Here is a 57,671-nt window from a genome sequence, read left to right on the forward strand (position 1 = left end):
CCCGACGGGCCAAACGACGCCAGTGTCACCCTGCTGGTAGGTGTCGCAAAGGGTCCGACACTGCTGCTGCTCGGAGACCTGGAACCGCCAGCCCAGCGCGCCCTGTTGCTGGCCCATCCGAAGCTGACTCCGGTTGATGTACTCAAAGTCGCCCACCACGGCTCGGCTCATCAACACGCCGGCCTGCTCAACGCGGCGCGACCACGGCTGGCGCTGATCTCCGTCGGCCGGGACAACACATACGGTCACCCCTCCTCGCGTACGGTCAGAGCCCTCCGGACAGGGGGAGCGCGGGTGCTGCGCACGGACAGGGACGGAGCGATCGCGGTGACCGGGGCGGGAGACGGCCTGCGTGCCCATGTCCGAGGGGCGTCACCCCCCGACCGGCATGGACGCGCCCAGCCCCGCATCCACGGGGAAGCATCATCCGACGCCCGACGCGACGGCCCTGCCCTGATGGGAGCGGTTGTCCGTACCCGTCGACCGGCACGCCGTCTTCCCCACCGACGCGCACGCCCGGCGCGCTGCGACGGGGCCCAGGGCCCTAGGACTATTGCTGCATGGTCCACCGGTGCGCCTCAGGTCACACTGGCGTCATGGATGGGTATCTTCAGCGAATCGGCGCCAACCGCCCCGCCCGTGCGGATGCTGCCGCTCTGCGCGACCTCCAGCTACGGCACTTACGTACGGTGCCCTTCGAGAACCTCTCGGTTCATCTCGGCGAAGAGATCGTGTTGGAGGAGAAGGCCCTCGTCGCCAAGATCGTCGATGGTCGGCGCGGTGGACTCTGCTACGAGGCAAACGGAGCGTTCGCCGTGCTCCTGCGTCATCTCGGATTCACCGTCAGCCTTCTGCCGGGGCGCGTCCATGGCTCGGATGGGCGGCTGGGAATCCCCTATGACCATCTGGCGCTGCTGGTGGAGCCGGTCGACGGCAGCGGGCGCTGGCTGGTCGATGTTGGCTTCGGTGAGCATGCCCACTATCCGCTCGCGTTCGACGAACGGGAGGAGCAACCCGACCCGGCTGGGTCGTTCAGGATCGTCGAGACCGGTGAACACGGCGATCTCGACGTCTACCAGGGCGGAAGGCCCCAGTTCCGTTTGGAGAATCGGCCCCACGAACTGGCGGACTTCCGTGCTGGTGCGTGGTGGCACAGCACATCGCCCGCCTCACACTTCACCAAATCCCTGGTCTGCACGCGGCTCACCACCCACGGTCGGATCACCCTCAGCGGTCGCAAGTTGGTCACCACGGAACACGGCGAGCGCCAGGAACGGCTGCTGTCCGATGACGCCTCGATCCTGGCGGCGTACCGCGACCACTTCGGGATTCGGCTGGACAGGGTGCCGCCCGATCCACGCGAGACCAAGGGGTGAGCGAGTACCGGACCGATCCATGGGACGCGGCCGGACCTCAGGCCAGCGACCCCAGCGCCTTGGCGGTCTAGGGGGCCTCCAGCCAGCCCTCGTACTCGGCGGCGAAGTCGTCGAGTGCCCTCGGGTCCAGGCGGGACGCCGGATCCTCCACGACAACCAGCCACTGAGCGTCCTCAGCATCGTCCTCGCCCGCCAGCGCATCCCGTATCAGCTGCGGTTCCTCACCCACGCCGAAGCGGTGCGCCAACTCCTGCGCCACCTCCTCAGCGGTGTCGCGGTCCGGCAGCACCAGTACGTGTCGTTCCTCGCTCACCTGGCCATTGTCCGTTACGGAACGGAGTGTCAGTGGCGCATGGGATGCTGGACGCGATGGCCACCAGGAAGAATTCGAACGACGATCCGCTCGCCCCCGTCACCATCGCCGTGGGCCAGGAGGATCTGCTCCTCGATCGCGCGGTACAGCAGGTGGTCGCGGCAGCGCGTGCCTCCGACGCCGATACGGATGTCCGCGACCTCACCGCCGACCAGGTTCAACCGGGCACCCTTGCCGAGCTGACCAGCCCCTCCCTCTTCGCCGAGCGCAAAGTGGTCATCGTGCGAAACGCACAGGACCTCTCCGCCGACACGATCAAGGATGTAAAGGCCTATCTCACGGCTCCGGTCGAAGAGATCACCCTGGTTCTGCTCCACCCCGGAGGAGCCAAGGGCAAGGGCCTGCTGGACGCGGCCCGTAAGGCGGGTGCGCGTGAGGTCGCCTGCCCCAAGACCACCAAGCCGGCAGAGCGGCTCACCTTCGTACGCTCCGAGTTCCGGGCAATCGGTAGATCGGCGACGCCGGAGGCATGCCAGGCACTCGTCGATTCCATCGGTAGCGATCTAAGGGAGCTGGCGAGTGCCGTCTCCCAGCTCGCAGCGGATGTCGAGGGCACGATCGACGAGGAGGTGGTCGGCCGCTACTACACGGGACGCGCCGAGGCCTCCAGCTTCAATGTCGCTGACCGTGCGGTGGAGGGACGGACCGCCGAGGCCTTGGAGGCTCTGCGCTGGTCGCTGTCGACCGGGGTCGCTCCCGTCCTGATCACCAGTGCGCTGGCGCAGGGGGTGCGGGCGATCGGAAAGCTGTCCTCCGCGCGCGGTGGCCGGCCCGCGGACCTTGCCCGTGAGCTCGGGATGCCGCCCTGGAAGATCGACCGGGTTCGCCAGCAGATGCGAGGCTGGACGCCGGATGGGGTGGCCGTGGCGCTGCGTGCCGTGGCGGAGGCGGATGCGGGTGTCAAGGGAGGCGGCGACGATCCGGAGTACGCGCTGGAGAAGGCAGTGGTGACGATCGCCCGGGTGGCTCGCTCCCGCCGCTAGGGGAGGGGTTCCCGCCGGGATACGACCAGTCCCCGTCCCCGCCTACGTGCCCGTTCTCAGACACACCCCCCGCCCCCACTCCGCTCTGTCCTGAGAGCCTCGCCGTGCGCCACCCTCTGCGGGGCTCCTGGCGGAGGCCCTGGCACCCTCTGCGGGGCTCCTGGTGGAGGCACCTGCTGGAGTGGGAGCGAGATGGGCAAGACGAAGGCCCCGGGCTCGTTCGTTCTGAAGAAGAACGAAACGAGCTCCGAGGCCTTCAAGGTCTTGCGGTTGGGTTCGCACCCGCGTGGCGAACGCAGGTCCAAGTGCGAACCCTGGGGTGCCGGTCGGGAGGGGATGAGAGGGCCCACTCACCCTTCCGGCGGTCAAATCAAGAGCACTCAGCCCTGAAGAGCGGCAACCTTGCTCGCCAGCGCCGACTTCTTGTTGGCGGCGGCGTTCTTGTGGATGACGCCCTTCGAGACAGCCTTGTCGAGCTTGCGGGCGGCCTCGCGAGCGGCCACGGTGGCCTTCTCGAAGTCGCCTGCGGCGGCGGCCTCACGGGCCTTGCGGACAGCGGTCTTGAGCGAGGACTTGACGGCCTTGTTACGCAGGCGCGCCTTCTCGTTCGTCTTGTTCCGCTTGATCTGGGACTTGATGTTCGCCACGAAAGAGCCTTCTCAGGTTCGATTGATCTTTGATGAGCGTCCCGCGCGGAATTCCGTATCGAAGCCCTGGGCGGAGCGGCCCGAAGCGGGCACGAGACACAGCTGACTACGCTACCAGTCGCAGGCCAGGCAGCCCAAACCGGTCGCAGTCCGCTACCCATGGGACCATAGAGGCTAGGTATCGATCCGCCATCGCCCGAGACGAGACGCCCAGCGTCTCAAGAATCAGGACCCTGCGTGCCCGCGACTCCTCCCAAAGCGCCCGAGCCGAGCCGTACTGACCCGGCGCTGATCCGCAATTTCTGCATCATCGCCCACATCGACCACGGCAAGTCCACGCTCGCCGACCGGATGCTTCAGCTGACCGGTGTGGTTGACCAGCGGCAGATGCGTGCCCAGTACCTCGACCGGATGGACATCGAGCGCGAGCGGGGCATCACGATCAAGTCCCAGGCGGTTCGACTGCCCTGGGCGCCGAGCGAGGGACCGGACCAAGGCACCACCCACATCCTCAACATGATCGACACCCCGGGGCACGTCGACTTCACCTATGAGGTGTCCCGCTCCCTGGCCGCCTGCGAGGGCACGGTCCTCCTGGTGGACGCGGCCCAGGGCATCGAGGCGCAGACCCTTGCGAACCTCTATCTGGCGATGGAGAACAACCTCACGATCGTTCCGGTTCTCAACAAGATCGACCTGCCGGCGGCCCAGCCGGAGAAGTTCTCCGAAGAGCTGGCCAATCTGGTCGGCTGCGACCCGGAGGATGTGCTCAAGGTCTCGGCCAAGACCGGTGTCGGTGTGGACGCCCTGCTGGACCGGGTGGTCCGCGAGGTACCCGCGCCGGTCGGTGTGGCCGACGCGCCCGCCCGCGCCATGATCTTCGATTCCGTCTATGACTCCTACCGCGGTGTCGTCACCTACGTACGAGTCATCGACGGCAAGCTCGGCAAGCGCGAGCGCATCCGGATGATGTCCACCGGAGCCACCCACGAGCTACTGGAGATCGGCACCAACTCGCCCGAGATGCTGTCGGCCGATGGCCTCAGCGTCGGCGAGGTGGGCTATCTGATCACCGGTGTGAAGGACGTCCGCCAGTCCAAGGTCGGCGACACCATCACCCAGCAGCACAAGGGCGCCACCGAAGCGCTCGGCGGCTACAAGGAACCCAAGCCGATGGTGTTCTCCGGCCTGTATCCGTTGGATGGCTCGGACTACCCCGAGCTGCGCGACGCCCTCGACAAGCTCCAGCTCAACGACGCTGCACTGGTCTACGAGCCGGAGACGTCGGCGGCCCTCGGCTTCGGCTTCCGGGTCGGCTTCCTCGGGCTGCTGCACCTGGATGTGATTCGCGAGCGGCTGGAGCGCGAGTTCGGCCTCGACCTGATCGCCACCGCGCCCAATGTGGTCTACCGCGTCCTCATGGAGGATGGCACCGAGCACACGGTCACCAACCCGAGTGAGTTCCCCGAAGGCAAGATCGACGAGGTCTACGAGCCGGTCGTACGGGCGACGATCCTCGGACCCAGCGAGTTCATCGGCGCCGTCATGGAACTCTGCCAGACCCGTCGCGGCACGCTGCTCGGCATGGACTACCTCTCCGAGGACCGGGTCGAGATCCGCTACACCCTCCCCCTGGCGGAGATCGTCTTCGACTTCTTCGACCAGCTGAAGTCCAAGACCCGCGGATACGCCTCGCTCGACTACGAGCCCACCGGCGAGCAGACGTCCAGCCTGGTCAAGGTGAACATCCTGCTGCACGGCGACAAGGTCGACGCCTTCTCCGCCATCACGCACAAGGACGCCGCCTACGCCTACGGAGTGCGGCTGGTCGCCAAGCTGCGTGAGCTGATCCCCCGGCAGGCCTTCGAGATTCCGATCCAGGCCGCGATCGGCTCCCGGGTCATCGCCCGCGAGACGATCCGCGCCATCCGCAAGGACGTTCTCGCCAAGTGCTACGGCGGTGACATCTCCCGTAAGCGGAAGCTGCTGGAGAAGCAGAAGGAAGGCAAGAAGCGGATGAAGATGGTCGGCAGCGTGGAGGTTCCGCAAGAGGCCTTCATCGCCGTGCTGTCCAGTGACGACAGCGGAGGCAAGGCGAAGAAGTAGTGGTGGGGAGCTCGGGCCGTCCGCACGGCCCGAGTTCCCACACCGGGCCACGTTCTGCGGCCACAGACCGTCTTCTGTGAGCAGAGCAGAGCAGAGCAGAGCAGAGCAGAGCAGAGCAGAGCAGAGCAGACCAGACCAGACCAGACCAGACCATGCGCAGACCGCAGACCGCAGACCGCAGACCGCAGACCAGAGGCGTGAATGCCGGTCGGCTCTGCGGAGTCGCAGCACTTCAGCTCACGGGCAGCGCGCCAGCCGCCTGACCAGGACCACTGATCCGATGGCGGACACCGTCGCCGAACAGAGGCCTGAGAGCCGGCCACACCCCCTGCGACTCGCCCACGTCGGCAACCCCCCTCTGAAGCGCGGAGAGCCACGCCGCGTAGAGCCACGCCACGTCACGTAGAGACACGTGGAAGCAGCGAGAGACACGTAGAGACAGCGAGAGACGCACAGAGAGAACCCGGGGCGGCCCCGGATGTGCCCGGGGCGAAGCCGCTGAGACCCATCGTCGGTCGCACCCGGTAGAAGCCTCTCGCGTGGTACGCCGTAGTGCCTGTCGGCGGTCGCTTCGCACCTGGTCGTTCAGCGTGGCGGGGGTTGCGCGTACCCCGGCTCATGGACCAGTGCTCTCCGTTTGCTTTCGACCGCACTCCGCGTCCGTCTTCGTTATGAAGCGGCAGCCCGCAGCCTCTTACGCACCGGCACAGTGCGTTCTACTCTGATCACGGCTCGATGGTTACTCGCCAGTTTAAAAACCAGCCAGTCGTGCAGTACTGCCGCAGGCCCGGAGGACGTCGTGAGCGACACAAAGACCCTGATCGAGAACCGGCCGCCCTCGGTGGCGAACCTCTTCGTCGAGCGCGTGAGTGCCACGCCGGACGCCGAGGCGTTCCGCTATCCGGTGCCTCCTGCCTCGGGGCAGGGTCCCGATGACTGGAAGTCGCTCAGTTGGGGTCGGACCGCCGAGCGGGTGTATCGCATCGCGGCTGGTCTGATCGGTCTCGGGGTGCAGTCGGAGGACCGCGTCGCACTGTTGTGTGCCACCCGGGTCGAGTGGATCCTCGCTGACCTCGGTGTGATGTGCGCCGGTGGTGCGACCACCACCGTCTATCCCTCCACCAACGCCGAGGAGTCGGCGTACATCCTCGCCGACTCCAGCAGCAAGGTGCTGATCGCCGAGGACGCCACCCAACTGGCCAAGGCCCGGGAGCGGCGGGCGCAGTTGCCCGCGTTGAGTCATGTCGTGGTCATCGACCCCACTGGGGTGGAGGAGGACGAGACCGACCCCGACGGCTGGGTCCTTTCGCTCGCGGACCTGGAGGAGCGCGGCGCCCGCTATCTGGAAGAGAACCCCGAAGCAGTCAAGGAACGTATCGACGCGATCGCGGCCGATCAGCTCGCGACACTGATCTACACCTCCGGGACCACCGGTCGACCCAAGGGCGTCCGTCTCCCGCATGACAACTGGTCGTACATGGCGAAGGCGATCGCCGCGACCGGCCTGGTGACCAAGGACGATGTGCAGTACCTCTGGCTGCCGCTCGCCCATGTGTTCGGCAAGGTGCTCACCTCCGGGCACATCGAGCTGGGCCATGTCACCGCGGTGGACGGTCGGGTAGACAAGATCATCGAGCATCTTCCCGTGGTCCAGCCGACCTATATGGCCGCCGTGCCACGCATCTTCGAGAAGGTCTACAACGGAGTGGCCGCGAAAGCCCGGGCGGGCGGTCCGGCAAAGTACAAGATCTTCCAGTGGGCGGCCGAAGTTGCTCGCGAGTACGCCAAGGCCACCCAGGACAACTTCCGGCGAACGGGCAAGGCGTCCGTGCCCTTCGCCCTCCGCGCCAAGCACAAGGCCGCTGACGCGCTCGTCTACTCCAAACTCCGTGAGGCCTTCGGCGGCAGGCTACGGGCCGCGGTCTCGGGGTCCGCGGCTCTCTCACCCGAGATCGGCTACTTCTTCTCCGGAGCCGGAATCCACATCCTGGAGGGATACGGACTCACCGAGTCCAGCGCTGCCTCCTTCGTCAACCCGGGCGAGGCCTACCGCACCGGCACGGTGGGCAAGCCACTGCCCGGCACCGAGGTCCGCATCGCGGATGACCGCGAGATCCTGCTGCGCGGCCCCGGAATCATGGAGGGCTACCACGGACTGCCGGAGAAGACCCGGGAGGTCCTGGAGCCCGACGGCTGGCTGCACACCGGCGACATCGGCGAACTCTCCGCCGACGGTTATCTGCGGATCACAGACCGTAAGAAGGACCTGATCAAAACCTCGGCCGGAAAGTACATCGCGCCGACCGAGGTCGAGATCCAGTTCAAGGCGATCTGCCCGTTCGTCTCGAACATCGTGGTCATCGGTGCCAACCGCAACTTCTGTACGGCGCTGATCGCCCTGGACGAGCCGACCCTCCTCGGCTGGGCCCAGGACCACGGTCTGGCCGGGAAGTCCTACGCGGAGACGGTCGCGGCTCCGGCGACGGTCGAACTGATCCAGGGGTATGTGAACCGGCTCAACGAGGGGCTTCAGCGCTGGCAGACGGTGAAGAAGTTCCGGCTGCTGCCGCGGGACCTCGACGTCGAGCACGGCGATCTCACCCCCAGCCTCAAACTGAAGCGCCCGGCGGTCGAGCGTGAGTTCACGCACTTGATCGAAGAGATGTACGCGGGAGCGCGCGAGTCCTAGTGGTCGGCTCCGGGCATTGACCGGAGGCTGAGCGGGCCGCCAGGGCGGCGGAGCATTCCTTCGTGGGTCGTCTGGCGTGTGCCGGTCGAGCCGGACCGGAAAGATCGTCCAGGTCGGGGTGGTGAACCCGCGCTGCAACGGCTGTGCCCCGCCCCGATGCCCCCTGCCCGGAGCCGCTGGCGCCCGAGACGGCGTGCATGCCCAGCCGTGACGGACAATGGGGGTATGCCTTCCGTACTGCCTGACGGCGAACCCATGCCCGAGGACGGGTCGCTCCCCGCGTCCGCCCTTGAGGGGGCTGCCGACCGGCCGCTCGCGTTCTATCTCCATGTTCCGTACTGCGCCACCCGCTGCGGCTACTGCGACTTCAACACCTACACCGCGACCGAGCTGCGTGGCTCGGGCGGTGTGCTGGCCTCCCGCGACAACTACGCGGCCACGCTCGCCGACGAGGTTCGCCTCGCCCGCAAGGTCCTCGGCGATGATCCCCGGCGGGTCAGCACGGTGTTCGTGGGAGGCGGTACGCCAACGCTGCTGGCCGCGTCCGACCTGGTGGGAATGGTTGACGCGGTACGGGAGGAGTTCGGCTTCGCGGACGGCGCTGAGATCACCACGGAGGCCAACCCGGAGTCCGTGAACCCGGAGTATCTGGCCGAACTGCGGGCCGGCGGTTTCAACCGCGTCTCCTTCGGTATGCAGAGCGCGCGCCAGCATGTGCTGAAGATCCTCGACCGTACGCACACGCCCGGCCGCCCCGAGGCCTGTGTCGCGGAGGCTCGGGCCGCCGGCTTCGACCATGTGAACCTGGATCTGATCTACGGCACCCCGGGAGAGAGCGATGACGACTGGCGCGCCTCGCTCGCTGCCGCTGTGGGCGCGGGGCCCGACCATGTCTCCGCGTACGCGCTGATCATTGAGGAAGGGACCCAGCTGGCCCGGCGTATCCGCCGCGGTGAGGTGCCGATGACCGACGACGATGTGCACGCCGATCGCTATCTGATCGCGGACTCGGTGCTCACAGCGGCCGGCTACTCCTGGTACGAGGTGTCCAACTGGGCCACATCCGATGCCGGGCGGTGCGCTCACAACGAGCTGTACTGGCGTGGCGCGGACTGGTGGGGCGCGGGACCCGGCGCGCACAGCCATGTGGGCGGAGTCCGCTGGTGGAACGTCAAACACCCCGGCGCCTACGCGGCGGCACTGGCCCAAGGGCGGTCGCCGGGAGCGGGGCGTGAGTTGCTGACGGCCGAGGACCGCCGGGTGGAGCGGATTCTGCTGGAGCTACGGCTACGGGAGGGTGTGCCGCTGTCGCTGCTGCGGCCGGCCGGGCTGGCGGCGGCGCGCGAGGCGCTGGCGAAGGGGCTGCTGGAGCGGGAGCCCTACGGGGCCGGGCAGGCGGTGCTGACCCAGCCGGGGCGGCTGCTGGCCGACGGTGTCGTCCGGGACCTGGTCGACTGACCTCGGCCGGCGTGCTCTCCGCGCGGCCGAGCGACCATCGCTCCCGCCGGGCCCCCTTCCGCCCACGACCGGTTGAGGGCGCGGCTGGGCAGCCCGCCGGTTCCCGCCACCCGGCATCCCTCCGAGCACGACCGGGGCGGGGGACAGTGAGGCAGGGCACGGCCAGGCGGCCCGCCGGTTACCGCGCGACCGCACCGCCGGTCCATGGACGCGGGCGTCGGAGCGCGGGCGTCCGGGCACAGCGCGCCGGGCGCCGCGACCGAGGCAGGGGGAGTCGATCGGTCAGCGCCCCGGCTCATTCGCCGGTCGCGGGTGGCACTGTCACAAAATCGATGAGCTCCTCCACCCGTCCCAGCAGCTCAGGCTCCAGATCCCGGTACGACCGCACCTTCGAGAGGATGTGCTGCCACACCGCACCGGTGTTCTCGGGCCAGCCCAGCGCCCGGCACACCCCCGTCTTCCAGTCCTGGCCGCGCGGTACCACGGGCCATGCCCGGATGCCGAGCGACGATGGCTTCACGGCCTCCCAGACATCGATGAAGGGATGCCCGGCCACCAGGACGTGCGGGTCCGTCACCGAAGCGGCGATTCTGGACTCCTTCGACCCCGGAACCAGATGGTCCACCAGCACTCCGAGCCGGGCGTCCGGACCGGGAGCGAACTCCGCGACCACCGCGGGGAGGTCGTCGACGCCTTCCAGGTACTCCACGACCACGCCCTCGATCCGTAGATCGTCACCCCAGACGCGTTCGACGAGCTCCGCGTCATGGCGACCCTCCACATAGATCCGGCCGGCCCGGGCGACCCGCGCCCGAGCGCCGGGGACGGCCAGTGATCCGGAGGCCGTCACGACCGGGCGGGCCGGTCTCCCCGTGCCCGGGCGGACCAGCGTCACCACCTCGCCGTCCAGCAGAAATCCCCGCGGCTCCAGTGGGAAGACCCGGTGCTTGCCGAAGCGGTCCTCCAGGGTCACCGTTCCGGCCTCATAGGCCACCACCGCACCGCAGAAGCCCGTACTGACCTCCTCCACCACCAGATCGGGATCGGAGGGGTCGGCCGCGACCTCCCTGGCCGGGGCGGATTTCTTCCAAGGGGGTGTCAGATCAGGGCTGTAGCTGCGCATTCGGCCGACGCTACGACAGCCCGAACCGCTCCGCCAGCGCATCCCGCTGGGCACGCACAAACGAAGCGTCGACGACCGCGCCGTGCCCCGGCACATACGACGCGTCCTCGCCGCCGAGCGACAGCAACCGGTCCAGCGCCGCGGGCCAGTGGGCCCCGATGGCGTCCGGACCCGCCTGCGGCTCGCCGGACTCCTCCACCAGATCGCCGCAGAACACCACCGTCGGGCTTCCCGGCACCAGCATCGCCAGATCATGGCCGGTGTGCCCCGGCCCCACGTTCACCAGGACCACCAGTCGGCCGCCGCCCAGGTCGAGGGTCCGCTCCGCCGAGACCGTGTGCCGAGGGGCCACCAGGAGATCCGCCGCCTCCGCGGCGTCCCGCACGGCCACTCCATGACGTACCGCATCAGAGCGCAGCGCTTCCCGTTCCCGAAGCAGCAGTGAGTCGATGCCCACCACGCCGAACACCTCGGCCCCAGCGAAGGCGGCGGTTCCCATCACATGGTCGAAATGCGGATGGCTCAGTGCGATGTGCGTCACCCGGCGACCGCCGAGCAGGGCCTGCGCCCCGGCGCGCAATTCGGCCCCCTCGCGCACGGTTGAACCCGTGTCGTAGAGCAGAACACCGTCCGCGCCGACGACCAGTCCACTGGTCGAGTCCCACCCTGGCAACCGGCGTCGCCCCACCCCGTCGGCCAATCGCTCCCAGCCGAAGTCTTCCCAACTGACGTCCATACCGCGACGCTACTGGCAGCGACCAGCACAAGCGCGCGGTAGCGTGGCCGGTCGCCCTTGCTACGGGCGTACCCCACGGCCGTACACTGGCACGGGGGAATCTTGGCACTCGGACCTGGTGAGTGCCAGGCAGTGACCGAAGGATCACCGTGGGACCACAGCTGGAGGTGTGCGCGATGCTCAGTGAACGCAGACTCGAAGTGCTGCGCGCCATCGTCCAGGACTATGTCGGCACCGAGGAGCCCGTTGGTTCCAAGGCGCTCACCGAGCGGCACAAGCTCGGTGTCTCGCCAGCGACGGTGCGCAATGACATGGCGGTTCTGGAGGACGAGGGCTTTATCGCCCAGCCGCATACCAGCGCCGGGCGTATCCCCACGGACAAGGGGTATCGCCTCTTTGTGGACAAGCTTGCCGGAGTGAAACCGCTGTCGTCCGCCGAGCGCCGCGCCATCCAGAGTTTCCTGGACGGAGCCGTTGACCTCGACGACGTCGTCGGCCGTACGGTACGGCTGCTGGCGCAGCTGACCCGGCAGGTCGCAGTCGTGCAGTACCCCTCGCTCACCCGCTCCACGGTTCGGCACGTGGAACTGCTCTCCCTCGCGCCCGCCCGGCTGATGCTCGTACTGATCACCGATACCGGCCGGGTCGAGCAGCGCATGGTTGACTGTCCTGCGCCTTTTGGGGACACTCCGCTCGCGGATCTCCGGGCCCGCCTCAACAGCAGGGTCGTCGGGCGTCGCTTCGCGGATGTGCCCCAACTGGTGCAGGATCTTCCGGACTCCTTCGACCTGGAGGACCGGGGGGCCGTCTCCACCGTGCTCTCCACGTTGTTGGAGACGCTGGTCGAGGAGACCGAGGAGCGATTGGTGATCGGCGGCACCGCCAATCTCACCCGCTTCGGACATGACTTTCCGTTGACGATCAGGCCCGTCCTGGAAGCCCTTGAGGAGCATGTGGTGCTTCTCAAGCTCCTGGGGGAGGCCAAAGAGTCCGGCGGTATGGGCATGACGGTACGCATCGGTCATGAGAACGCCCATGAGGGCCTCAACTCAACGTCCGTAGTCGCCGTCGGCTACGGTTCTGGCGACGAGGCAGTCGCCAAACTCGGCGTGGTCGGACCGACCCGCATGGACTACCCCGGAACGATGGGAGCGGTACGCGCAGTGGCACGTTACGTCGGACAGATCCTGGCGGAGTCGTAAGTGGCCACGGACTACTACGCCGTACTCGGCGTGCGCCGCGACGCATCGCAGGACGAGATCAAGAAGGCGTTCCGCCGGCTGGCGCGTGAGCTCCATCCGGATGTGAACCCCGATCCGAAGACCCAAGAGCGGTTCAAGGAGATCAACGCCGCTTACGAGGTGCTTTCGGACCCGCAGAAGAAACAGGTCTACGACCTCGGCGGCGACCCGCTGTCCCAGGCGGGTGGCGCCGGCGCGGCGGGCTTCGGAGCCGGCGGCTTCGGAAACTTCTCGGACATCATGGACGCCTTCTTCGGTACGGCGTCCCAGCGTGGGCCCAGATCGCGTACGCGGCGGGGCCAGGACGCGATGATCCGTCTGGAGATCGATCTGAACGAGGCCGCGTTCGGGACGACCAAGGACATCCAGGTCGACACCGCCGTGGTCTGTACGACGTGCTCCGGTGAGGGCGCGGCGCCGGGTACCTCGGCTCAGACCTGTGACATGTGCCGGGGCCGCGGTGAGGTCTCGCAGGTCACCCGCTCCTTCCTGGGGCAGGTCATGACCTCGCGGCCGTGTCCGCAGTGCCAGGGCTTCGGTACCGTCGTGCCCACCCCCTGCCCGGAGTGCGCCGGCGATGGCCGGGTCCGGTCTCGTCGCACGCTGACGGTGAAGATTCCGGCCGGTGTCGACAACGGCACCCGGATCCAACTCGCCGGTGAAGGCGAGGTCGGCCCCGGCGGTGGTCCTGCCGGTGATCTCTATGTCGAGATCCATGAACTGCCCCACGCGGTGTTCCAGCGCCGCGGTGACGATCTGCACTGCACGGTGACGATTCCCATGACGGCGGGCTCGCTCGGTACGAAGGTGCCGTTGGAGACGCTCGACGGGGTGGAAGAGATCGACATCCGGCCCGGCACGCAGTCCGGCCAGTCCATCCCGCTGCACGGTCGTGGTGTCACCCATCTACGAGGTGGGGGGCGCGGCGATCTGATCGTGCATGTTGAGGTGATGACCCCGACCAAGCTGGACCCGGAGCAGGAGAGATTGCTCCGGGAGTTGGCGAAGTTGCGCGGGGAGGAACGGCCGTTGGGCCAGTTCCAGCCCGGGCAGCAGGGACTGTTTTCACGATTGAAGGATGCTTTTAACGGGCGGTAGTCGGCTTGAGGGGCGGAAGCGGTTGCTGAAGGCAACCGCTCGTGGTGGCAGTCGAGTCAGATCCGACCGACTGCCGGATGAGATCGGACGCCCCGACTATCGGTTCGTGTGTCGCGTACAACAGGTGAGGGTCCCTCGGCCCGGGTGGAGGGTACGGGGGTGTGGAGCCCCCGGCCCGGGGCGGAGTGTTCGCGGCCTTGGCCCGGGTGGAGGGTACGGGGGCATGGTCTCCCCGGCCCGGACCCGGTCAGCCGGGACCGGTTCCTCGTTCTCCTGACCAGTCCGGGGTCACTAGTCCGGGGTCATCACTTGGCTTGAACTCACTGGTGCGAGAGCTGGCGCCATATCCGCCAGATGGACGATCCGCCGTCTGGACCCGCCTCACTCACCGCCCCATGACAGGGCCTCCGACCTGCGCAGAAGCACCGTAGAAAGCAGGGCCAGTCTCCTCGTGTGGAGAGGTCAGGCTCGATTCGGTGGGCCGTCAGTGGCATGACACGATGCACACATGTCCTCCGTACTGACCGATCTCTGTCGGTATCCGATCGTGCAGGCGCCCATGGCGGGCGGAGCGTCGTGCCCGCAGTTGGCCGCCGCCGTATCCGAGGCCGGCGGCCTCGGGTTCCTGGCCGCCGGGTACAAGACCGTGGACGGTATGTACCAAGAGGTCAAACAGATCCGTGGGCTCACCTCGCGGCCCTTCGGCGTCAATCTCTTCATGCCGCAACCCAGGACCGCGGACTCCGCCGCCATCGAGGTCTACCGCCAGCAACTCGCCGGTGAGGTGAGTTGGTACGAGACCCCGCTCGGTGACCCCGACTCCGGTCGTGATGATGGCTACGAGGCCAAGCTCGCCATCCTTCGGGACGACCCCGTCCCCGTGGTCTCCTTCACCTTCGGCTGCCCCAGCCGCGCGGTCCTGGAGTCCTTCGCCAAGGCGGGGACCGTCACCGTGGTCACCGTCACCACTCCGGAAGAGGCGCAGATCGCCCAGTCGGCGGGTGCCGATGTGCTGTGTGTGCAGGGCGTCGAAGCCGGCGGGCACCAGGGCACCTACCGCGATGACTTCGCCACCGACCAGAGCGGCATCGGACTGCTCACCCTCATCGCACTCGTCCGGGAGACCGTCGAGCTGCCCCTTGTCGCCACCGGTGGGCTGATGCGCGGCAGCCAGATCGCCGCCGCGCTCGCCGCCGGCGCGGACGCCACCCAGCTCGGGACCGCGTTTCTCGTCTGCCCCGAGTCGGGCGCACACCCTCTGCACAAGCGGGCCATGACCAATCCCCTCTTCGTCCGTACGGAACTGACCCGAGCCTTCACCGGACGACCCGCCCGCGGTCTGGTGAACCGCTTTATGCGGGAACACGGACCGTACGCGCCCGCTGCCTATCCCCAAGTGCACTATCTGACCACCGGACTGCGGAAGGCCGCCGCGAAGACAGGCGATGCGCAGGGCATGGCGCTCTGGGCGGGGCAGGGGCATCGATTGGCGCGTGAGTTGCCCGCCGCTCAACTCGTCGAGGTCCTCGCCGATGAACTGGACGCGGCGAGTGTGAACTACGCCCAGGAGGAGTCCCGTTGACCGCCCCCGTGTTCTTGCTGGACTCCCTGGGTGGCGCCGCTCCCGGCGCCCGGATCATCCTGGACGGCCCCGAGGGGCGACACGCCGTCTCCGTACGGCGATTGCAGCCGGGCGAGGAGATCGTGCTCACCGATGGCCTCGGCCGGGGGGCTGCCGGTGTCGTCGTAGCGGCGGAGGGCAGGGATCGGCTCACCGTGGAGGTGCTGAGCCTGCCCGAAGAGCCCGAGCCGCGCACCCGTATCACCGTCGTTCAGGCGCTCCCCAAGGGCGACCGTGGCGAACTCGCCGTCGAAACCATGACCGAGACCGGTGTGGACCGCATCGTGCCGTGGGCCGCTGCCCGCTGCATCACCCAGTGGAAGGGCGAACGCGGAGCCAAGGCCCTCGCCAAATGGCGGGCAACCGCCAGGGAGGCCGGGAAGCAGTCCCGCAGACTGCGCTTTCCCGAGGTCGCGGACGCAGCCACGACCAAACAGATCGCAGCCCTACTCGCTGACGCCGACTTCGCGGCGGTGCTCCATGAGGAGGGCGCAGAGCCGCTCGCTACCGTCGAACTGCCCGCCGAGGGGTCAATCGTGCTTGTCGTGGGGCCCGAAGGCGGTGTTTCCCCGCAGGAGTTGACCGCCTTCGCGGACGCGGGGGCGCGCCCCTACCGACTCGGACGCACGGTACTGCGGACCTCGACCGCGGGTACGGCAGCGGTGGCTCTGCTCCTTGGACGAACGGGCCGCTGGGCCTGACCATCGCCGGTACGAGGCCGGTGGGTCCGCTCGTAGGGCTGGTGTGAACCAAACCCCATGGCGCTGTGTTTGAACCAACCCCATGGCGCTGTGCGGGGATGGCGAGCGGGCGCCTGCCCGGTGCGTGGGACTGGTCGTCTTGGCGTCCATCCGGGGGTTTCTGTCCGCAACCAGTCTTTTCCTGCCCGCCCCGCAGTGCCACCCTGCCGTCCATGAAAGTCACCTCACCAAGACGCCGTCGGCGTGTTCTGGCCGTGCTTGCCGTCACCGGGGCGGCCATCGCGGGCTTGACGGCTTGTGAGCCCGCCTCCGCGGAGCTCAACTCCTCCGCTGTCGCCGTCACCACCGATCGGACCGCGACCAGGGCCATGGAGCGACTTGGCTACAAGGTCAGTTGGTTCAGCTGTACGGCGAGGCTGGGCGGTACGGGGGAGTCCGGTGCAACGGCGCCAGCCGGGTACGCCACCGTTGACTGCGAGGGCGAGACCAAGTCCGGCCAGCCCATCACGCTCAAGGGCCGGGTGACGGACGAACGTTCCGGTACCTGTATCCGCGGTGATCTCAGGACCCGCATCAATGACAAGCTCGCCTTCACGGCCACCTACCTCGGAGACTGTGACTCCCAGCCCAGTGGCACCCCTCGTCCCTCCGGTCCGGCCAACCGGCCGGGTGATGAGCCTCGTGCCACCGTGACGGTCACGGAGACGGTCACCGTCACCGCCGAACCAACCCGTCAGTGAATCGGGCGGCCCGGCTGTCGCGTCAGTGGGTGAACCGTTTCCAGCGACCGTCGTTCCGGGCCGGTGCCGGTGCCGGTGCCGGTGCCGGTGCCGGTGCCGTGCCGTGGAGATCCCGCGCCCCGGCCCAACCGGCCCCAGGAGACAGGTTCCGGGCCGTATGAGCGCAGCCAGGCGGCGCGCCGACGACGTGGCCGGCGGCGCGGGGCTCATGCGTTCGTCCCCGCGTCGACCGTGATGGCCGCGCCCGTGATGGCGCGTCCACCGGGGCCGGCCAGGTGCACGACCGTGGCCGCCACATCGTCGGGGTCGAGAAAGCGGTCCAGCGCGGAGAGCGCCCGCTGGTAGTCGGCGCTCTCACCGTCGGCCGGGTTCATCTCCGTGTCGGTGGAGCCGGGGTGGACCACATTGACCGTGATGCCGCGCGGCCCGAGCTCACGGGCGAGGCCCCGGGTGAGGCCGCCGAGCGCCGCCTTGCTCATCGCGTACAGCGCGATGCCCGGGAACGGGACCCGGTCGGCGAGATTGCTTCCGATGTTGATGATCCGTCCGCCGTCGGGCAGATGGTGCGAAGCCGCCTGGGCGGCGAGAAAGGCCGCCCGGGCGTGTATGGCCAGGGTGCGGTCCAGCTCCTCGACGGTGACGTCCTCGAACGGGCCCCAGGGATAGATCCCGGCGTTGTTCACCAGGATGTCCAGGCGGCCCCATGTCGCGGCGGCGCCGCGCACCGCGCCACTGACCTCATCGGCTCGGGCGGCATCAGCCTTGATCATGAGCGCCTGTCTACCGAGTGCCTCGACCTCCTCCACCACTCCTCGCGCCCGCTTCTCGCTCGCTGGACTGACATAGGTGAAGGCCACGTCCGCCCCCTCACCAGCCAGCCCTCTCACGATCGCCGCGCCGATCCCCCTACTGCCGCCCGTCACCAGTGCGGCCTTGCCCAGCAATGTGTCGCCCATGACGCCCCCCATTTCTGTGCCGATCACTATGGAAATGCTGTCACGCGCCCCGAGTACCGTCAAGGTGTATTTTTAGTGATCGACACAGAATTCAGCCGCCGGGACAGTACCGGTCGGGGACGAGCGGGTCGGACAGTGACAGGCGGCCGGGCACCACCGGGACCGCCCGCCGGACGAGTCCGGCGCGGAGACAGAGGAGGCGGGCCCATGGCGGCACGCGGACGCCCTCGGGGCTTTGATCGGGCCACCGCTCTGGAGCGGGCCATGCAGGCCTTCTGGACGCACGGGTACGAGACGACGTCGATGACCGAGCTGACATCCGCCATGGAGATCAGCTCCCCGAGCCTGTACGCCGCGTTCGGCTCCAAGGAGCAGTTGTTCCGTGAGGCGGTCGCCCTCTACAACGACACCGAGGGCGGCCCGGTGACCCGTGCGCTCACCGAGGAACCCACCGCGTACGCGGCCGTCGCGGCCGTGCTCCGGGAGAACGCCCGCGCGTACACCGGCGACGACCGGCCGGCCGGTTGCATGATCGTGCTCGCCGCGATGAACGTCTCCGACGCGGGCGCGGATGTCCGCGACCACCTCGCCCAGTGGCGCAGGTCGGGCGTGGAGATGATGGCCGCCCGGCTGGACCGGGGCGTGCGGGAGGGTGAGCTGCCTCCGGACGCGGACACCGCGACGATCGCCGCCTTCTACACCGCCGTGCTCCAGGGCATGTCCGTACAGGCCGTTGACGGTGCCCGGGCCGAGGATCTGGAGCGCGTCGCCGAGTGCGCCCTCGCGGCCTGGGGTGCCGTCACGGCGTCACACCGCACACAGGGCGAGCCCCCGCCCGCCGCGCTGCCCAGGACTCCGGAGCCGGCCGGAGGCTGAGACGACAGCGGTGCCCGGGGCGGCAGTTGCCGTCGGCTGCGGGGTGACTCTTCGTGCTGCCCACCCCCGGGACCGGCCGATGGCCTGGTCGACGGGTTCATCGGGTTCGGCGGCCGGGCCCCATTTCGCGAGCCCGGCGGTCCGCTGGTCGGTACACACGATGGTGAGTCGGCCGGATCCGGCCCAGTCGAGGTCTTCGTCGGCGTGGCCTGAGCCGTCAACGCGGTGGGCAGGTGCCCACCGCCTCCGCCTCCGCCGCCGGCGCACAGCTGAAACCGTTCGCCGACACTCCACCAGTCGTCCCACCCCTCGGGAGGTGGACCCGCTGGGACCCGGTCGGGAACTTGACGGCATTCGCAATGATCAACTACCGGTGATCCGGCCACCTGCCATCGCACCCCCCGGCGTCCGGTCCGGGGCAGCGGTTGGCTCCTCCCCATGACACGAGTAGGTGCCGGGTCAAGTACGGGCGGGCGCAACTGTCCTGGAAGCGCCCCCGGCCTCGCCGGCCCACCTGCCCGGGTTGCTCACAAAGTCGTGACCCCACCCTCCTGGCCTGCTTAGGGTGACCCTGTGACGCAGCCTGCTTACCTCCGGTATCCGCATATCCACGGCGAGTTGATCGCCTTTATCGCCGAGGACGACGTCTGGGTCGCCCCCCTCGACGGCGGTCGAGCCTGGCGGGTCAGCGCCGATGACATACCGGTGGACCATCCCCGCTTCTCACCCGATGGCCAGCACATCGCCTGGACCTCCCGACGGGACGGGGCGCCCGAGGTGCATACGGCACCCGTCGACGGTGGATCCACGACCCGGCTCACCTACTGGGGCGACTCCAAGACATCCGTCCGCGGCTGGACCCCCGAAGGGGACGTCCTCGCGATCAGCGCCCATGGCCAGGCATCCTCCCGCCGCACGTGGGCCCGGGCCGTTCCGCTCGATGGCGGTCCTGCGACAGCGTTGCCTTACGGGCCCGTGGGCGATGTGGCCCACGGCGACCCCGGCGTCCTGCTGCTCTCCGTCACCATGGGACGCGAGGCCGCGGCCTGGAAGCGGTATCGGGGCGGTACGGCGGGCAAGCTGTGGATCGACCGGGCCGGCGACGGCGAATTCGTCCGGCTGCTCGAAGAGTTGGACGGCAACATCGAGTACCCCCTGTGGTTGGGGGACGCCTCCTCCGCCGACGCGGCGGGGCGCATTGCCTTCCTCTCCGACCACGAAGGCACCGGAGCCATCTACTCCGCTCTGCCGGACGGTTCGGACCTGCGGCGGCACAGCCCCCTCGACGGCTTCTACGCCCGCCACGCCGCCACCGACGGAACCCGCGTCGTCTACAGCTCCGCCGGCGAACTCTGGCTCATCGACCAACTGTCCGGCTCCGGTACCGACTCCCCACCCGAGCCGCGACGGCTCGACATCAGGCTCGGTGGCCAACGCACCGATCTACGCCCACGCCTCATCGACGCCGAACACCACCTGGGCTCCGCGCGCCCCGACCACACCGCACGGGGTAGCGCGGTCGAGATCCGAGGCGGTATCCACTGGGTGACCCACCGCGAAGGCCCGGCGCGCGCCCTCTCGGTGACATCGGGCGTACGCGCCAGGCTGCCCCGAACCTTCCGGGTCGGCGGTGTGGAACACGTCGTCTGGGTCACCGACGCGGAGGGCGCGGATGCCCTGGAGTTCGCCCCTTCGACCGGCGCGCTCGCCGGGACGACACCGCGCAGACTCGGTGCTGGGCGACTCGGGCGGGTGCTGAACCTGGCCATGGCCCCCGACGGCAGCCGCGCCGCGGTCGCCTCCCACGACGGTCGGGTACTGCTCATCGAGCGCGAATCGGGAGACGTACGCGAAGTCGACCGCAGCGAGGACGGCGAGGCCACCGGGCTCACCTTCTCGCCCGACTCCCGCTGGCTGGCCTGGTCCCACGCCGGACCGTCACCGCTGCGGCAACTCAAACTCGCCGCCACCGCGGAGCTCACCGTCTCGGAGGCCACACCACTGCGCTTCCGTGACTTCCAACCCGCCTTCACCCTCGACGGCAAGCATCTGGCCTTTCTCTCCGAGCGGTCCTTCGACCCGGTCTATGACAGCCATGTCTTCGACCTCGCCTTCGTCGGCGGCTGCCGACCGCATCTGATCACCCTGGCGGCGACCACCCCTTCGCCGTTCGGGCCACAGCGCCACGGCCGGCCCTTCGAAGCCGACAAGGACACCGGCGGCGAGGGCCAGGAGGAGAGCGGCAACGGCACTCCCACCACGAAGATCGACCTCGAAGGGCTCGCCGACCGCATAGTCCCGTTCCCGGTCGAGGCAGCCCGCTACTCGACGCTACGGGCGGCCAAAGACGGACTGCTCTGGCTGCGCCACCCCCTGAGCGGAGTGCTGGGCGCGACCAAGGCGAACGCCAGCGACCCGGGGCCCACCACCTCGCTCGAACGCTATGACCTGGTCCACCAGCGCAGTGAGGAACTGGCGTCGGACGTGGGGAGTTATTCGGTCAGCGGTGATGGGAAGAGAGTGCTCCTCTACAGCGGCGGCACCCTGAAGGTGGTGCCCAGCGACCAACGCGCCTCGCATGACGAGGACAGCGACACCAACATCACCGTCGACCTCTCGCGCGTACGCCAGCCCCTCGACCCGGCCGCCGAGTGGCGGCAGATGTACGAGGAAGCCGGGCGGCTGATGCGCGACAACTTCTGGCGCGCCGACCTCGCAGGCGTCGACTGGGACGGTGTCCTGGATCGCTACCGACCGCTGCTCTCCCGGGTCGCCACCCACGACGACCTGGTGGATCTCCTCTGGGAGGTGCAGGGCGAACTGGGCACATCCCACGCCTATGTCACACCGGGCGGCTGGTACGGCGGGCGATCTGAGCGGCAGGGGCTGCTCGGCGCGGATGTGTCGCGCGGTGAGGACGGCGGCTGGCGTGTGGAGCGGGTCCTTCCGTCGGAGACCTCCGATCCGCAGGCGCACTCACCGCTGGCCGCGCCGGGGGTCGCGGTGCGCGCCGGAGACGCGATCATCGCGGTGGACGGACGTCCGGTGGACCCGCTCGCCGGCCCCGGGCCCCTTCTCATGGGCTCCGCGGGCAAACCGGTCGAGTTGACCATCGCCCCGGTGGGCGGTGGCGACCCCCGGTACGCGGTCGTGGTGCCGCTCGCCGATGAGGGACCGCTGCGCTACCACGCGTGGGTAGCGGACCGGCGGGCCTATGTCCATGAGAAGTCCCAGGGGCGGCTCGGCTACCTCCACGTTCCCGATATGCAGGCTCCGGGATGGGCGCAGATCCACCGCGATCTACGGATCGAGGTGGCGCGCGAGGGGCTTGTCGTGGACGTGCGGGAGAACCGCGGCGGGCACACCTCCCAACTGGTGATCGAGAAGCTGGCGCGCCGGATAGTCGGGTGGGACCTACCGCGCGATATGCGCCCTTCCAGCTATCCGGCGGATGCCCCGAGAGGGCCGGTGGTGGCCGTCGCCAACGAGTTCTCCGGGTCCGACGGCGATGTGGTCAACGCCGCGATCAAGGCACTGGGCATCGGCCCGGTGGTGGGGACGCGGACCTGGGGCGGGGTGGTCGGCATCGACAACAGATACAGCCTGGTGGACGGCACTTCGGTGACCCAGCCGAAGTACGCCCTGTGGCTGGAGGGTTACGCGTGGGGGGTGGAGAACCACGGGGTGGACCCGGATGTCGAGGTGGTGATGGCACCCCAAGACCATGTCGCCGGGCGGGACACCCAGCTGGATGAGGCGGTGCGGATGGCACTGGCGGCGCTGGCGGAGAACCCGGCGAAGTCACCGCCGGCCAGGGAGTAGGGAGACGGTACGCGGTCCACCGCGGAGTGGACCGCGTACCTCTTCCCGATGGTTGTCCGGGCCCCACCATCGGCCCGATCGAGGGGGTGCCGCGCGGGGCGACGGCCACCGCGTCTCCCTCCCGCGATCTCCCGTAGCGCGGGTCCGTGGAGCCGTGGGCAGTTGGGGGAGGGGCGGCGGCTGTTGCGATGGTTATCCACAGGCAGGCCGGCCGGTGGTGTGTGCTCGATACGATGTTCACGTACTGGACTCAAACGAGGAGGACACCGGCATGGCGGGAGAACCGCAGGCTGACTGCCTGTTCTGCAAGATCGTCGCGGGCGATGTGCCAGCGACGGTCGTGCGGGAGACCGAGACCGTTGTCGCCTTCCGCGACATCACTCCCCAGGCGCCCACGCATGTCCTGGTGATCCCCAAGGCCCACTACCCCGATGCGGCCTCCCTCGCCACGGCCGAGCCCGGCCTCGCCGCCGATGTGCTGCGTGTGGCCGGTGAGGTCGCCGAGCAGGAGAAGACCATCGATTCCGGATATCGCATCGTCTTCAACACCGGTTCCGGCGCCGGGCAGACCGTCTTCCACGCCCATGCCCATGTCCTCGGTGGCCGCGGCCTCGCCTGGCCTCCGGGATAGCGGCGGCCGATCTTGTCCGTACGCGAACTGGTCGTGCTCGGCACCGCCAGCCAGGTCCCCACCCGACACCGCAACCACAACGGCTACCTACTGCGCTGGGGCGCCGAAGGCATCCTCTTCGATCCGGGGGAGGGCACCCAGCGCCAGATGCTGCGCGCGGGGGTCGCCGCCCATGACATCAACCGGATCTGCGTCACCCACTTCCATGGTGACCACTCCCTGGGGCTCGCCGGTGTCATCCAGCGCATCAACCTCGATCGTGTTCCGCACGAGGTCTTCGCCCACTACCCCGCAAGCGGTCAGCACTACTTCGACCGTTTGCGGTACGCCACCGCCTACCGCGAGACCGTGCAACTGAGCCAGCACCCCGTCATCACCGATGGGATGCTGGCCGAGACCGCCGCCTACAGCCTCACCGCGCACCGGCTCTCGCACCCCGTGGAGTCCTTCGGCTACCAGCTCACCGAGCCGGACGGTAGGAGGATGCTCCCCCAAAAGCTCGCCGCCCATGGCATCCAGGGCCCCGATGTGGGCCGCCTCCAGCGTGCGGGAGAGCTCCGCGGGGTCACCTTGGAGCAGGTCAGCGAGAATCGCCCGGGCCAGCGGTTCGCCTTCGTCATGGACACCCGGCTCTGCGACGGTGTGTACGCCCTCGCCGAGGGCTGCGACATGCTCGTCATCGAATCCACCTTCCTGGACGAGGACGAGCAGCTCGCCGTGGACCACGGTCATCTAACGGCTGGCCAGGCCGCCCGGGTCGCCCGGGACGCGGGTGTCCGGCATCTGGTCCTCACCCACTTCTCCCAGCGCTACAGCGACCCCGGCGCGTTCGAACAGCAGGCACGCGCCGCCGGCTTCACCGCCGAGTTGACCATCGCGGCCGATCTGCTGCGCGTCCCCCTCCCCACCCGACGACCATGAACGAAGCTGGACCCGTGCCACTCCCCAAAGCTGAACTGCATCTGCACATCGAAGGCACGCTGGAGCCCGAGCTCGCCTTTGCTCTCGCTGCCCGCAACGGCGTGCGGCTTCCTTTCGAGGACACCGAAGAGCTGCGTCGCGCCTACCTCTTCGAGGACCTCCAGTCCTTCCTCCACCTCTACTACGCGCTGATGGCGGTCCTCCGCACCGAGGACGACTTCGCCGAGTTGACCGACGGCTATCTCGCCCGGGCCGCGGCCCAGGGTGTGCGCCATGCGGAGATCTTCTTCGATCCGCAGGCCCACACCGCCCGAGGGGTTCCCCTCGCCACCGTGGTCGAAGGCATCGCCCGAGCGCTCGACACAAGCGAGGAGCGGCACGGGATCTCGACCCGTCTGATCATGTGCTTTCTTCGTGATCAGTCCGCCGCGTCCGCCATGGAGACCCTCCAGGCGGCGAAGCCGCATCTGCACCGGATCACGGCGGTGGGCCTCGACTCCGCCGAGGCGGGGCATCCGCCGTCGAAGTTCCGTGAGGTGTACGAGGCGGCTGGTGCGCTCGGGTTGCGCAAGGTGGCTCATGCGGGCGAGGAAGGCCCCGCGGAGTACGTTCGGGAGGCCCTGGACATCCTTGGGGTGGAGCGCATCGACCATGGGCTGCGCTGTGTGGAAGACCACGAGCTCGTCGAACGGCTCGCCCGGGAGCGGGTGCCGTTGACGCTCTGCCCGCTGTCGAACGTCCGGCTCAAGGTCATCGATGTTCTGGAAGAACACCCGCTGGCCCGGATGATGGACGCCGGCCTGCTGTGCACGGTGAACTCGGATGACCCCGCGTACTTCGGCGGGTATGTGGGCGACACCTTCCACGCGGTACGGGAGGCGCTGGGTTTGACGGACGAGCGGCTTCGGGAGCTCGCGCGCAACTCGTTCGTCGCCGCCTTCTTGGAGGACGACGAGCCCAGACGAGCCCGGTTGATCGCCGAGGTCGAGGCGTATGACTTCACGATGGAGCGCCGCGAATAGGAGCGCACCGAGGAGTAGCACACCAAGGAGAGTCGCTCTGGGGCGGGCTGGTGGTGCGGGGCGATGCCCTGGCTGGCTCGGTCTCGCTTCGACGGGGCCGAAGTCCCGCCCGGGGTCAAACCGACCCTGTTCGGGGGCAGCGGCATCGCTCGGGGTGATCTGCTCAGCCCGCCCCTTCGGCGCGTCCTTGTCGGCGTCGGGGTGCGGTAGGGGGCGCGGTCGCGCCTGATCGGAGCGGGCCGGAACACGACACCCTCGTCTGAGTCTGAGTCTGCCGCCCTTATGCCGGTGGCCTGTCCGGTGGCCGGTGCCGGTGCCCGAGGCGGCTCTGAGCAGGGCCAGGCGTTGGCGCAGGGACGCCGTGGGTGCTGGGACAGGGCATCAGGCGATCAGCCCAGGGCTGTTGTGGTGGAACTCGGTCGAGAGGTATCTCGGGGTAGCCCCGCTCGCTTCGGTGCGGAGCGAGCAGGGAAGGGCAGGGGCCTAGCAAGCCCACTTTCAGTCGAATGTGTGTTTGATCCGAGTATGCCCGCCTTGGGCGGAGTGTGCGGAGCCGACCCGGGAAACTTCCCGTTCGTACCGCAACTGGCCCCGCCTCAGAGGCTCCATCAGGCACACTTGCCCACATCTGCACCACGCACAGAAGCGGCGGCACCGGTGAGCACGCGACATGGAAAGCACGGGCAACCACACGGACCACGACAGGCACAGCCCTCGGTCCTCAAGCCCCCCTGCCTCGACCCCCTTGCGGCGCTCCGCACCCCTGCCGATCCCGCCTGCGATGTGTACCTCACCGGGACCGTCTTCCTGGACATCATCTTCACCGGCCTTGGCTCCGCCCCCGTTCGCGGTACCGAGTCCTGGGCCCATGGGATGGGTTCCAGCCCCGGCGGTGTGGCGAACATGGCCACGGCGCTCGCCAGGCTCGGCCTGCGCACCTCGCTCGCCGCCGCCTTCGGCGACGATCACTACGGCGACTACTGCTGGGACGCGCTGGAGCAGGGCGAAGGCATCGACCTCTCGCTGTCACGCACGGTTTCTGGCTGGCACTCGCCCGTCACGGTCTCGATGGCCTACGAGGGCGAACGCACGATGGTCTCCCACGGCCATGAGGCCCCGCCCCCGGAGCCCGCCCCCGAGTGCCCGCCGCCCGCCAGGGCCGCCATCGCCTCTCTCACCCCCGGCCGCAGAGATGAGTGGATCGCCCAAGCAGCCCGCAAGGGAACCCGGGTCTTCGCCGATGTCGGCTGGGACGAGAGCGGCCGCTGGGACCCGGCTGACCTGGCGGATCTGGAGCACTGCGAGGCGTTCTTGCCGAATGCCGAGGAGGCCATGCGCTACACGCGCACGGAGTGCCCTCGGGCTGCGGCGCACGCGCTCACCGAGCGGGTGCCCGTGGCCGTCGTCACCCTCGGCGCGGAGGGGGCGTACGCCGTGGACCGCCGAAGTGGAGAGTCCGCCCAGGTCCCGGCCATCGCGGTGGAGGCGCTTGACCCGACGGGGGCCGGAGATGTCTTTGTGGCGGGATTTGTCACCGGCAGCCTCGCGGGATGGCCGCTTGCGGACCGGCTGGCCTTCGCGGGGCTGACGGCCGCGCTCTCCGTGCAGGAGTTCGGCGGATCGCTCTCCGCTCCCGGCTGGCTGGAGATCGCGGCTTGGTGGCAGCAGATCCAGGGCGTGGCCGACCAGGACCCCGCGGCGCTGCGCAGATATGCCTTCCTGGACGCACTGCTGCCCCCGCCGGCCAGGCCCTGGCCCCTGCGCAGGGCAGTACCCACCATTGGCTTCCGCAGCTCCGTGTGATCGTCGACTTCGGCAGCCCTGGCCCGGGGCATCCCCTCGGCACCGGTGCCGTCCGCCGCGCGCATCGGGGCCTTCTCCCCGTCCGGGAGGCTCCCACCGGTCGTGGGACTCGGCCACTCGGCCAGCCGCCCGGGAGGTCGACGTCCCGCACCAGTGACCGCCGGGCCCGGGGCGTTGGCCAGGGGATGGGAGTGTCGGGTCCGGGGCCTGGCCCGGCCTGGCCCTGAGACCCGTACGGGGTTCCGGCTGGGAAAACCCCTCGGCCCTTGTCACTGCGGCGTCGTACGCTGGAGTCTCAGAGGTTGTCGAGCAGCGAGAACCCTGCCACGGGAGGTATGTGCAGGCCACAGAGCCGGCCCATGACTCACACACCCACAGCCCAGTCCAGCCCCCGCCGTCCGGCAAGTCCAGCGGACGCGGGGAGCACCCCAGCACCACGGCAGGCGCGAGCCGAGTTCACCGTTCCCGCTAAGCACCCGATGGTGACACTCCTCGGTTCAGGCGACGCCCTACTGCGCGTGATCGAGAAGGCCTTCCCGGCGGCCGATATCCATGTCCGGGGAAATCAGGTCAGCGCCGTTGGCGACGCGGCGGAAGTCGCACTCATCCAGCGCCTGTTCGACGAGATGATGCTGGTGCTCCGCACCGGTCAGCCGATGACGGAGGACGCAGTGGAACGCTCGATCGCCATGCTCAGGGCGAGCGGGAACGGCGGTGGGGAAGGCATCTCAGAGACCCCCGCCGAGGTCCTCACCCAGAACATCCTCTCCAGCCGCGGTCGGACCATCCGCCCCAAGACGCTCAACCAGAAGCACTATGTCGACGCCATCGACAAGCACACGATCGTCTTCGGTATCGGCCCCGCGGGCACGGGCAAGACCTATCTCGCCATGGCCAAGGCGGTCCAGGCCCTCCAGTCCAAGCAGGTCACCCGGATCATCCTGACCAGGCCCGCCGTCGAGGCCGGCGAGCGGCTGGGCTTCCTACCCGGCACGCTCTACGAGAAGATCGACCCGTATCTCCGCCCGTTGTACGACGCCCTGCACGACATGCTCGATCCCGACTCGATTCCCCGGCTGATGGCCGCGGGCACCATCGAGGTCGCGCCGCTGGCGTATATGCGTGGGCGGACGCTCAATGACGCGTTCATCATCCTCGACGAGGCGCAGAACACGAGCGCCGAGCAGATGAAGATGTTCCTGACGAGGCTCGGCTTCGACTCGAAGATCGTCATCACCGGAGATGTCACCCAGGTCGACCTCCCCAGCGGCACCAAGAGCGGTCTGCGGCAGGTCCAGGACATCCTGGACGGTGTCGAGGACGTCCATTTCTCCCGGCTCACGTCGCACGATGTCGTCCGGCACAAGCTCGTCGGCCGTATCGTCGACGCGTACGAGAAGTACGACGGCCTGAACGGCGGCCGCAGCGCGAACGGGAAGTAGCTCGAACCACACCATGTCGATCGACGTCAACAATGAGTCCGGAACCGAGGTCGATGAGCATTCGATCCTCGACGTGGCTCGCTATGCGCTCGCCAGGATGAGGATCCATCCGCTCTCCGAGCTGTCGGTGATCGTGGTGGATGACGCGGCGATGGAGCAGCTGCACATCCAGTGGATGGACCTACCGGGTCCCACCGATGTCATGTCCTTCCCGATGGACGAACTGCGTCCCCCGGTCAAGGACGACGAGGAGCCCCCACAGGGCCTCCTCGGGGACATCGTGCTCTGCCCTGAGGTCGCCAAGGCGCAGGGTGAGCAGGCTCCGACGCAGCACTCCATGGACGAGGAGCTCCAGCTTCTGACCGTCCATGGAGTGCTGCACCTGCTGGGGTATGACCATGAGGAGCCGGACGAGAAGGCCGAGATGTTCGGCCTTCAGGCGGCGATCGTTGATGGCTGGCGAGCGGAGAAGGGCTTCACCGGCCCGTCCCCCGCACCGACCGTCTCATGAGCGGGCAACTGGTCTTCGGGGCCGTCCTGCTGGTTGTCGTGGCCTGGCTGGCGGCCTGTGCTGAGGCGGGCATCGCCCGGATCTCCAGCTTCCGGGCCGCCGAAGCGGTCCGCTCCGGGCGGCGTGGGGCGGCCAAGCTGGCCCAGGTCGCCGCGGACCCCACGCGCTATCTCAATGTGGCCCTGCTCGTGCGCGTGGCGTGTGAAATGGCCGCGGGCGTCCTGGTCACCTATGCCTGCCTCCAGGAATTCGCGGAAACATGGGAGGCACTGGCCGTCGCTATCGGTGTGATGGTGCTCGTCTCCTATGTCGCCGTGGGTGTGTCACCGCGGACCATCGGTCGTCAGCATCCGCTGAACACGGCGACGGCCGCGGCGTATGTGCTGCTGCCGCTCGCCAAGATCATGGGCCCCATCCCTCAACTGCTGATCCTGATCGGCAATGCGCTCACCCCCGGAAAGGGCTTCCGTAAAGGCCCCTTCGCGAGCGAGGCGGAGCTGCGGTCGATGGTGGACCTCGCCGAGCAGGAGTCCCTGATCGAGGACGAAGAGCGCCGTATGGTGCACTCCGTCTTTGAATTGGGCGACACGCTGGTACGGGAGGTGATGGTGCCGCGCACGGATCTGATCTGCATCGAGCGGTACAAGACCGTCCGCCAGGCCATCACCCTCGCGCTGCGTTCCGGCTTCTCGCGAGTCCCCGTCACCGGGGAGAACGAGGACGATGTCGTCGGCATCGTCTACCTCAAGGACCTGGCCCGCAAAACGCATGTCAACCGCGAGTCGGAGTCCGATCTGGTCACCACCGCCATGCGGCCCGCGGTCTTTGTGCCCGACACCAAGAACGCCGGGAATTTGCTGCGCGAGATGCAGCAGAAGCGCAACCATGTCGCGGTCGTCATCGATGAGTACGGCGGCACCGCCGGCATCGTGACGATCGAGGACATCCTGGAGGAGATCGTCGGCGAGATCACCGATGAGTACGACCGTGAACTGCCCCCGATCGAGGAGTTGGGCGATGGCCGCTTCCGGGTGACGGCACGGCTCGACATCGGCGATATGGGCGAGCTCTACGGTCTCGATGAGCTTGACGACGACGATGTCGAGACCGTCGGCGGACTGCTGGCCAAGGCGCTCGGCCGGGTGCCGATCGCCGGTGCGACCGCCCTGTTCGACCTGCCGGACGGGCGGGCGCTTCGGCTCACGGCCGAGTCTCCGGCCGGACGACGGAACAAGATCGTCACTGTGCTGGTGGAACCGGTCTCGGGGCACGCCCAAGGATGAGCACGCCGCGTGAGGACGTCATGACGTAAGCCCTTGGGGGACCCTGAGGCGTCATCGCCCGGGCCGTATGTGGGAGGCAGCTATGAACGCAGACGAACTGAAGGCGTTCTGCCTGGAGTTCAATTACGCGGTCGAGGAATTCCCCTTCGGCGAGGGCGTGTCGGTCTTCAAAGTGGCGGGGAAGATGTTTGCACTGAGCTCACTGGACGCGAAGCCCCTTACCATCAATCTGAAGTGTGATCCCGACCTCGCCGTTCAACTGCGCGCCGACCATCCGGCGATTGCCCCCGGCTGGCATATGAACAAGCGCCACTGGAATACGGTCACGGTCCGGGACCTCCCGGACTCCATGGTCCGGGAATTGGTTGAGGACTCCTATGACCTGGTGGTCGCCGGTCTCCCCAAAGCCGAGCGACTGCGCCTGGATCGACCCTGAATCGATATGGCGGTGTCGGCGTTTCCTCCCGTATAGGTACTCTCGGTCGGTAAACCGGGGAGGGGGGAAGCTCCCCATGAGCATGTGATCCAGGGGAGTAACACCGTGATGTCTATCCGTATGCGCCGTGGCGCCGCCGCTTTGGCCGCAGTCTCCGTGCTTGGTCTCACCGCCGCTGCCTGCGGTGGTTCCGACGGCGACAAGAAGTCGGAGAAGGGACAGTCGGATGCCAAGCCCCTGACCGCCGCCCAGATGAAGGCGGGGGTCATCACCCCGGCCGATCTGCCCGCGGGATACAAGCCCATGGGAGATGGCGAATCGGCGGGCAGCGGCCACAAGGCCGACAAGAAGGAATGTCAGCCGATCGCCGAGTTCATGAATGACAAGGTCTCCGGTGCCACCGTCGGCGGAGATGTCGACTTGCAGAACGCCAACGGGGATTCGCTCATCAGCCAGCAGGTCCTCACCTTTTCCGGCAGTGGGGCGCAGGACTTCATGAAGGAGGCCGCGACCGCACTGGGCGAGTGCACTGCCTTCTCCGTCGAGCAGGGCGGCCAGAAGGTTGAGGTCAAGGTCGAGAAGATCTCGGGCCCGAAGGCCGGCGAGGACTCGCACAACTTCCGGATGAAGATGAAGATGGCGAGCCTGTCCATCGAAATCGAGACCAATCTCCTGGTCGCGCGTCAGGGCACCGGGATCACCCGCATCGCTCATATCCCCGGAGACGCCACCGGTCACAAGGACTTCGACGATCTGGCCCAGCGCGCCGGGGACAAGTTCGCCAAGGCCGCCCAGGGCTGACGCCCATCCGGTCGATCCCGCTCGGCAGCCCTTCGAGGTGACCGGTCTGTCGGTACGCCGGGCGCGGCCCAGCCGGGTCCCGGATCTCCGGGGCCCTGCCGCCCCGCCCGGGTGCCGATCTATGCTCGGCCCATGACGCAGAGCACCGACCTCGGCCCCGAGGACCGCAAGATCATCACCCTGGCCCGTAGCGCCCGGGCCCGTAACGGGGTGCCTGAGGGTGCGGCCGTCCGGGATGAGACCGGCCGTACCTATGTCGCCGGGACCGTGGCGCTCGCCTCGCTCAACCTCAGCGCGCTCCAGACCGCGGTGGCGATGGCCGTGGCCAGCGGTGCCACGTCCCTGGAGGCCGCGGCGGTGGTCTCGGAGTCGGACACCGCGTCCGCGGCGGATCTCGCGGCGGTGCGCGACCTGGGCGGACCGCAGACACCAGTACTGCTCGCGGGTCCTGACGGCGGGCTGCGATCGGCCGTCACAGCGGGGTGAGCGCAGCCCCGATCCGGGCCGTGAGGCGTGCTCGGCCCACGGTCAACACCGTGATCCACCGCCGATCCGCCGCTGATTCACGAGAGCGGTGCGACAGATCCATGACTGATCCACCACGGGTCTACGACGAACCCCGGGCACCAGGGGCACGAGGGCCGTCGGCATCAGGGACAATGGGCGTCATGAGTGTTCGTAGCCAGTCTTCCGAGCCCGCCCCCCACCGGGCGGGCTTCGCCTGTTTCGTCGGCCGCCCCAATGCGGGCAAGTCCACCCTCACGAACGCTCTGGTCGGCCAGAAGGTGGCGATCACCTCCAACCGGCCGCAGACGACCCGGCACAGCGTCCGGGGCATCGTCCACCGCCCCGAGGCCCAGCTGATCCTGGTCGACACCCCCGGCCTGCACAAGCCGCGCACCCTGCTCGGTGAGCGGCTCAATGACGTGGTCCGCACCACCTGGGCCGAGGTCGACGTCATCGGCTTCTGCCTGCCCGCAGACCAGAAGCTCGGCCCCGGCGACCGCTTTATCGCCAAGGAGTTGGCGGGGATCAAGAAGACCCCCAAGGTCGCCATCGTCACCAAGACCGACCTGGTCGACTCCAAGACCCTGGCCGAGCAGCTTCTCGCGGTGCATCTACTCGCCCAGGAGCTGGGCTTCGAGTGGGCCGAGATCGTCCCGGTTTCGGTCGTGGGGGACAAGCAGGTCCAGCTGGTGGCCGATCTGCTGGTTCCGCTGCTCCCGGAGGGCCCCGCGCTCTATCCGGAGGGCGATCTCACGGATGAGCCGGAGCAGGTCATGGTCGCCGAGCTGATCCGCGAGGCCGCGCTCGAAGGCGTACGGGATGAGCTGCCGCACTCCATCGCCGTGGTGGTCGAGGAGATGCTGCCGCGCCAGGACCGCCCGGCCGACAAGCCGCTGCTGGACATCCACGCCAATCTCTACATCGAGCGTCCGAGCCAGAAGGGCATCATCATCGGCCCCAAGGGCAAGCGCCTCAAGGAGGTCGGGATCAAGTCCCGCCAGCAGATCGAGGCCCTGCTCGGTACGCCGGTCTTCCTCGACCTGCACGTCAAGGTCGCCAAGGACTGGCAGCGCGACCCCAAGCAGCTGCGCAAACTCGGCTTCTAAGCCCTGAGCGGTCGGCGGAGGCCCGGGGAGCAGCGCACCCCGGGCCCCTGCCGCCACCGGCCCACCAGCAGCACCCCGGGCCCAGCCGCTCCCGGGAGCGGCGCCGAGCGCCGCATCGCGGGGATCCCGCCCCTCAGGGCCCCGGGACCGCCCTCACGCCCCTTCTCTTAGCACCCGCGAGACCAGCTCGCGCTGGGCCTCGGTCAACCGCGGTTCGGCGGCGTGGACCGTGGTGTCATCGATGGTGATCTCATAGCTGAAACCGTCCGGCACACCCCTGGACGGCTCACCTCGGCTCTCGCTGAGCGCCCGCTCTGCCAGCTCTCGCCACCCACCCGTGTCCGGGTGCGCCGAGGTCTCGATCTCGGCGAACCGTTCGATCCCCGCGAAACCGCCCGTGCGCCGTACTTGGATACGCATGGCTCCCGTTCTATTACGGATCGGAGCGAAGCGCCACGACGCCGGATCGGTTCGGGGCCGAGCCTGGGCCCGCCCCGAACCGCTCACTCCGCATGATCTGCTCACCCAGGGCTCAGCAGGGGCCTCAACCAAGATCAAACAGGCTCAGAGCTTTGCTTGGCCGGTCGGCACCCCCACCTGTGACCAGGCCTTGGTCACCGCCTCCAGCTCCGCGCCGTCGCCGTAACGCGCCCGCGCCGCCGCCAGCGTGAGCCGGGCGAACTCCGAGAACCGCGCCTCCGAGGACAGCTCACCTCCGGTCACGGTGTCGAACCAGATCTGCCCGGCCCGCTCCCACGCCTTGCCGCCCAGTTGGGTCGCCAGCAGGTAGAAGGCGTGGTTGGGGATGCCGGAGTTGATGTGAACACCGCCGTTGTCCCGGCCGGTGCGCACATAGTCGTCCATCGTCGCGGGCTGCGGGTCCTTGCCCAGGACATCGTCGTCGTACGCCGTGCCCGGTGCCTTCAGGCTGCGCAGGGCGACGCCGCTGACCCGGGGGGCGAGCAGGCCCTGGCCGATCAGCCAGTCGGCCTGGTCGGCGGTCTGGTCGAGGGTGTACTGCTTCACCAGCGAGCCGATCACATCCGAGATCGACTCGTTGAGCGCGCCGGACTGGCTGAAGTACTCCAGGTTCGCGGTGTGCTGGGTGAGGCCGTGTGCCAGCTCGTGCGCGATGATGTCGACCGAGACGGAGAAGTCGAGGAAGATCTCGCCGTCACCGTCGCCGAACACCATCTGCTGGCCGTCCCAGAAGGCGTTGCCGTACTTCTCGTCGTAGTGCACGTTCGCCTTGAGCGGCAGTCCCGCGTCATCGAGTGAGTTGCGCCCGTACGACGTCAGCAGCAGCTCGAAGGTGGCGCCGAGTCCCGCGTAGACGCGGTTGACGGTCGCGTCCTGGCCCGGCTCGTCCCCTTCGCCGCGGACCTTCTTGCCCGGCAGGCGCAGGGTGTTCTCGCAGTCGTAGATCGTGCGCTGGGGGTGGTCCGGCGCGCTCCCGCTCGGAACGGCCGCGACCAGACCGCGCACGGTGGTCACCCGGCGGCGGGTTCGTTGGGCGGCGTCGACTTCCAGCGTGCGCTGGGCGGCCTCGGCGAGAGCGCTGTCATCGCCGCGCGCGATCTTGTCGAGGACATGCGGCGGAACGATGGTGCAGAACGTGGGATGGGAATTGGTCATGAACCGCAATGTGGCACTGGGTTATCTGGCTGTCACTAGTTGCCACGGTGATTGACGAGATGGAGTGACGAATACCGTATGGCTGACGGATGTCCCGCATACTGATACAGGACCCCTGTCCCGGCGCTACTCGGCTATGCTCGCTCGCATCATGCGTTTCGGGCTGCTTCTCCTTAGCTGCCGCGGTGAGGGTCCCTAGAAGGCCGACCCCCTCCCCGCGGGATTCGGTGCTGCAGCAATCCGTCGGCCTCCCCCATGGTCCTTCCGGGCCTGGGAGGTATCCAGCCGGACCCCGAGGAGCCCCGCGCAATGTCTGATACTTCCGTCGGCCGCCCCACGCCCGTGACCAACGCGACCCACACCCAGCAGCCGTCCGGCATGCCCATCCACAAGTACGGCCCGTACGAGGCCGTGGGCATCCCCGACCGCACCTGGCCGGAGCAGCGGATCACCAGGGCCCCCCGGTGGCTGTCGACCGATCTGCGGGACGGTAACCAAGCCCTGATCGACCCGATGTCTCCCGCCCGTAAGCGCGAGATGTTCGATCTGCTGGTACGCATGGGCTACAAGGAGATCGAGGTCGGTTTCCCCTCTTCCGGAGACACCGACTTCGCCTTTGTGCGCTCCATCATCGAAGAGGGCGCGATCCCGGAGGACGTGACGATCTCCGTACTGACCCAGGCGCGCGAGGAGCTGATCGAGCGCACGGTCGAGTCGCTGAGGGGCGCCCACCGCGCCACCGTCCACCTGTACAACGCCACCGCGCCGACCTTCCGCAGGGTCGTCTTCCGCGGCTCCAAGGACCAGGTCAAGCAGATCGCGGTGGACGGCACCCGGCTGGTCATGGAGTACGCCGAGAAGATCCTGGGTCCGGAGACGATCTTCGGCTACCAGTACAGCCCGGAGATCTTCACCGACACCGAGCTGGACTTCGCCCTGGAGGTCTGCGAGGCGGTGATGGACGTCTGGCAGCCGGAAGCCGGCCGCGAGATCATCCTCAATCTGCCGGCCACGGTGGAGCGCTCGACGCCGTCCACCCATGCGGACCGCTTTGAGTGGATGAGCCGGAATCTGTCCCGCCGTGAGTTCGTCTGCCTGTCGGTCCATCCGCACAACGACCGGGGCACCGCCGTCGCCGCCGCCGAGCTGGCGCTCATGGCGGGCGCGGACCGGATCGAGGGCTGTCTGTTCGGCCAGGGCGAGCGCACCGGGAACGTCGACCTGGTGACCCTGGGCATGAACCTCTTCTCGCAGGGCGTCGACCCCCAGATCGACTTCTCGCAGATCGACGAGATCCGTCGCACCAGCGAGTACTGCAACCAGATGGAGATCCACCCGCGCCACCCCTACGCGGGCGATCTGGTCTACACGGCCTTCTCCGGCTCCCACCAGGACGCCATCAAGAAGGGCTTTGACGCACTGGAGGCGGACGCCGCCGCGGTCGGCAAGACCGTCGACGAGATCGAGTGGGCCGTGCCGTACCTGCCGATCGACCCCAAGGACGTGGGACGTTCCTACGAGGCGGTCATCCGGGTCAACTCGCAGTCGGGCAAGGGCGGTATCGCCTATGTCCTGAAGAACGACCACAAGCTGGATCTGCCGCGTCGGATGCAGATCGAGTTCTCCAGGATCATCCAGGCCAAGACGGACACCGAGGGCGGCGAGGTCACCCCAAGCGCCATCTGGGCCGTCTTCCAGGACGAGTACCTGCCCAACCCGCAGGACCCCTGGGGCCGTATCCAGCTGCGTTCCGGGCAGTCCACCACGGACACCGACGGCACTGACACCCTGACCGTCGAGGCCGTTGTGGACGGCGCCGAGACGGTTCTGGCTGGATCTGGCAATGGCCCGATCTCTGCGTTCTTCGACGCGCTGAGCGCCGTCGGCGTGGATGCGCGACTGCTGGACTACACCGAGCACACCCTCAGCGAGGGTGCGTCCGCGCAGGCGGCGTCCTATATCGAGTGCGCCATCGACGGAAAGGTGATGTGGGGTATCGGCATCGATGCCAACACCACAAGGGCCTCACTGAAGGCAGTTGTCTCGGCCGTCAACCGCGCCACCCGCTGATCCGACACAAACCAGCCGATCGCGCCCCCCGAACCCCGCCCGAACGGGAGATTCCGGGGGGCGCGATGCGTTTACAACTGCGAATCAGAGGGCGTGAAATCGGCCATGTACTGGCGTACTGCCGCTGCGGTGCAGACGCCGCAACCCTGCTGTGGCTAACATCACGTCAACGCGGGAATGTTGCCGGAGCGTTACGGAGGTGCGCGGTGCGCGCAGACCGAGGGGTGTTTGGCCGAAAGCTGCTGGTCTGCGGCATTCACACTTCGTGGAACACCGTAGGGGACGGGGAGTTCTTCTGTCCCGACTGCGGAGGCGACCGCAATTACCGCCGTCGCACCGGCCGTCGTCGCTTCACCCTCCTTGGCATCCCCCTGGTGCCGCGGGGGTCGGCCGGGCCCGTCGTGGAATGCGCCGCCTGCCACGGGCACTTCGGTATGGACGCGCTCGACCACCCGACCACCGCCCGCTTCTCGGCGATGCTGCGCGACGCCGTCCACACCGTCGCGCTCGCCGTCCTCGCCTCGGGGGGCACTTCGTCCAGTTCCGTCCGGGAGACCGCGGTCACCACGGTCCGTGCGGCGGGTCTGCACGACTGCACCGAGGACCAACTCACCGGACTGATCGAGGCGCTCGCGGCGGACACCGGCCGATTCGTCACCGACGCCGGGCCCTACGGCGCGGCACTGGCGATCGAGTTGCATGAGGCGCTGGAGCCGCTCTCACCCCATCTGGCGCCGGCGGGCCGGGAATCGATCCTGCTCCAGGGAGCCCGTATCGCGCTGGCGGACGGGCCCTATACGCCGGCCGAGCGCGAAGTCCTCACCACGGTGGGCACCGCCCTCCAACTGCCGCCGTCCGACACCACCCGGCTGCTGTCCATGGCTCGTACGCTGTCTCCCTAGCGTTTCGGGCCGCAAGTCCGTTCTGGGCGGGTAGTTGAGGCGGTGTTCGGCACGGCCTCGGCCAGCTGGCCCCGCACGGCTCAGGGAAGCGGCCGCAGCACAGCCCGAGCCTCGGTGAACTGTGCCGGCCGCACAGGGCCTCTTGGACGCTCCGGGGCCTCAGGGGGCCTAACTGACCTCCTGGGGCGCGTGAGGCCCGTGTAAGGGCCCTGAACGGGTCGCTGGGGTTCACCGAGGCTCGGGCTGTGCGATCGATACGCGCCTTCCAGGCCGGTGCCTGCCTCCCGCTCCCTGACTCGGCACCCCGAGACGGACCGGACCGCGCCTACTCCTCCGGGAGCAGAGAGCGCCTTCCCCCACCCCCGGCAGTAGCCGCCATCTCGCACCCACGTCCGACGCGTCCGCACTGGCCCAACGGAAAGCCTGGTGCCCTCGACACCGTGACGTAGGGAAGCGCCCCAGGGGACCCGTACCGCCAACCGCTCGATCCACGTCGTCCGCGACAACGCGGCAGCGGGCAGTTCCCTGGGCGGTGTTGCTGTTCTGGATCGTCGTCGGGGTGCTCGCCGCCCCGTTCGCCGGCAAGCTCGGCGACGAGAAGCGAGACAACACCGTCGACCACCTGCCCGACAGCGCCGACTCCACCCAGGCCGCCCGTATCCAGCAGCGACTACCCGGCGGTGAACCACCCAGATCGTCGTCTACCAGCGAGAGGGCCAACTCACCGCCGCCGACCGGGCCTCTGCCGAGCGGCAGACCTCGAAGATCGCCGACGCGCACCGGCTGCTGCCCGCCCTGTCGCCGACGACTCGAAGGACGGCAGGACCCTGATGGTGCCCCTCGCCGTGGGACCGGCAACGAGGAGACCGCGCGAGACGCCTCCGTCGACGACGTGCGCGCGAAAGTCAGCGGTGGGGACGGACTGAGCGTCGAGGTAGGCGGCCCCGGTTCACTCCAGACCGATATGGAGGAGGTCTTCGAGACCGTCGACGGCACCTTGATGATCGCGACCGTACTGGTGGTCACCGTGCTGCTGATCATCACCGACCGCAGCCCCTTCCGGTGGACCACCATCAGACCTGCCGCTCGCTATGACCCACTCCTTGAGCCTCACGGCGGGAAACGCTTGACGCTGGTGATGGCGGCCGTCCCAGCGGGCACCCCTGCCGATGCTCCTGGAGCCCGCAGCGATCATCGGCGGTTGCATCCCATGGCCGCCAGAAGGGGTCGCTGCCTTCTGTCCCACCGCGGCATCGAATCATCCCCGGGCGCGGCTACGGAGCATGGGATCCCTGGCGGTGATCCCAGGCGAGCGATGATCTCTGTCCAGCTGAGCGGTCATCTTCATGGCGAGGGCCCCATGGCGCGCACACTCGATTCATGAGGGCATGAGACATGGACAAACAGTTCACCGCCACCCTGCGGAAGAGCCCCGAGGCCGGAGGCTGGACCTATGTCGTCTGGCCTGAGTCCGTGGAGTTCTTCGGTACCCGCGGCCTCGTCAAGGTTCGCGGCACGATCGACGGGCACCCCTTCCGCAGCTCCTTCATGGCCCTGGGGGACGGCACCCACAAACTGCCGGTCAAGGCCGATGTGAGACGGGCGATCGGCAAGGAGGCCGGGGACTCGGTCACGGTCCATCTGGAGGAGCGACTCTGAGGGCCGGCTCTGAGGACCGATTCAGCGCACTGGTTCAACGGAACCTTTCCGAAGCCGCAGGGGCGGCAACCGGCTCGGACCCAAGCAGCCACTCGGCCCCAGACCGAGGTCGCTGTCTAGGGCCCCTCAAGGCCGAGTGGGCCGTAGCCGGGGGAGTGGCGCACAGAAACGGTCGGGTCAGGTGCGCGCCCGGTCTCTGGTGCCCGCACCCGCCCCACAGCACCGTCGGCGTCGCGGCCCGCCCCCGGCCGACGCGGGGCGCGATCCGGCACCGATCCCGCATCGTGCCCCGCGCGCCCCCCGGTCCCCTCGAACGGCCTTCCGAAGGGGCCAAAGGTCCTCCCGGAAGGGATGGGGGCAACCCTGGGGGCAACCAAGTGATCCATGGCCCAGCGAGGTTCTTCGGCGGGGTGATCCCCCTGCTAGGGGCACTTTCGCCCCACGATTGACTCCCGCCCCAGGGCTGATGGGGAACAGCGGGACGGAAACCGGGGCCGGGGAGAGACTTCCCGGGGGACCGGGCCCTGGGCCCCCGACCGTACGGGACAATGGGCCCATGAGCCTTTTCCGTGACGATGGGATCGTCCTGCGCACCCAGAAGCTCGGCGAGGCCGATCGCATCATCACCCTCCTCACCCGTGGCCATGGCCGGGTGCGGGCCGTCGCCCGTGGAGTCCGACGTACCAAGTCCAAGTTCGGCGCCCGGCTGGAGCCCTTCTCCCATGTCGATGTGCAGTTCTTCGCCCGCGGCAGCGAACTGATCGGCCGCGGCCTCCCCTGGTGCACGCAGAGCGAGACCATCGCCCCGTACGGCGGTCAGATCGTCACCGACTACGCCCGCTACACCGCGGGTACCGCCATGCTGGAGACCGCTGAGCGATTCACCGACCACGAGGGTGAGCCCGCCGTCCAGCAGTACTTGCTCCTCGTCGGCGGCCTGCGCTCCCTGGCCCGCAGTGAGCACGCCCCCCATCTCATCCTCGACGCCTTCCTGCTGCGTTCCCTCGCCGTCAACGGGTACGCCCCCAGTTTCGACGACTGCGCGAAGTGCGGTCTCCAGGGCCCCAACCGCTTCTTCTCCGTCGCCGCCGGCGGTGTCATATGCGGCGACTGCCGGGTGCCGGGAAGCGTCGTACCCTCGACCGAGGCCATCAGACTGCTCAGCGCGCTGCTGACCGGTGACTGGCCCACGGCGGATGCCTGCGAGGCCCGCCACGTCCGAGAGGGCACCGGACTGGTGTCCGCCTATCTGCACTGGCATCTGGAGCGCGGCCTGCGCTCGCTCCGCTATGTCGAGTACGCCGAGAAACAGCCCCGGTGAACGGCCCGGTCCACCGGGGATTCCGAGAAGCCGCCGAGCAAGCAGAGCAATAGGAGATGTGAACCGCATGGCACGACGCGGAATCCTGGGCAGGGCCCGCCGCGACTACAAGGTCCCCGAGCCCCACCCCTCCGGCGCCCGGCCGCCGAAGATCCCCGGTGAGTTGGTGCCCAACCATGTGGCCTGTGTCATGGACGGTAACGGGCGCTGGGCCAAGGAGCGGGGACTGCCCCGTACCGAGGGGCACAAGATCGGCGAAGCCGTCGTCCTCGATGTGCTGAAGGGCTGTTTGGAGATGGGGGTCAAGAACCTCTCCCTCTACGCCTTCTCCACCGAGAACTGGAAGCGCTCACCCGACGAGGTCCGCTTCCTGATGAACTTCAACCGCGATGTCATCCGCCGCCGCCGCGACGAGATGGATGAACTCGGCATCCGTATCCGCTGGGTCGGCCGGATGCCCAAGATGTGGAAGTCGGTCGTCCAGGAGCTCCAGGTGGCCCAGGAGCAGACCACCGGCAATGACGCCATGACGCTGTACTTCTGCGTCAACTACGGCGGTCGCGCCGAGATCGCCGACGCCGCCCAGAGGCTCGCCCGGGATGTGGCCGCGGGCAAGCTCGACCCCTCCAAGGTCAATGAGAAGACCCTGCAGAAGTACCTGTACTACCCCGATATGCCGGACGTCGATCTCTTTCTGCGTCCGAGCGGTGAACAGCGCACCTCCAACTACCTGCTCTGGCAGAGCGCGTACGCGGAGTTCGTCTTCCAGGATGTGCTCTGGCCGGACTTCGACCGCCGCGACCTGTGGCGGGCCTGCCTGGAGTACGCCCAGCGGGACCGTCGCTTCGGCGGGGCGATCCCCAATGAGATCCCGGGGCAGAGCGGTGTCTGAGGACATCGAGGTCAGGGCCGTGGAGCTGGTCTACCGGCCCACGGTCGATGACACGCTCACCGGGTTTCTCATCCAGCGCAGAAAGACCCCATCGGGCCGCGGCCAGCTGGTGGGCTGGCCCATCGCGGCGGTGGCGGCCTTCGTCGGTGCCTGGATGCGGCTGGATGGCACCGGGTCTTGGGGCGATCCCGTGGTGCTGACGCTGCTGGTGGGAGGGCTCTTCCTGATGACGATGACCCTGTGCCTGCCTCGGATGATGGCACGGCAGATGCACAAGCTCATCGATCAGCGGGGCGAGTACCACGCGGTGGTGGATGAGCACGGCGTCCAGATGACGGCGGAAGGCTTCGCACAATCCGCTGACTGGAAACTGCTGACCCGCTATACCGAGACCGATGAGCGGTTTGTCCTCCTGGGCGCGGACAAGAGCACCCTCGGACTGGTCGTACTCCCCAAGCGCGGACTCCCACCCGGCCCTGGCACCTCAGCGATCCCAGAAGGCTCAGAGGAGCCGGAGAGCGCGGAAAGTACGGAGATCACTGGTGCGGAGAGCCTGCGGACCGTCCTGGACCGGCATCTCCAACGGATCTAGAGAGCCAGCCACCAGGCGGTCCGCAAGCGTTTAGACGCCAGTGGCGCAGTTGGCGCAGGTCCCGAAGATCTCCACCGTGTGCGCCACATTCACAAAACCGTGCTGCGCCGCCACGGTCTCGGCCCACTGCTCCACCGCTGGACCCTCGACCTCCACCGCCTTGCCGCAGCCCCGGCACACCAGATGGTGGTGGTGGTCGTCGGTCGAGCAACGTCGGTAGACCGACTCGCCGTCATTGGTGCGCAGCACATCGACCTCGCCCGCGTCCGCGAGGGATTGAAGTGTGCGGTAGACCGTCGTGAGGCCTACGGAGTCGCCGCGATGCCTGAGCATGTCGTGGAGCTCCTGCGCGCTGCGGAACTCATTCACCTCATCCAACGCAGCCGCTACCGCGGCACGCTGCCGAGTGGACCGTCCTCGCACTGAGGCGGTGTTACCGCCGCTAGGCGCAGTCGCCACAGGTGCCTCCTTGCTTCGACCACCATGCTAATGGGGGCCAATTCTGCCAGGTCGGGCTCAGACCCTGACGTCGCCGCCCGGCTGGCGCATACCCGGCAGCTCTGAGCCGCACTCCGGGCGGTCCATATCCGCTTCCGCTGCCCTGGCCCGCCTCCTCGCCAGTGGTGTGGCGAGCGCGGTCAGTGCGATGAAGACGGCGATGGCGAGCAGCACGATGGTCGCACCCGGGGGCACATCCTGGTAATACGAGGTACTGGTACCCGCCACAGCCACGGTCACGCCGATCCCCACGGCGAGGGCGAACGTCGCCTTGAACGATCGGGTGATCTGCTGGGCGGCTGCCACCGGCACCACCATCAACGCGCTGACCAGCAGAAGTCCCACCACCCGCATGGCGACCGAGACGGTGACGGCCGCTGTGACCGCGATCAGCAGATTGAGCGCGCGCACCGGTAGGCCGGTGACCCGTGCGAAGTCCTCGTCCTGGCTGACGGCAAACAGCTGCCGCCGCAGCCCCACCGACACCAGCATCACCAGGGCGGCCAGCGCGGCGATCGCTGTGAGATCCGCGTCGGAGACCGTCGAGAGCGAGCCGAAGAGGAACGAACTGAGGTTCGCGGTCGACCCGGTGTCCGAGAGGTTGATCAGCAGGACACCGCCTGCCATGCCGCCGTAGAAGAGCATCGCGAGCGCGATGTCCCCGCGCGTTTTGCCGTAGGTCCTGATCAGCTCCATGGCGATGGCGCCGATGATCGAGACGAGTGTCGCCATCCAGATGGGATTGGTGGAGAGCAGGAACCCGAGGCCGACACCGGTCATCGCGACATGGCCGATTCCGTCGCCCAGCAGCGCCTGTCGTCGCTGCACCAGATAGATGCCGATGGCGGGGGCGGTGATGCCGACGAGCAGTGCCGCGATGAGCGCGCGCTGCATAAAGGCCGTTTCCAGGATTTCCATGATCAGGTCAGCAGTCCCGTGCGGAGCGACTCATCGGCCGCGTGCGGATGTACGTGGTCATGGCCGGGCAGCGCGTGCTGACCCATGGCCTTGGGCGGCGGTCCGTCATGGACCACGCAGCCGTCGCGCAGCACCACGGCCCGGTCGATCAGCGGCTCGATCGCGCCCAGCTCATGGAGCACGAGCAGTACGGTCGTACCGGCCGCGACCTGCTCACGCAGAGTGTCGGCGAGGATGCCCTGGCTGGCGAGGTCGACCCCGGCCATGGGCTCGTCCATGATCAGCAGTTCGGGCTCGGACGCCAGCGCCCGGGCGATCAGCACCCGCTGGTGCTGCCCCCCGGAGAGGGCGCTCACCGAGTCCTTGGCCCGGTCCCCGAGCCCCACCAGCTCGATGGCGTGGTCCACGGCCGCCCGGTCGACCCGGGAGAGCCGTCCAAGACGGGCCCGGGAGAGCCGCCCCGATGAGACGACCTCGCGGATGGTCGCGGGCACCCCACTGGCGGCTGTGGTGCGCTGGGGTACGTATCCGATGCGCGACCACTGACGGAACCGCCGCAGTTCCGTACCGAAGAGGGCGATCTCACCGTCGGTGAGCGGTACCTGTCCGATCACGGCGCGTACGGCGGTGGACTTGCCGGAACCGTTGGCACCGAGCAGGGCGACCACCTCGCCGCGGGTGACGGTCAGATCGACGCCGCGCAGTACGGGCCGGGAGCCGAGTGACGCCCGGGCTCCGCAGAGGGATATGACGGGTTCGCTTCCCGATGGCACAGTTGCCTCCCGCGGTTGGGTCATGGCGCGCAGTCGGTTCATTTCGCGCCCAGGGCTTTCTTCAGGGCGGTCAGATTGGACTCCATCACCGCGATGTAGTCGTCACCCTTGGACTTGTCGGTGATCCCTTCGAGCGGGTCGAGGACGTCCGTCCTGAGCCCGGTGTCGTCGGCCAGGGTCTTCGCCGTGCGGTCGCTGGCGAGCGTCTCGAAGAAGACCGTCGTCACCTTCTCCTTGGCCGCTATGGCCCGGAGCTCCTTGATCCGGGCCGGGCTGGGCTCGGACTCGGGATTGACGCCCGAGACGCCCTCCTGGTCGAGGCCGTACCGCTCGGCGAGGTAGCCGAAGGAGGCATGGGTGGTGATGAAGGTCTTGGTGGCGGTGGTCCTGAGCCCCTGCCGGTAGGAGGCGTCCAGTCGGTTCAGCTCGCCGACCAGGGCATCGGTGTTCTTCTGGTAGGCGGCGGAGTTGTCCGGGTCGGCCTTGGTCAGGGCGCTGCCGACGCCCTGGGCGACCTCCGCGTACTTCGCGGGGTCGAGCCAGATGTGCGGATCGCCGCCCGCCTCGCTCTCGTGGTCGTGCCCTTCCTCTCCGTGGCCCTCGTGGTCGTCGCCCTGGTGCGACTCCAGCTTGGTCAGGGTGGCCGCATCGATCTTGTGCTCGGCCTCGGACTGGGCGATGGCCTTGTCCACGGCGGGCTGGATGCCCTTGAGGTAGAGGATCAGCCCGGCTTCGCCCAGTTCGGCGGTCTGCCGGGGCTTGAGTTCCAGATCATGGGGCTCGACACCCGGCTTGGTCAGGGTGGAGACGGAGACATGATCGCCGCCGATCCGCTCGGCGAGGAATTCCATGGGGTAGAAGGACGCCACGACCTTCAGCCTGCCGTTCTCCTTGCCGTCGCCGGCGTCGGAGGAGGAGCAGCCGGACACGGCCACCAGGCCGAGCGTGACCGCACCAGCGGCAGCTGTTGTACGTATAAGGCGTCCTATGTTCATGACACTCATTTTCAACAAAAATGGAAACGATTGTCAACAAGGCCCTGTCAGGGGTGGGGGCCGCAACCGATTTGATCCAAGGGGTGCGCCCGCCGGTAATCTGAAGCATTCGCCGTTAGCCGTCGTCCTATGAAGAGAGCACCGTGGCCGCCGACAAGATCGATACGATCGTCAACCTGAGCAAGCGCCGTGGCTTCGTCTACCCCTGCAGTGAGATTTACGGCGGCCAGAAGGCCGCCTGGGACTACGGGCCGCTGGGCGTTGAGCTGAAGGAGAACCTCAAGCGTCAGTGGTGGCGCTATATGGTCACCTCGCGTGAGGACGTCGTCGGAATCGACTCGTCGGTGATCTTGGCCAGTGAGGTCTGGGTGGCCTCGGGCCATGTCGCCACTTTCAGTGACCCGCTCACCGAGTGCACCTCCTGTCACAAGCGTTACCGTGCTGACCATCTGATCGAGGCGTACGAGGCCAAGCACAACAAGAGCCCCGAGAACGGCCTCGCGGACATCAACTGCCCGCACTGCGGCACCAAGGGCGCCTTCACCGACCCGAAGCAGTTCTCGGGTCTGCTCTCCACACACCTCGGCCCCACCCAGGACTCCGGCTCCGTCGCCTATCTGCGGCCCGAGACCGCCCAGGGCATCTTCACCAACTTCGCCCAGGTGCAGCAGACCTCGCGCAAGAAGCCGCCGTTCGGCATCGCCCAGATGGGCAAGTCGTTCCGGAACGAGATCACGCCCGGCAACTTCATCTTCCGCACGCGTGAGTTCGAGCAGATGGAGATGGAGTTCTTCGTCAAGCCCGGCGAGGACGAGCACTGGCAGCAGTACTGGATGGACCAGCGCTGGAACTGGTACACGGGCCTCGGGATGCGCGAGGAGAACATGCGCTGGTACGACCACCCGAAGGACAAGCTCTCCCACTACTCGAAGCGCACCGCCGACATCGAGTACCGCTTCCAGTTCGGCGGCAATGAGTGGGGCGAGTTGGAGGGCGTGGCCAACCGCACCGACTTCGACCTCAACGCACACTCCAAGGCGTCCGGTCACGATCTGTCGTACTTCGACCAGGAAGCCGGCGAGCGCTGGACTCCTTATGTCATCGAGCCCGCCGCCGGTGTCGGCCGCGCGATGCTGGCCTTCCTCCTCGACGCGTACAACGAGGACGAGGCCCCGAACGCCAAGGGCGTCATGGAGAAGCGCGCTGTGATGCGTCTGGACCCGCGGCTCGCCCCGGTGAAGGTCGCGGTGCTGCCGCTCTCGCGCAACCCGCAGCTCTCCCCGAAGGCCAAGGGCCTCGCGGCGGACCTGCGGCAGAACTGGAACATCGAGTTCGATGACGCGGGCGCGATCGGCCGTCGCTACCGTCGCCAGGACGAGATCGGCACGCCGTTCTGTGTCACCGTCGACTTCGACACCCTCGACGACAACGCCGTGACCGTGCGTGAGCGCGACACCATGGCACAGGAGCGGGTCTCCCTGGACCAGATCCAGTCCTACCTCGGTAGCCGTCTCCTCGGCTGCTGATCCCCACCGCCCCCAAGGGGCCGCCGGGCACTACCGTCCGGCGGCCCCTTTGCCGTGGCCCCAAGAGCCCCGGGGAGCCCGCGTTCACCACGGGCTCACGGCACATCCGGATCCGTGCCCGATTCGACGGAAAATCGGATGCCACCTCCTCTCCTGGGCGGGTACCGTCAGCCGTATGTCTTCGTTCTTCCAGATCTACGAGTGAGAGAGCGGCGCTCACCCGCCCTCGTCTGACGACCCCCCAGTCACTTCTCACCACCTATGGGAGAGCCCATGGCCAAGAGCCGCAACAACCTTCTCGGTGTGGGGGGACAGCGCAAGAAGCTGTCCCGCGCCGATCAGCAGGGCCATGGCCCCGCGCGCAACGCCGATCGCCAGGTCACCGCTGACCAGAAGGCGGAGCTGCTCCGCAAGATGCGCGAGCGGGCTCAGGACACCGAGCCCGAGGCAGCCGAAGGCTCCGAGCAGCCCCAGGAGTCCCCGACCAACGAGTCCTGACGCTCGGTCCTGACCCAGTGGCCCCACCCCGTCCGCGTAGGCACACCGCTCACGCCCGTACGGTGTGGGGCCGCTCTGTTGTGCTTTGACGGTCCGCCCGCTGAGGGGTTCCTGCCGAGGCGCCCGCCCGTCCGCTGGCACTTCCGAGCCGAGTCAGGCGGTCTAGGATCCGGCGCCCGGGCGTGAATCGCCCGCCGGCACCCGCGAGGGCTCCCGCTCCTCCAGCCGCTCCGCGCAGCGACTCGCCGTGCTCCTGGCCCATGGCCCACTGGTCAGGGCCCCCACCACCAGTACGCACAGCCCGCACCCGGCGATGATCCACCAGGCGATCCTGGCCGTGTCGACGAAGTCCTGTGCGTACGACGGTGACTGCGTTCCCACCGCGACCCCCGACGCCAGTACGGTCCCGATCACCGCGACCCCGAGCGTCTGACCGATCTGCCGGCTCGTCGAGGCGACCGCCGAGGCGACCCCCGCCTGTGAGCGGGGCATACCCGAGACCGCCGTGTTGGTGATCGGCGCGTTGACCATCCCGAAACCGATGCCGAACAGCACATAGCCGGTGAAGAGGAGCACTGTCGAGGTCTCGGCGTCGAAGGCCGCGAAGAGCACCCCGCTGGCGGCCATCGTCGTCCCGGCGATCAGCAGTGGCAGCCGTGGCCCCCGGCTGCCGACGAGCCGCCCCGACAGCGGTGCGCAGACCAGCGTCAGCCCGGCCATCGGCAGCATGTAGAGACCGGCGTGGAGGGCTGAGTAGCCGCGTACGTCCTGGAGGTAGAGCGTATTGAGGAAGAGGAATCCGCCGAGCGCGGCGAAGGCGGAGATCGCGATGACGGTCGCGCCGCTGAAGGGTGCGCTGCGGAAGAAGCGCAGATCGATCAGGGGTTCGCGGCGCCGTGGCTCGTAGCGGAGCACCCCGCCCAGCGCGAGTGCCGCGACCACCGCGAAGACCAGGCTCTTCTCGATGATCGAGTAGGTCAGCGAACCGAGCAGAACAATGATCAGCAGCTGGCCCACCGGGTCGGTCCGCCGGGGGTGGGGAGCACGGGATTCGGGGACGTAGAGCCAGGTCAGAACCATGGCGGCGACCCCGATGGGGAGATTGACCCAGAAGATCGAGCGCCATCCCACCGTGTCCACCAGCAACCCGCCTACCAGGGGCCCCGCGGCCATGGAGATCCCCACGACCCCGCCCCAGACCCCGATGGCGCGGGCACGTTCGGCAGGGTCGGTGAAGGTGTTGGTGATGATCGACATGGCGACCGGGTTGAGCATCGAGCCGCCGACGGCCTGGACCATCCGAAAGACGACCAGCAGCTCCAGGCTGGGCGCGAGTGAGCAGAGCAACGAGCCGAGCGTGAACAGCACCAGACCGGCCATGAACACCTTGCGGCGGCCGATCCGGTCCGCCGTGGAGCCGGCGAGCATCAAGAGGGAGGCGAGGACCAAGGTGTAGGCGTCGATCGTCCACTGCAACCCCGAGACGGAGGCATCCAGCTCCCGGCCCATGGAGGGCAGCGCCACATTGAGGATGGTGTTGTCGAGGCTGACGATCAGCAGGCTCATACAGCAGATGCCCAGCACGAGCAGCCGCCGGCGGGATGTGAGCTCGGACATGCATGGATAGTACGGCTAACTAATAAATCTCACCGCAACGCAATGCCGTACGCGACAATGGACGGATGACCACGTCTGCCCCCTCCGCCACCATCCCCAGCACCACCGGCGGATCCGCCACGCTCGCCATCGGTCCGTACGCGGTGCAGCCCCCGGTGGTGCTCGCCCCCATGGCCGGGATCACCAACGCGCCCTTCCGGACCCTGTGCCGGGAGTTCGCCGAAGGCGCTCGGGGGTTCGGGGACCGTCCGCTGACTCCTGCCGCCCCGGGGAGCAAGGGGCTCTTCGTGAGCGAGATGATCACCACCCGGGCGCTGGTCGAGCGCAATGAGAAGACCATGCAGCTGATCCACTTCGACGCGGGGGAGACCCCGCGCTCCATTCAGCTGTACGGGGTGGACCCGGTGACCGTCGGCAAGGCCGTCCGCATGATCGTGGACGAGGACCTCGCCGACCACATCGACCTCAACTTCGGCTGCCCGGTCCCCAAGGTGACCCGCAAGGGCGGTGGCTCGGCGCTCCCTTACAAGAGGCCGCTGCTGCGCGCGATCCTGCATGAGGCCGTCGCCAACGCCGGCGCGCTACCGGTCACGATGAAGATGCGCAAGGGCATCGACGACGACCACATCACCTACCTCGACGCCGGCCGCATCGCGGTCGACGAGGGGGTCACGGCGATCGCCCTCCACGGGCGCACCGCGGCACAGCACTACGGCGGCACCGCGGACTGGGACGCCATCGCGCGGCTGAAGGAGCATGTCCCGGAGATTCCCGTGCTCGGCAACGGCGACATCTGGTCCGCGGACGATGCGCTGCGGATGGTGCGGGAGACCGGTTGCGACGGAGTGGTGGTGGGGCGCGGCTGTCTGGGGCGTCCCTGGCTCTTCGGTGACCTGGTCGCCGCGTTCGAGGGCGAGCGCTCCTCGGCGGCCCCCACGCTCCGAGAGGTCGCGGCCGTGATGCACCGCCACGCCGAACTGCTGGGGCAGTGGATCGGGGACGAGTCCCGTGGAGTGATCGACTTCCGTAAGCATGTGGCCTGGTACCTCAAGGGCTTCTCCGTCGGTTCCGAGATGCGCAAGCGACTGGCGATCACCTCGTCGCTGGCCGAACTGGATGAGCAGCTGGCGCTGCTGGAGCTGGATCAGCCGTGGCCGGTGGGGGCGGCTGACGGTCCCCGGGGGCGTACGTCCGGGAACAATCGAGTGGTGCTGCCGGACGGCTGGCTGAAGGACCCCTATGACTGCGCGGGCATCAGCGCGGACGCCGAGCTGGACACTTCGGGCGGCTGACCCTTCGTTTGAGCAACCTCACCCGGGCGCCTGGCCACGGTGTGCGGCATCGCCGTGCCGCATGCCCAGGGGCGGGTGGCACAGCGACGCCGCGATCCCTGAGCAGGGCGTACGTCGGTATGGTGCCGCGATCCCCGAGTAGTGGCCAGGCCCTCGTGGTGCCGCGATCCCCGGGCGGTGCGCGCCGGCGATGAGGACACCGCCTCCCGGGAGGGGGCCTACCGCTTGCGGCTAGCACGGCGGGCCGACAGCGTGGGCGACGCCCCTGGTCGTGCCGCCGGGGTTCGCCGGTGGTGCGGGCTGGACAGCCGAGTGGAGCGGGCCCGCGGACCCCAGCGGCACACCGGTCTCGCCCCCGGTGGCGCTGTGCCGTTTCCGATGCCGGACGCGACCGGCGTGCTGTGGCCAGCGTCCGGATCGTGGAATCACCCTCCTTGCGACTGAGTGATTAACGCCACGCCTGATAGGGCTTGCGCTCAATTGAGCGCACATATGATTCCCCTATCTCTCAAAAGGGCGGCACTGAGTGCCACCTCTGTTGGGTTCATTCGGTGAACGCGAGCGCAGCTCAATGTCACCTGGAGTTCGATCTATCTCGCGTTCGGCAACTTTGCGTTCAAGTCATGAACGATCGGTGAACCCCTTCTTCCGCTCCTCCTACTGGCAGGTCACTTTCGATCTGGTGGCGGACGAGTGGTTGCGTCCATATGACGGCCAAGTGGGCGTGCCCAAAAGCCTTTGATATGGGTATGTTCCTCGCCGTCAGGGCAGCCACACCGAGCCTCGGGGAGTCGAGAACCGTGCCGGAAAACCAGGATCGACACAACCATCACGGTCAGAAGTTCGTTTACGACTTCACCGAAGGCAACAGGGATCTCAAAGACCTGCTCGGCGGCAAGGGTGCCAACCTCGCTGAGATGACCAATCTCGGGCTGCCCGTCCCTCCGGGCTTCACCATCACCACCGAGGCGTGCAAGGTCTACCTGGACAGTGGCGACGAGCCGCTGGCACTGCGTGACGAGGTAAGCGGCCACCTGGAAGCGCTGGAGCAGCGCATGGGCAAGAAGCTCGGGCAGGCGGCTGATCCGCTGCTGGTGTCCGTACGCTCCGGAGCCAAGTTCTCCATGCCCGGAATGATGGACACGGTCCTCAACATCGGTCTCTCCGACGAATCCGTGGTCGGACTGGCCCAGCAGGCCGGCGATGAGCGTTTCGCCTGGGACTCGTACCGTCGACTCATCCAGATGTTCGGCAAGACGGTGCTCGGAGTCGACGGCGATCTCTTTGAAGAGGCGCTGGCGGACGCCAAGTCGGTGAAGAGGGTGGTTGTCGACACCGATCTCGACGCGGCCGATCTGAAGAAGCTGGTCAAGCAGTACAAGAAGATCGTCAAGTCCGAGGCCGGCCGGGACTTCCCCCAGGACCCCCGGGAACAGATGGACCTGGCCGTCCGAGCGGTCTTCGACTCGTGGAACGGTGATCGCGCCCGGCTCTACCGCCGTCAGGAGCGCATCCCCAACGACCTCGGCACCGCGGTCAACATCTGCTCGATGGTCTTCGGCAATCTCGGTCCCGACTCGGGCACCGGTGTCGCCTTCACCCGCGACCCGGCCTCCGGACAGCAGGGTGTCTACGGCGACTACCTTCAGAACGCCCAGGGCGAGGACGTCGTCGCCGGTATCCGCAACACCGTTCCCCTGGCGGATCTGGAGACGATCGACAAGGCGTCCTACGACCAGTTGATGCAGATCATGGAGACGCTGGAGAACCACTACCGCGACCTCTGCGACATCGAGTTCACGGTGGAACGCGGTCAGCTGTGGATGCTTCAGACCCGAGTCGGCAAGCGGACGGCCGGTGCCGCCTTCCGTATCGCCACCCAACTCGTCGACCAGGGCCTGATCGACGAGGCGGAAGCCCTCCAGCGCGTCAACGGCGCCCAGCTCGCCCAGTTGATGTTCCCGCGCTTCGACGAGGACACGAAGGTCGAGCTGCTCGGCCGGGGCATCGCGGCCTCGCCCGGCGCGGCGGTCGGCAAGGCGGTGTTCGACTCGTACACCGCGGTGAAGTGGTCCCGCTCGGGTGAGCGGGTCATTCTGATCCGTCGCGAGACCAACCCCGACGACCTCGACGGCATGATCGCGGCCGAGGGCATTCTGACCTCCCGGGGCGGCAAGACATCGCACGCGGCGGTCGTCGCCCGGGGGATGGGCAAGACCTGTGTCTGCGGCGCCGAGGACCTTGAGGTCGACACCAAGCGGCGGCGGATGACCGTCAACGGCACCGTCATCGAAGAGGGCGACGTCGTCTCCGTCGACGGCTCCACCGGCAAGGTGTACCTGGGCGAGGTGCCCGTCGTACCGTCGCCGGTCGTCGAGTACTTCGAGGGCCGGATGCACGCCGGCGCGGACGACGCCAATGAGCTGGTCGCCGCCGTGCACCGGATCATGGCGTACGCGGACCGGGTGCGCAGACTGCGGGTACGGGCCAACGCCGACAACGCCGAGGACGCCCTGCGGGCACGGCGGTTCGGTGCCCAGGGCATTGGACTCTGCCGTACGGAGCACATGTTCCTCGGCGAACGCCGGGAGATGGTCGAACGGCTGATCCTCGCCGACACCGACGATGAGCGCTCCACCGCCCTGGAGCAGCTTCTCCCGCTCCAGAAGGCCGACTTCATCGAGCTGTTCGAGGCGATGGACGGCCTCCCGGTCACGGTCCGACTGCTTGACCCGCCGCTGCACGAGTTCCTGCCGGACATCACCGAGCTGTCCGTACGGGTGGCGCTGGCCGAGTCCCGCAAGGACCACAACGAGAACGACCTCCGGCTGCTCCAGGCCGTCCACCGGCTGCATGAGCAGAACCCGATGCTCGGACTGCGGGGCGTGCGGCTTGGGCTGGTCATCCCGGGGCTGTTCACCATGCAGGTACGGGCCATCGCCGAGGCCGTCGCGGAGCGCAGGAACGCCAAGGGCGACCCTCGGGCCGAGATCATGATCCCGCTGGTCGGGACCGTGCAGGAGCTGGAGATCGTACGGGACGAGGCCGAGAAGGTCATCGCCGAGGTCGAGGCCGCCACGGGCATCGAGCTGAAGCTGTCGCTGGGCACGATGATCGAGCTGCCGCGTGCCGCGTTGACGGCGGGGCAGATCGCGGAGGCCGCCGAGTTCTTCAGCTTCGGCACCAACGACCTCACCCAGACCGTCTGGGGCTTCTCCCGTGACGATGTGGAGGCCTCGTTCTTCACCGCCTACCTGGAGAAGGGCATCTTCGGTGTCTCGCCGTTCGAGACGATCGACAGGGACGGGGTGGGCGCGCTGGTGCGGAGCGCGGTCGAGGCCGGTCGCGCGACCCGTCCCGATCTCAAGCTCGGTGTCTGCGGTGAGCACGGGGGCGACCCGGAGTCGGTGCACTTCTTCCATGAGGTCGGACTCGACTACGTGTCCTGCTCGCCCTTCCGTATCCCGGTGGCACGGCTGGAGGCCGGTCGGGCGGCGGCTCAGTCGAAGGGCAGCGACTCCCGCTGATCTTCTGATCGCCGGCCCGTGCCGGGCTGTTTCCCGGTACGAACCGTTCCCGGCGGCCGTTGCCGGGGCCGCTGACTCGGCACGGGAGACCGTATCGGGAGCCGGCGGGAGTGGTGAGAGTCGCGAGAGCCTGCGACGGCTGCCAGGCTGCGAGAAAGCGCTGCGGCTCCGGGGCCAACGGGCGACGCGAAGGATGTGTGGTGACATTCACCGACGCGGTCCGACATCGGCCGATGCCAATCGGCCGTGGGGCGCGTTGGTATACGTTCGACCTCGTTGGAATTAGTTGGCTCTACTGAGATGCCGCTGATGCCGGAGTGCCTCCGTCGAACCCGGCCCCTGGGTCGGCGGATGGCGGCTCCGAAACGTCAGTGAAGGGTGGGTGCCCAGTGCCGGGTGCCCACCTTCGCTGTTTCTTTCCACACATTCGTCAAGGCCCGCTCCTCAGTAAATTGAGAAACTTTGGCGAATCTTGACGCAACCAAAATTCTCTCGTTCCCCCAGCAAAGAACAGGCGGGGCGCGGCACGCGGATCCCCATCCACGCACCGCGCCCCATTACCCAAGCCGGACAGGGAGCCGCACCGTCTGTCACCCGCCGCCGGATGTGCGAAGCCCCCCACGGTCCTCGTCACGTCCATCGGAGACAGAAGGAACCTGCCCGACGCCGTACAGCCTTTCGTTTCGCACCCAACCCCGGCGAGACATTTCAACTGTGGCTGAAACTCCGTGGTAACCGGTTGTGATGGCGTGCATACTCAGTGATCGGGGCGATTGCGGGTGCAACAGTGGGGGTTCAGTGCTACGTATCCATTTCACTGGTGACGACCTCGCCAGAGTGCGAATGGCCGTCAGACCGGATGCGTTGTGGGAAACGATTCTCAGCTTTCATCGATTGAGGGAGCGCCGCCGTGCTCAGATGTTCGGAGAATGGAGAGCAGAAACACGTTCGCGGTTGACCGGTGAAACAAGCCTGCTGGCCGCGCTGGTACCGCCCCATGGCTATTTCCCCGACTTTCTGACCCCGCCAGAAGGAAGCGCCGGCCTTGAACCAGGACTTGAGGCGATACGCGCCACGACACCCGAACGACTGCATTACGAACTGAACCGGGTGTCAGCAAGGCGAGCCGCCGACAGCCAGCGGGCTGCCCAGCGTTCCGAGCGCTCTTCTGAGCGTTCTGGTCGGCTCGCCGCCCTCGCCGAGGGCCGGCCGGAGCAACTCGACAAACTGGTCTCGGTGCTTCGCAGCTACCACCGCGCCGCGATCGTCCCGTACTGGGCGCAGATCCAGGCCAGGGTGGAGGCGGACCGTGCCGTGCGGGGGCGGGCGCTGCTCGATGGCGGCGCGGCCGAGCTGCTCGGCTCCCTACCTCCCGTACTGCGGTGGCGTGCCCCCGTTCTGGAGGCGGACTATCCGGTCGATCGCGAACTGCGTCTGAACGGACGGGGACTGCTGCTCCAGCCGTCGTTCTTCTGCCGGGGCACACCCGTCGTCTACCGCGACCCCTCGTTACCGCCGGTCCTGGTGTACCCCGTCGGCCACGCTCCCGACCCGGCGTTCGGCGAGACCGGCGGTTCTTCCCTCGCCCCTTCGCTCGGCAAGCTCGTCGGGCACACCCGCTCCGCCGTCCTCCAGGCCATCCGGTTCGGCTGTACGACGAGCGAGCTCGCCCGTAGGGCCGGCGTATCGCTCGCCTCAGCCAGCCAGCACGCGGCGGTGCTGCGGGAGGCCGGCCTCGTACTGACGCTCCGCCATGGCAATGCCGTACTGCATACGCTCACTCCGCTCGGCGCGGCCCTGCTGCGGGGAGGAGCCCCGGCGGAGGTCGCGGGATAGCCGGCAGCGGGGGGCGTTGACGCAGCCACGGAGAGGCCATCGGTGGGGCGGAGCCGGGATGCCGCCCTGCCGGCAGAGCGGCACCGCTGGGCGTGAGGACCTCCGGGAAGGCGCTCAGGGCGACTTGGGCGCCCGACCCGGGGCGGCCAGCCGAAACCGCAGCCGGCAGATGACCGCGGCCGTGTCCCTGCGTACCGCGTGGGCCAGTACCGCCCCACGCTGGTTCTGGAGCAACCGCTGCCACAGCCGGTCCGGTTCCACCTCGGCGATCAGCACCGTGACCCGGGTGCCCGGGTGGTAGCGGTAGATCTTGCGCACATAGTCCGACACCGGTCGCCCGATCGCCCGGCGCTGCGACGGCAACTCCACCAACTCGACGCCCGGATTCCACAACTCCCAGTCCCGGCGCAGCGCGTTCGCCGCCGCACGGTCATCCTCGTCGGGGTGGGTCACCGTCACCGCACGCACCTCGTCCCCGAGGGAGACGGCCGCGTTGACGGCCTCCCGAGTCAGCCGCGAGAGATGCGACACCGGAACGATGACGAGTGAGCGCTCTCTGCGCGGTGCCTCAGGCACCCTGCCCAACTGCATCCGCTCGTCGATGCTCCCGTACATCCGGTGCACCCACTCGAACAGCAGCACCAGTGCGGGCAGGGCGAACACGATCAGCCACGCTCCTTCGGTGAACTTGGTGGCGGTCACCACCGCCGCGCTGAGCCCGGTGAGCGCGGCACCGGCGCCGTTGAGCCAGGCCCTGCGGCGCCAGCCCCTCGACCTCCCTTGACGCCAGTGGATGACCATGCCCGTCTGGCAGATGGTGAAACCCACGAAGACCCCGATGGCGAAGAGCGGGACCAGGGTGTTGGTGTCGCCGCCGGAGAAGGCCAGCAGCAGCGCGGCCACCGCGGCGAGTGCCACCACCCCGTGTCGGTGCACCTCGCGATCGGCCTTCAACTGGAAGAGATGCGGCACATAGTTGTCCCGCGCGAGCAGGGACATCAACACGGGCAGCCCACCGAACGAGGTGTTCGCGGCCAACGCCAGCAGCACCACCGTCGCGAACTGCACCACATAGAAGCCCCAGCCGTGGCCGAGTGAGGCGTCCGCCAACTGCGCCAGGACGGTGACGCCTTCGACCGGTTGCAGATGGAAGCGCCCGATCAGCACCGACAACCCGATCAGCATCACCCCGAGCAGTACGCCGAGCACCACTTCGGTCCGCTGCGCGCGGCGGGCGGCCGGGGCCCGGAAGGACGGTACCGCGTTGGCGACCGCCTCCACTCCGGTCAACGCCGAGCAGCCCGACGCGAATGCCTTCAACAGGAGGAGCGCCCCGACCGTCGTAGCACTCTCCCCGAGCGCGGAGGCATGTCCGGCAGCGGCCTCGGTGGACGCGGGGGCACTGCGGAACAGCCCCACGGCGATCAGGGTGAGGATCGAACCGATGAAGATGGCCGTCGGAACGATGAAGACCCGTGCCGAGTCCACTATGCCGCGCAGATTCACCCCGGTGACCAGTACCAGTACCCCGATGCACAGCAGCAGTCGGTCTTCGTAGAGGGAGGGGAAGGCGGAGGTGAGGGCTGCCACCCCGGCGGTGACCGAGACCGCGACATTGAGTACGTAGTCCAGCACCAGCGACGCGGCGGCGACCAGTCCGGTGCGCCTGCCCAGATGGGCTCGGGCGACGGCGTAGGAGCCACCGCCGTTGGGGAAGGCGGCGATCACCTGGCGATAGGAGGCGACGAGTACGGCGAGCAGGGCCGCGATGGCGAGCGTGACCGGCAGGGTGTAGCCGAGCCCCACCCCGCCCGCGGTCGCCAGGACCAGGACGATGGCCTCGGGGCCGTACGCCACGGACGCCATGGCGTCGAGGGAGAGCGCGGCCAGCCCCTGCACCGTGGTGAGCCGATGCCGATCGCCCGGCGCGGCGGGGGACTCTGGGGACGGGACGGCTCTCTCCTCGGATCTACCGGGGGGATTGGACAGGGCGGTCATCGGCGCGGGTACCTCCGGGGTGACGCCCTGGGGAAGTCGGGCAGCCCCAGCGTGGGGGTGCGGCAGATCGCGGGCGCACCACTTTGTCGCGCTCTTTGCGCGAAGAGCGGAGG

The 57,671-nt window shown here is 68.1% G+C and carries 48 protein-coding genes and 1 pseudogene; 36 read left to right on the top strand and 13 right to left on the bottom strand.

All coding sequences use genetic code 11. The features are described from left to right. A pseudogene (locus tag NBG84_RS09285) lies at positions 1-369 on the top strand (ComEC/Rec2 family competence protein); the annotation flags it as partial. 227 nt (positions 370-596) lie between these two features. Continuing rightward, the gene (locus NBG84_RS09290) at positions 597-1,376 is read left to right on the top strand and encodes an arylamine N-acetyltransferase family protein (protein ID WP_250918841.1); all 780 of its coding nucleotides are present in this window, start codon (positions 597-599) and stop codon (positions 1,374-1,376) included. Between the two features lie 67 nt (positions 1,377-1,443). Here NBG84_RS09290 and NBG84_RS09295 read toward each other — a convergent pair whose 3' ends face one another. Further along, positions 1,444-1,689, bottom strand: coding sequence for a hypothetical protein (locus tag NBG84_RS09295; RefSeq protein ID WP_250918842.1), 246 nt, complete (start codon positions 1,687-1,689; stop codon positions 1,444-1,446). A gap of 56 nt (positions 1,690-1,745) precedes the next feature. On the opposite strand from NBG84_RS09295, the gene holA reads away from it, so the two are divergent. Next, positions 1,746-2,732: a DNA polymerase III subunit delta gene (gene holA / locus NBG84_RS09300; protein ID WP_250918843.1), complete on the top strand. Its 987-nt coding sequence runs from the start codon at positions 1,746-1,748 to the stop codon at positions 2,730-2,732. A 380-nt stretch (positions 2,733-3,112) separates the two neighbouring features. On the opposite strand, the gene rpsT is transcribed toward holA, so the two are convergent. After that, a complete protein-coding gene (rpsT, locus tag NBG84_RS09305; RefSeq protein WP_250918844.1) occupies positions 3,113-3,379 on the bottom strand; it encodes a 30S ribosomal protein S20 in 267 nt (88 codons plus the stop codon). A gap of 237 nt (positions 3,380-3,616) precedes the next feature. Between rpsT and lepA the strand changes: the two genes are divergently transcribed. The 3 genes from lepA to hemW all read left to right on the top strand — a co-directional run bounded on the left by lepA (position 3,617) and on the right by hemW (position 9,632). Next, positions 3,617-5,485, top strand: a complete 1,869-nt coding sequence (lepA, locus tag NBG84_RS09310) for a translation elongation factor 4 (RefSeq protein ID WP_250918845.1) — start codon at positions 3,617-3,619, stop codon at positions 5,483-5,485. Between the two features lie 799 nt (positions 5,486-6,284). Further along, positions 6,285-8,174: an AMP-dependent synthetase/ligase gene (locus tag NBG84_RS09315; protein WP_250918846.1), complete on the top strand. Its 1,890-nt coding sequence runs from the start codon at positions 6,285-6,287 to the stop codon at positions 8,172-8,174. Between the two features lie 225 nt (positions 8,175-8,399). Next, the gene (gene hemW, locus NBG84_RS09320; protein WP_250918847.1) at positions 8,400-9,632 is read left to right on the top strand and encodes a radical SAM family heme chaperone HemW; all 1,233 of its coding nucleotides are present in this window, start codon (positions 8,400-8,402) and stop codon (positions 9,630-9,632) included. A gap of 295 nt (positions 9,633-9,927) precedes the next feature. Here the strand turns inward: hemW and NBG84_RS09325 are convergent, their stop codons facing one another. Both NBG84_RS09325 and NBG84_RS09330 read right to left on the bottom strand, forming a co-directional pair. Continuing rightward, on the bottom strand, positions 9,928-10,755 hold the full coding sequence (locus NBG84_RS09325; protein ID WP_250918848.1) for a DUF3097 domain-containing protein: 828 nt from the start codon (positions 10,753-10,755) through the stop codon (positions 9,928-9,930). Between the two features lie 10 nt (positions 10,756-10,765). Then, on the bottom strand, positions 10,766-11,491 hold the full coding sequence (locus NBG84_RS09330; RefSeq protein WP_250918849.1) for an MBL fold metallo-hydrolase: 726 nt from the start codon (positions 11,489-11,491) through the stop codon (positions 10,766-10,768). Positions 11,492-11,667: 176 nt separating this feature from the next. On the opposite strand from NBG84_RS09330, the gene hrcA reads away from it, so the two are divergent. The 5 genes from hrcA to NBG84_RS09355 all read left to right on the top strand — a co-directional run bounded on the left by hrcA (position 11,668) and on the right by NBG84_RS09355 (position 16,892). Beyond that, positions 11,668-12,693, top strand: a complete 1,026-nt coding sequence (gene hrcA, locus NBG84_RS09335; protein WP_250919151.1) for a heat-inducible transcriptional repressor HrcA — start codon at positions 11,668-11,670, stop codon at positions 12,691-12,693. Continuing rightward, on the top strand, positions 12,694-13,830 hold the full coding sequence (gene dnaJ, locus NBG84_RS09340) for a molecular chaperone DnaJ (RefSeq protein ID WP_250918850.1): 1,137 nt from the start codon (positions 12,694-12,696) through the stop codon (positions 13,828-13,830). A 508-nt stretch (positions 13,831-14,338) separates the two neighbouring features. Next, positions 14,339-15,412: a nitronate monooxygenase gene (locus NBG84_RS09345; RefSeq protein WP_250918851.1), complete on the top strand. Its 1,074-nt coding sequence runs from the start codon at positions 14,339-14,341 to the stop codon at positions 15,410-15,412. Next, positions 15,409-16,152: a 16S rRNA (uracil(1498)-N(3))-methyltransferase gene (locus NBG84_RS09350; RefSeq protein ID WP_250918852.1), complete on the top strand. Its 744-nt coding sequence runs from the start codon at positions 15,409-15,411 to the stop codon at positions 16,150-16,152. Before NBG84_RS09345 ends, NBG84_RS09350 begins: the two co-directional genes overlap by 4 nt. A gap of 212 nt (positions 16,153-16,364) precedes the next feature. Continuing rightward, positions 16,365-16,892 carry a hypothetical protein gene (locus tag NBG84_RS09355; protein ID WP_250918853.1) on the top strand — a complete coding sequence of 176 codons (528 nt, stop codon included), beginning with the start codon at positions 16,365-16,367 and terminating at the stop codon, positions 16,890-16,892. Between the two features lie 206 nt (positions 16,893-17,098). Here the strand turns inward: NBG84_RS09355 and NBG84_RS09360 are convergent, their stop codons facing one another. Beyond that, positions 17,099-17,848, bottom strand: a complete 750-nt coding sequence (locus NBG84_RS09360; RefSeq protein ID WP_250918854.1) for an SDR family NAD(P)-dependent oxidoreductase — start codon at positions 17,846-17,848, stop codon at positions 17,099-17,101. A gap of 207 nt (positions 17,849-18,055) precedes the next feature. On the opposite strand from NBG84_RS09360, the gene NBG84_RS09365 reads away from it, so the two are divergent. The 13 genes from NBG84_RS09365 (at position 18,056) to era (ending at position 33,009) form a co-directional block, all read left to right on the top strand. Continuing rightward, a complete protein-coding gene (locus tag NBG84_RS09365; RefSeq protein WP_250918855.1) occupies positions 18,056-18,724 on the top strand; it encodes a TetR/AcrR family transcriptional regulator in 669 nt (222 codons plus the stop codon). A 573-nt stretch (positions 18,725-19,297) separates the two neighbouring features. Further along, complete coding sequence (locus NBG84_RS09370) at positions 19,298-22,546, top strand: S41 family peptidase (RefSeq protein ID WP_250918856.1); 3,249 nt, start codon at positions 19,298-19,300, stop codon at positions 22,544-22,546. Positions 22,547-22,817: 271 nt separating this feature from the next. Continuing rightward, entirely contained in the window at positions 22,818-23,177 is a 360-nt protein-coding gene (locus tag NBG84_RS09375; protein WP_250918857.1) for a histidine triad nucleotide-binding protein, read from the top strand. 12 nt (positions 23,178-23,189) lie between these two features. Further along, positions 23,190-24,098 (top strand): ribonuclease Z, encoded by a 909-nt coding sequence (locus NBG84_RS09380; protein WP_250918858.1) that lies wholly within the window; start codon positions 23,190-23,192, stop codon positions 24,096-24,098. A 14-nt stretch (positions 24,099-24,112) separates the two neighbouring features. Next, positions 24,113-25,120 carry an adenosine deaminase gene (locus tag NBG84_RS09385; protein ID WP_250918859.1) on the top strand — a complete coding sequence of 336 codons (1,008 nt, stop codon included), beginning with the start codon at positions 24,113-24,115 and terminating at the stop codon, positions 25,118-25,120. A gap of 618 nt (positions 25,121-25,738) precedes the next feature. Next, positions 25,739-26,923, top strand: a complete 1,185-nt coding sequence (locus tag NBG84_RS09390) for a carbohydrate kinase family protein (protein ID WP_425608599.1) — start codon at positions 25,739-25,741, stop codon at positions 26,921-26,923. A gap of 359 nt (positions 26,924-27,282) precedes the next feature. After that, positions 27,283-28,365, top strand: coding sequence for a PhoH family protein (locus NBG84_RS09395; protein WP_250918861.1), 1,083 nt, complete (start codon positions 27,283-27,285; stop codon positions 28,363-28,365). A 13-nt stretch (positions 28,366-28,378) separates the two neighbouring features. Beyond that, the gene (gene ybeY / locus NBG84_RS09400) at positions 28,379-28,876 is read left to right on the top strand and encodes an rRNA maturation RNase YbeY (RefSeq protein WP_250918862.1); all 498 of its coding nucleotides are present in this window, start codon (positions 28,379-28,381) and stop codon (positions 28,874-28,876) included. Next, positions 28,873-30,159 carry a hemolysin family protein gene (locus tag NBG84_RS09405; RefSeq protein ID WP_250918863.1) on the top strand — a complete coding sequence of 429 codons (1,287 nt, stop codon included), beginning with the start codon at positions 28,873-28,875 and terminating at the stop codon, positions 30,157-30,159. Before ybeY ends, NBG84_RS09405 begins: the two co-directional genes overlap by 4 nt. Before the next feature lie 82 nt (positions 30,160-30,241). After that, the gene (locus NBG84_RS09410) at positions 30,242-30,595 is read left to right on the top strand and encodes an MmcQ/YjbR family DNA-binding protein (protein ID WP_250918864.1); all 354 of its coding nucleotides are present in this window, start codon (positions 30,242-30,244) and stop codon (positions 30,593-30,595) included. A 108-nt stretch (positions 30,596-30,703) separates the two neighbouring features. Beyond that, positions 30,704-31,396, top strand: coding sequence for a hypothetical protein (locus tag NBG84_RS09415; RefSeq protein ID WP_250918865.1), 693 nt, complete (start codon positions 30,704-30,706; stop codon positions 31,394-31,396). Between the two features lie 132 nt (positions 31,397-31,528). After that, positions 31,529-31,882, top strand: a complete 354-nt coding sequence (locus tag NBG84_RS09420) for a cytidine deaminase (RefSeq protein WP_250918866.1) — start codon at positions 31,529-31,531, stop codon at positions 31,880-31,882. Positions 31,883-32,055: 173 nt separating this feature from the next. Then, positions 32,056-33,009, top strand: a complete 954-nt coding sequence (gene era, locus NBG84_RS09425; RefSeq protein ID WP_425608611.1) for a GTPase Era — start codon at positions 32,056-32,058, stop codon at positions 33,007-33,009. A gap of 153 nt (positions 33,010-33,162) precedes the next feature. On the opposite strand, the gene NBG84_RS09430 is transcribed toward era, so the two are convergent. Together NBG84_RS09430 and NBG84_RS09435 are read right to left on the bottom strand one after the other, a co-directional pair. Beyond that, entirely contained in the window at positions 33,163-33,429 is a 267-nt protein-coding gene (locus NBG84_RS09430; RefSeq protein ID WP_250918868.1) for a protealysin inhibitor emfourin, read from the bottom strand. A 144-nt stretch (positions 33,430-33,573) separates the two neighbouring features. Further along, positions 33,574-34,644, bottom strand: a complete 1,071-nt coding sequence (locus NBG84_RS09435; protein WP_250918869.1) for a M4 family metallopeptidase — start codon at positions 34,642-34,644, stop codon at positions 33,574-33,576. 309 nt (positions 34,645-34,953) lie between these two features. Here NBG84_RS09435 and leuA point away from each other — a divergent pair, with 309 nt between their 5' ends. The 7 genes from leuA to NBG84_RS09470 all read left to right on the top strand — a co-directional run bounded on the left by leuA (position 34,954) and on the right by NBG84_RS09470 (position 42,080). Then, the gene (leuA, locus tag NBG84_RS09440; protein ID WP_250918870.1) at positions 34,954-36,714 is read left to right on the top strand and encodes a 2-isopropylmalate synthase; all 1,761 of its coding nucleotides are present in this window, start codon (positions 34,954-34,956) and stop codon (positions 36,712-36,714) included. A gap of 206 nt (positions 36,715-36,920) precedes the next feature. Beyond that, positions 36,921-37,616 (top strand): tellurite resistance TerB family protein, encoded by a 696-nt coding sequence (locus NBG84_RS09445; protein WP_250918871.1) that lies wholly within the window; start codon positions 36,921-36,923, stop codon positions 37,614-37,616. A gap of 532 nt (positions 37,617-38,148) precedes the next feature. After that, positions 38,149-39,000, top strand: a complete 852-nt coding sequence (locus tag NBG84_RS09450; RefSeq protein ID WP_250918872.1) for an MMPL family transporter — start codon at positions 38,149-38,151, stop codon at positions 38,998-39,000. An 11-nt stretch (positions 39,001-39,011) separates the two neighbouring features. Beyond that, the gene (locus tag NBG84_RS09455) at positions 39,012-39,275 is read left to right on the top strand and encodes a DUF1905 domain-containing protein (RefSeq protein WP_250918873.1); all 264 of its coding nucleotides are present in this window, start codon (positions 39,012-39,014) and stop codon (positions 39,273-39,275) included. 556 nt (positions 39,276-39,831) lie between these two features. Beyond that, entirely contained in the window at positions 39,832-40,596 is a 765-nt protein-coding gene (gene recO / locus NBG84_RS09460) for a DNA repair protein RecO (RefSeq protein ID WP_250918874.1), read from the top strand. A 67-nt stretch (positions 40,597-40,663) separates the two neighbouring features. Then, positions 40,664-41,488 (top strand): isoprenyl transferase, encoded by an 825-nt coding sequence (locus tag NBG84_RS09465; RefSeq protein ID WP_250918875.1) that lies wholly within the window; start codon positions 40,664-40,666, stop codon positions 41,486-41,488. Beyond that, positions 41,481-42,080 carry a hypothetical protein gene (locus NBG84_RS09470; RefSeq protein ID WP_250918876.1) on the top strand — a complete coding sequence of 200 codons (600 nt, stop codon included), beginning with the start codon at positions 41,481-41,483 and terminating at the stop codon, positions 42,078-42,080. Before NBG84_RS09465 ends, NBG84_RS09470 begins: the two co-directional genes overlap by 8 nt. A 30-nt stretch (positions 42,081-42,110) precedes the next feature. On the opposite strand, the gene NBG84_RS09475 is transcribed toward NBG84_RS09470, so the two are convergent. Genes NBG84_RS09475 through NBG84_RS09490 form a run of 4 tightly spaced genes read right to left on the bottom strand, consistent with a single transcriptional unit; the run spans position 42,111 to position 45,264 of the window. Beyond that, positions 42,111-42,539: a Fur family transcriptional regulator gene (locus NBG84_RS09475; protein WP_250918877.1), complete on the bottom strand. Its 429-nt coding sequence runs from the start codon at positions 42,537-42,539 to the stop codon at positions 42,111-42,113. A gap of 57 nt (positions 42,540-42,596) precedes the next feature. Beyond that, positions 42,597-43,496 (bottom strand): metal ABC transporter permease, encoded by a 900-nt coding sequence (locus NBG84_RS09480; RefSeq protein ID WP_250918878.1) that lies wholly within the window; start codon positions 43,494-43,496, stop codon positions 42,597-42,599. A 2-nt stretch (positions 43,497-43,498) separates the two neighbouring features. Further along, positions 43,499-44,293: a metal ABC transporter ATP-binding protein gene (locus tag NBG84_RS09485; RefSeq protein ID WP_250918879.1), complete on the bottom strand. Its 795-nt coding sequence runs from the start codon at positions 44,291-44,293 to the stop codon at positions 43,499-43,501. Between the two features lie 14 nt (positions 44,294-44,307). Beyond that, positions 44,308-45,264 carry a metal ABC transporter substrate-binding protein gene (locus tag NBG84_RS09490; protein WP_250918880.1) on the bottom strand — a complete coding sequence of 319 codons (957 nt, stop codon included), beginning with the start codon at positions 45,262-45,264 and terminating at the stop codon, positions 44,308-44,310. A gap of 143 nt (positions 45,265-45,407) precedes the next feature. Between NBG84_RS09490 and NBG84_RS09495 the strand changes: the two genes are divergently transcribed. Both NBG84_RS09495 and NBG84_RS09500 read left to right on the top strand, forming a co-directional pair. Next, entirely contained in the window at positions 45,408-46,790 is a 1,383-nt protein-coding gene (locus tag NBG84_RS09495) for a glycine--tRNA ligase (protein ID WP_250918881.1), read from the top strand. Positions 46,791-47,063: 273 nt separating this feature from the next. Beyond that, complete coding sequence (locus NBG84_RS09500; protein WP_250918882.1) at positions 47,064-47,288, top strand: DUF6243 family protein; 225 nt, start codon at positions 47,064-47,066, stop codon at positions 47,286-47,288. 162 nt (positions 47,289-47,450) lie between these two features. Here the strand turns inward: NBG84_RS09500 and NBG84_RS09505 are convergent, their stop codons facing one another. Further along, positions 47,451-48,905 (bottom strand): MFS transporter, encoded by a 1,455-nt coding sequence (locus NBG84_RS09505; protein ID WP_250918883.1) that lies wholly within the window; start codon positions 48,903-48,905, stop codon positions 47,451-47,453. 65 nt (positions 48,906-48,970) lie between these two features. Between NBG84_RS09505 and dusB the strand changes: the two genes are divergently transcribed. The 3 genes from dusB (at position 48,971) to NBG84_RS09520 (ending at position 55,560) form a co-directional block, all read left to right on the top strand. Next, the gene (gene dusB / locus NBG84_RS09510) at positions 48,971-50,197 is read left to right on the top strand and encodes a tRNA dihydrouridine synthase DusB (protein ID WP_250918884.1); all 1,227 of its coding nucleotides are present in this window, start codon (positions 48,971-48,973) and stop codon (positions 50,195-50,197) included. Between the two features lie 707 nt (positions 50,198-50,904). After that, complete coding sequence (gene ppdK, locus NBG84_RS09515) at positions 50,905-53,724, top strand: pyruvate, phosphate dikinase (protein ID WP_250918885.1); 2,820 nt, start codon at positions 50,905-50,907, stop codon at positions 53,722-53,724. Positions 53,725-54,522: 798 nt separating this feature from the next. Further along, entirely contained in the window at positions 54,523-55,560 is a 1,038-nt protein-coding gene (locus NBG84_RS09520) for an ArsR/SmtB family transcription factor (protein WP_250918886.1), read from the top strand. A 114-nt stretch (positions 55,561-55,674) separates the two neighbouring features. Here the strand turns inward: NBG84_RS09520 and NBG84_RS09525 are convergent, their stop codons facing one another. Next, complete coding sequence (locus NBG84_RS09525; RefSeq protein ID WP_250918887.1) at positions 55,675-57,558, bottom strand: APC family permease; 1,884 nt, start codon at positions 57,556-57,558, stop codon at positions 55,675-55,677. Positions 57,559-57,671: the final 113 nt, after the last annotated feature.

The organism is Streptomyces albipurpureus (assembly GCF_023701525.1).
Taxonomy (GTDB): Bacteria; Actinomycetota; Actinomycetes; order Streptomycetales; family Streptomycetaceae; genus Streptomyces; species Streptomyces albipurpureus.

Bases quoted from the DNA above. Each gene is read 5' to 3' on its own strand.
- NBG84_RS09290 (WP_250918841.1), top strand. From the start codon at position 597: ATGGATGGGTATCTTCAGCGAATCGGCGCCAACCGCCCCGCCCGTGCG.
- holA (WP_250918843.1), top strand. From the start codon at position 1,746: ATGGCCACCAGGAAGAATTCGAACGACGATCCGCTCGCCCCCGTCACC.
- hemW (WP_250918847.1), top strand. From the start codon at position 8,400: ATGCCTTCCGTACTGCCTGACGGCGAACCCATGCCCGAGGACGGGTCG.
- NBG84_RS09325 (WP_250918848.1), bottom strand. From the start codon at position 10,755: ATGCGCAGCTACAGCCCTGATCTGACACCCCCTTGGAAGAAATCCGCC.
- NBG84_RS09330 (WP_250918849.1), bottom strand. From the start codon at position 11,491: ATGGACGTCAGTTGGGAAGACTTCGGCTGGGAGCGATTGGCCGACGGG.
- hrcA (WP_250919151.1), top strand. From the start codon at position 11,668: ATGCTCAGTGAACGCAGACTCGAAGTGCTGCGCGCCATCGTCCAGGAC.
- NBG84_RS09345 (WP_250918851.1), top strand. From the start codon at position 14,339: ATGTCCTCCGTACTGACCGATCTCTGTCGGTATCCGATCGTGCAGGCG.
- NBG84_RS09355 (WP_250918853.1), top strand. From the start codon at position 16,365: ATGAAAGTCACCTCACCAAGACGCCGTCGGCGTGTTCTGGCCGTGCTT.
- NBG84_RS09360 (WP_250918854.1), bottom strand. From the start codon at position 17,848: ATGGGCGACACATTGCTGGGCAAGGCCGCACTGGTGACGGGCGGCAGT.
- NBG84_RS09365 (WP_250918855.1), top strand. From the start codon at position 18,056: ATGGCGGCACGCGGACGCCCTCGGGGCTTTGATCGGGCCACCGCTCTG.
- NBG84_RS09375 (WP_250918857.1), top strand. From the start codon at position 22,818: ATGGCGGGAGAACCGCAGGCTGACTGCCTGTTCTGCAAGATCGTCGCG.
- NBG84_RS09395 (WP_250918861.1), top strand. From the start codon at position 27,283: ATGACTCACACACCCACAGCCCAGTCCAGCCCCCGCCGTCCGGCAAGT.
- ybeY (WP_250918862.1), top strand. From the start codon at position 28,379: ATGTCGATCGACGTCAACAATGAGTCCGGAACCGAGGTCGATGAGCAT.
- NBG84_RS09405 (WP_250918863.1), top strand. From the start codon at position 28,873: ATGAGCGGGCAACTGGTCTTCGGGGCCGTCCTGCTGGTTGTCGTGGCC.
- NBG84_RS09410 (WP_250918864.1), top strand. From the start codon at position 30,242: ATGAACGCAGACGAACTGAAGGCGTTCTGCCTGGAGTTCAATTACGCG.
- NBG84_RS09415 (WP_250918865.1), top strand. From the start codon at position 30,704: ATGTCTATCCGTATGCGCCGTGGCGCCGCCGCTTTGGCCGCAGTCTCC.
- NBG84_RS09420 (WP_250918866.1), top strand. From the start codon at position 31,529: ATGACGCAGAGCACCGACCTCGGCCCCGAGGACCGCAAGATCATCACC.
- era (WP_425608611.1), top strand. From the start codon at position 32,056: ATGGGCGTCATGAGTGTTCGTAGCCAGTCTTCCGAGCCCGCCCCCCAC.
- NBG84_RS09430 (WP_250918868.1), bottom strand. From the start codon at position 33,429: ATGCGTATCCAAGTACGGCGCACGGGCGGTTTCGCGGGGATCGAACGG.
- NBG84_RS09435 (WP_250918869.1), bottom strand. From the start codon at position 34,644: ATGACCAATTCCCATCCCACGTTCTGCACCATCGTTCCGCCGCATGTC.
- leuA (WP_250918870.1), top strand. From the start codon at position 34,954: ATGTCTGATACTTCCGTCGGCCGCCCCACGCCCGTGACCAACGCGACC.
- NBG84_RS09455 (WP_250918873.1), top strand. From the start codon at position 39,012: ATGGACAAACAGTTCACCGCCACCCTGCGGAAGAGCCCCGAGGCCGGA.
- recO (WP_250918874.1), top strand. From the start codon at position 39,832: ATGAGCCTTTTCCGTGACGATGGGATCGTCCTGCGCACCCAGAAGCTC.
- NBG84_RS09465 (WP_250918875.1), top strand. From the start codon at position 40,664: ATGGCACGACGCGGAATCCTGGGCAGGGCCCGCCGCGACTACAAGGTC.
- NBG84_RS09480 (WP_250918878.1), bottom strand. From the start codon at position 43,496: ATGGAAATCCTGGAAACGGCCTTTATGCAGCGCGCGCTCATCGCGGCA.
- NBG84_RS09485 (WP_250918879.1), bottom strand. From the start codon at position 44,293: ATGACCCAACCGCGGGAGGCAACTGTGCCATCGGGAAGCGAACCCGTC.
- NBG84_RS09490 (WP_250918880.1), bottom strand. From the start codon at position 45,264: ATGAACATAGGACGCCTTATACGTACAACAGCTGCCGCTGGTGCGGTC.
- NBG84_RS09500 (WP_250918882.1), top strand. From the start codon at position 47,064: ATGGCCAAGAGCCGCAACAACCTTCTCGGTGTGGGGGGACAGCGCAAG.
- NBG84_RS09505 (WP_250918883.1), bottom strand. From the start codon at position 48,905: ATGTCCGAGCTCACATCCCGCCGGCGGCTGCTCGTGCTGGGCATCTGC.
- dusB (WP_250918884.1), top strand. From the start codon at position 48,971: ATGACCACGTCTGCCCCCTCCGCCACCATCCCCAGCACCACCGGCGGA.
- ppdK (WP_250918885.1), top strand. From the start codon at position 50,905: ATGACGGCCAAGTGGGCGTGCCCAAAAGCCTTTGATATGGGTATGTTC.
- NBG84_RS09525 (WP_250918887.1), bottom strand. From the start codon at position 57,558: ATGACCGCCCTGTCCAATCCCCCCGGTAGATCCGAGGAGAGAGCCGTC.